We start from the raw sequence: 57,671 nt of genomic DNA on the forward strand, positions 1-57,671 counted from the left end.
TAAACATCATATCCTCTAACTGTTTCTTCAACTGAAAGATTAATTTCACCATCGCTAAATTTACCGATATGTATTTCCCCTAATGGCATATCAAGACATTTACAAATATCTTCTGCAAACTTTTTATTTGCAGTTCCTGAAAAAATTTTCATAGGTCCAGTATAAGCTAACATAATTCCTCCTAAAATATTACTTTTTTATTTTTAAATTTTTTTTATAAACCCAATCTTCTTTTTCGAAAACTTCACTTCGTCCTATTATTAACGAACCTTCATTTTCTACATTTGATACCACAGTTGTTCCAGCAGCGATAAATGTATCATTTGCAATTTTTACTGGAGAAACTATATTTGAATTACTACCTACAAAACAACCATCTCCAATTTCAGAAACATGTTTGTTTTTACCATCATAATTAACTAAAATAGTCCCACAACCCATATTAACTTCTTTTCCTACAATAGCATCACCAATGTAGGATAAATGTCCCGCTTTTGTATGTTCACCAATTGTTGTATTTTTAACTTCAACAAAATTTCCTATATGAACGTCATTTTTTAGAATACTCTTTGGTCTAAGGTGAGCAAAAGGTCCCATAGTAACATCATCTCCAATGGTACTATACTCTATATATGAGCTTTTAATTATAACACCATTTCCTATTGTAGAATTTTCTATAAAAGTATCTCCTGTTATATAAACATTTTCTCCAATAGAAGTATTACCAATTATTCTAGCTCCACTTCCTATAAAAGTATCTATTCCTATACTTACTCCCTTTTCAATAACAGTATTTTCTGGATTTTCCATAATAACACCATTTTTCATATATTCTGCATTTATTCTATAACGCATAATTTTTTCAGCTTCAAATAATTGAAGTTTAGAATTTATACCATAAATTTCTTCAATATCATCTAATTTATATGTAGAAACAAGTTCTCCATCTTGAACTAAAACTTTAATGGCATCAGTAAGATATAATTCATTTTGAACATTATTTCTATCAATTTTTGTTATAGAATTCTTTAAAGCCTTACCATTAAATACATAAATTCCAGAATTTATTTCTTTAACTCTTTTTTCTTCTATACTTGCGTCTTTATCTTCAACTATTTTTAAAAACTTTCCATTATTATCTTTTATTATATGACCATATCCTGTTGTATCATCAATAAAAGCAGTAAGAACAGTTGCTTTAGAATTCATCGCAATATGTTCTTCTAATAATTTTTGTAGTGTTTCTCCTTTGATTAATGGTGTATCTCCACTAAGTATTAAAACATTATCATAATCACTAATTTCATCTACAGTAAGCTGAACAGCATAACCAGTTCCATATGGATACTCTTTACCAATTTTTTGTTCTTTATATAATACTTTATCTCCAAACTTATCTTGAACTTCTAATTTATTTTTACCTACAATAATAATAGTTTTATCACTACCTGCATTACAACTAGCATCATAAACATAATCAATAAGTGTTCTATTAACAATTTTATGTAAAACTTTTGATTTTTTACTTTTCATTCTAGTTCCTTCACCAGCTGCTAATATGATTGTAATATTCATACACTAACTCCTAACTGTAAAATGTTATTAATTTAAAAATCTACTATAAATACCTATTTTAAGGTAATTAAGATGATTATAATTTAGTTCTATCTAAAGGCATAAAACTATATTAATTATATCATATATACTAAAAAAAAACAAAAAGAGATATAAATAAATATATCTCTAAAAAACTTAATTTTTATTATTCTTAAATTTTTTTAAAGTGTTTTTTCAAAATTATATTTCCAATTACAACACCTAATCCACCTAATATAAAAACAATCAAAAGGCTAATTAATCCATATGTTCCCGTTGAAAACTTAATCATTTCATTTAATGCGCTTTCAGTTACTCCACCTTTACCTAACCATGTGTTTTTAAATGATTCTAAGAAAAAGTTAACTGGAATAATTTGACCACACGCACTTCCTACTTGAATCAATCCAAAAGCAATAAATTGTGCAGTTTTATTTTTATATCCCATAAAAACAAGAAGTATTTCTCCGATTATAAAAGCAACACTATATGAAATTATCCAAGGAAGATAGAACCCACTAGCTGCCATTGCTATTAAATATACTGATGAAAATAGTAAAAAGCTTCCTTTTTTCCCAACTTTATTACACAAAAAAACAAATATAACACCAGTGAACAAACCTGCAACTCCAGGACTAATACAATGCGCATATGCTCCCAATGGAAATAATGCAAATGTTACAATCATTGATACAACTAAATTTAAAGCTCCTAAAATAGCAACTAAAACTAAATCTTTAACTTTCATTTTATTTTCCTCCTTTAATTTTTTGAAAGATACTTATTAGTTGATTTTTTTCTTTTAAAATAAAATCTTCTTTTATACTACCATCTTCTAAAAATATAATTCTATCTACAACTCTTGATAATAACTCATAATCGTGAGAAATTAATATTATTGCTTTTTCTTTTGCTAAATTTTTAATAATTTCTGAAATAATAATCATATTATTAAAATCTAAACCACTTGTTGGCTCATCCAAAATAAGAATATCAGAATTACTTTTTGCACAAATTCCCATTAATAACCTTTGTTTTTCCCCTCCAGAAAGAGAAAATGGATGACTATTCTTTTTGTCGTAAAGGTTAATAACTTTTAACATTTCTAAAATTTCATCTTCATTTAAATCTTTATTTGATAATAAAAACTCTGAAAATACACTTTCTGAAAATAGTTGATAATCTACATCTTGCATTAAGACAAAAGGCTTGCCTTCAATCGATATTTTTCCTGATGTTTTTTTATAGATTCCTGAAATCAGTTTTGATATTGTTGATTTACCAACACCATTTTTTCCTACAAGTCCAACTATTTCACCTCTGTACAAATTAAAAGAAACATCTTTAATTATATTTTTAAAGAAAAGATTATTAATTTCTAATAATTTTTCTTTTCTAGTAAATGAATCTAAAACTTTTAGTTCCCTATCAAAAGGATTTAGACTTCTTAAATCTTCGGCTGTGTAATTTAAAGCTTCTTTTCTTTCCAAATTTACAATTAGCCTTCCATTTTTTATATGAATCATCCTATCAAAAATTTCTTTCAAATAAAATATTCTATGTTCAACAACTATAATTGTATATCCGCTTTCTTTTAGTTTTGAAAAAATTTCTTTTAAAAGTTCTATTCCATAATAATCTAAATTAGCAGAAGGCTCATCAAATACTAAAGTCTTTGCATCTAAAATTGAAACACATGCTATTGATATTTTCTGTTTTTCTCCTCCAGAAATCTCTAAGATATTTTTATTTAAAATATTTGAAATCCCAAAAAAGCTAGATATATTTTCTATTTTTTCTAAAATTTCTTCAACTTTATATCCTAAATTTTCTAAAGTAAATGCAAGTTCTGAGGTAGTATTATCTGTGAAAAATTGTCCCCTAGGATTTTGCGAAACTGAACCTATCATTTTACATAATTCATAATTCTTACAATCTTTTGTATTTATATCATCAATAAAAATATCTCCTAAAAGATCACCTTCATAAATATGTGGAATTAGACCATTTATACATTTATATATCGTTGATTTACCAGATCCAGAAGCTCCTGTTATTAAAACTAATTCTCCATCATTTATTTCAAAATTTATATTATCAAGAGCCTTTTTATCAGAATTTTCATAAGTAAAACTAACATTTTTAAATTTTATCAATAAAACCGCCTCCCCATAAAATAACAAAAACAAATAAAACTATAATAAGTATGAAATCTTCTAAATTGAATTTTTTATAGTATATTGAATTCATACTATCAGTGCACATTGCACATCTTGTATAAGCTGATTCTGTCATTTCAACTGCGATATTAGAAGCTCTAAATAGAGTTGGAACTATATAATATTCAAATCTTTTAATAGGATTAAAAAATGAAATTTCTATCCCTCGAAGTTTTAATGAATTTTTTATAATTCTTTTTTCTGCAAAATATATTGGAATAAACTTTAAAGTAATTGTACAAGCAAATCTTACTTTTTTACTAAATCCTAATTTACCAAGAACATATATTAATTCACTTGTTCTTATATCTAATACAATAAAACTCGCAATCATATATATTGGACACATTTTAATATTTGAATAACTTATGAATCCTATAAATGAAAAAAATGAATTGTCTGGTAACTTTATAAAAAAAACTATATACAAACATACAATATAAAATATAAAAAATTTGATTAATCTTTTTATTTTCCCACTATAAATTAATACTATCGAACAAATACAAAAATAAATTATATCTAAAATAAAATTATCCCACAGTAAAGTAAATGTTCCAAATATTAAATTCATAAATATTAAAACAAATAAATTAATTCTACGATTATCTACCAAATCAATCCCCCCTATATATTAAAAATCTATAGATCACTTAATATTTAAGATACTGTTAATAACTATAATTTTCGGCTAAATTAGATTTTGATACCATAGTTTTATATACTTTAGATTTTTCTAAAAGCTCTATATGGCTTCCTTGAGATTCTATTTTTCCATTTTCCATTACTATTATTTTATTTACATTTTCTATAGACTTCATTCTATGGGAAACTACTAGTACAGTTTTATTTTTAATAAGTTTATTTAAACTTTCTTGTATTTTCATTTCATTTTCTACATCAAGACTTGCACTAATTTCATCAAGTAAAATTATTGGTGCATTCTTTAAAAATGCACGTGCAATTGAAATTCTCTGTCTTTCTCCTCCTGATAACTTACTTCCATTTTCTCCTATTAAAGTATCATATTTCTCAGGTAATTTTTCAATAAATTCTTCACAATTAGCAAGTCTTGCTGCTTCTTTAACTTGTTCATCAGTTGCATTTTTATCTCCAAATCTAATATTTTCTAAAATTGATGTATTAAATAATGTAACTTCTTGAAAAACAATTGAAATATTTTCAAATAAACTTTCGGTATCTATTTCTTTAATATCATTATCGTCAATAATAATTTTTCCTTTGTCATAATCATACAATCTTGACATTAATCTCAAAACTGTAGTTTTTCCACAACCAGAAGGACCAACTATAGCTGTTACTTCTCCTTGTTTAGCAATAAATGAAATATTATCTATTACCTTATTTTCTCCATATCCAAATTCAACATTTTTAAATTCTATGTCAAATTTTTTTAATTTTTTTTCTTCACCAGATTGAATTTCAGTACTTCTTAACTCTTTAATTCTTTGTAAATTTCCATCTAAATACATTAATTCTGCAAAATTTGAAAGCAAAGAATTCACTGCGTCTATAATCTTTGAAGCACACATTATATAACCTATTAGATAAAGTAATGATGCCTCTCCTTTTAGATATATAGATGTTCCAAATAAAATCGTCGCCCCTAGAGTTAAATTTTGTATATTTGTAGATATACTTAGAGGTAATACCATGCCTAATTCACTTTTAATATGAACTTTTTCTGAGTAGTTAATATCATCTATTATTTTTTTTGAAAATTTTTCTATTTGATTATAACTTTTTATTTCTTGCTGTAATTCAATTGACTCTTGAAAATCTTCAGATATTTCTCTCATAACATTATAGTATTTTTTATTTCCATTTACTTGTGACTTCTTTGATATAAAAATACAAACTATAGATAAAATTATAGGAATTAGAATACATAAAGCAAGTTTAAAATTAAAAATCAATAGCATTATTACAATTAAAAATAAATACACTATTAAACCTAAAGCTTTTGGAATAGCATGACTTATAGCATGTTCGATAGTGGAAACATCTTTCATAATTGTTTGGGATAAATCAGAAACATCATGTTTTGAAAAGAATGAAAGAGGTAATTTTTTTAGTATTTCTGCTATTTCAATTCTAATATTTGCACTCTCTTTATATGTTTCATTATATAAACAATTATATTCTATTGACATGATGATATACATTATAAAAACCATAATAATATTACCTACTATAAAAAAGCTAATATTATTTTCCTTTAACTCTAAGATGTTTTGAATAAAAACCATGAGTAATGTCATTGGAATCATTAAACTACAGTATACAAAAAATGATGCGATTGAAGCTTTAACTATTCCTAAAGTTCCCATGTCTGTTAACTGAAACATTCTTTTAAGCATTTTCATAATTATATCCTCCATTCATTTGCTTGGGAGAATAAATCTTGTAAGAATTTATATCTTCCGTTATTTTTTAATAATTCTGTATCAGTTCCTCTTTCAACTATTTGGCCTTTATCAACTACTAAAATCTCATCCACATTTTTAATTGAACTCAATCTATGAGCAATAATTATAACTGTCTTTTCTTTTATTAAATTTGAAAATGCCAATTGTATTTCATGTTCATTTTCAGGATCCGATGCAGCTGATGCCTCGTCAAGAATAATTATTTTTGCATCTTTTAATATTGCTCTTGCAATAGCAATTCTCTGAATTTCACCCCCAGAAAGATAAACACCTTTTGAGCCTATTATAGTATTTTCTCTAGTTTTAAATTTATCTAAAATATCATCACATCTAGCCATTTTTAAAGCTTTCATAACTTCTTCGTAACTAGCATTTTCATTTCCAATCTTTACATTTTCAAAAATTGTTGTCTTAAATAATTTTGAATTTTGAAAAACAAATGATATATTATTCATTAAAGACTCTCTTGAATAATTTGTTATATTTTTATCTCCTATTAAAATTTCACCCTCATCAATTTTATAAAAACCTGAAATTAACTTTGCTATTGTTGATTTTCCGCCCCCTGAAGATCCAACTAAAGCATAAGTTTTATTTTCATTAAGTTTAAAACTTAAATTTTCTAAGATAAATTTATCATCATACTTAAAACTAACATTTTTAAATTCTATATTATAATCTTTAAAATATGTATCTGTCCCATATTTAATTCCATTTTCTTCCATTTCACCAAAAAGAGTCTCTAACTTATCTACTGCCTGTGATGCCATATATTGGTGCATTCCAAGGTACATTATTCTCATATAACAACTAAATAATGTGCCTATAAAACAAGTAAAGAAAATTAGCTTAATCATAACTTCAAGATTATTTTGAGTTCCTTTTGAAATCATAATTGCAAATGGAATAATATAAGCACCCGCACCTAATAATATAATTTGAAAAATAACAAAAGGATTTTTACAACTCTTACTATATTCATATGCTGATTTAGAATAATCAATGATGGAATCATAAAATGACTTAAAAGAGAAAATTGAAGCTTTAAAGATTTTTAAAACTTGCATACCTCTAACATATTCAACTGACTCGCTATTAACTCTTTCAAGAGATTTGTTATATTTATCCATAAACTTAATATCACCATACATGAGTACAGTAAATATAGCAGATAGTATAGTTAAGATTACAGTAGCAATTCCTAAATAAATATCAACTGAAAACATTATAACAAATAAAAGTATTGGAGTTATCAATGCAAGAGTAATATCAGGAATTAAATGTGCAACTATCATATGTGTATCTGTTGCATTATCATCTATAATTTTTCTAATTCTACCTGACTGATTAACATCAAAAAAATAAAACGATGCATTCATTAGATGCTCTATTCCTTTTTTTCTAAGATTACTTTCTAAGCGAAAAGCAAATAAATGAGTTAACCATGCTGCAAAAAAATAAATAAGTGACTGTAATACCATTATAATAAAAATTATAAATGCATAGTATTGAGCTTTTTCAAAATTTTTCATCAATATAAATTCATTTAGAAATTTATACAAAAACCAATATGGTAAAATTGAAAGTGCAGATGAAATCATGCTCATAAATATTCCACTATAAATAAGATACTTTTTATCAGGCACATACTTAAATAATTTCTTATAAATATCCATTTAATCCTCCTAAGTTTATACTATTTTTATTTTTCAACCAAATAAAAATTTTTATTAACATTCTTATTTTCAAATTTATTATAGCACTGTTGATAATATTTTTCAATAATTTTGATAATAATTTTTAATATAAATTAAAAAATAATCTAATAGTATTAGATTATTTTTACACAAAAAAAGACACCTTTAGGTGTCTTAAATTTATAATTATTCTCCTAATTTTGTAGAAGCTAATTTAATTCCAGGTCCCATTGTTGTAGCAATAGAAACTGATCTTAAATATTTACCTTTAGCTGCAGCTGGTTTAGCTTTAATAATAGCAGAAATTAATGTTCTTAAGTTTTCTTCTATTTTTTCAGCACCAAATGAAACTTTTCCTACTGGACAGTGAACGATATTAGCTTTATCTACTCTGTATTCAACTTTACCAGCTTTGATTTCTTTAATAGCATTAGCTATATCAAATGTAACAGTTCCTGATTTAGGGTTTGGCATTAAACCTTTAGGTCCTAAAACTTTACCGATTCTACCAACAACACCCATCATATCTGGAGTTGCAACTATTACATCAAATTCAAACCAGTTTTCATTTTGAATTTTTTGAATAAGATCATCTGCTCCAACATAATCAGCACCAGCTTCTTGAGCTTCTTGAACTTTATTTTCTTTACATAAAACTAAAACTCTTAAAGTCTTACCAGTTCCATGAGGTAATACTACTGTACCTCTAACTTGTTGGTCAGCATGTCTTGAGTCAACACCTAACTTAGCGTGTAATTCAACAGTTTCATCAAATTTTGCAGTTGAAGTCTTAACAGCTAATTCACATGCTTCTTTTAAATCATATAAATTTGTTTTATCTATTAATTTTAAACTTTCTAAATATTTTTTACCTTTTTTCATTTATATCCTCCTTGTGGTGTTCGCATTATTGCTCCCACTTTATATTACTCTTCTACAGTTACTCCCATACTTCTAGCAGTACCTTTAACCATGCTTATAGCAGCTTCAATACTTGCAGCATTTAAGTCTGGCATTTTTAATTCAGCAATTTCTCTAACTTGATCTTTTGTTAAATTACCTACTTTTGTCTTATTTGGTACTTTTGATCCTGATTCGATACCTAATTTTTTCTTAATTAATACTGGTACCGGTGGAGTCTTAGTAATGAATGTAAATGATCTATCTTGGTATACAGTCAATACAACCGGAATGATTAAACCAGCTTGATCAGCTGTTTTTGCGTTAAATTCTTTTGTAAATTGCATTATATTTACACCATGAGGTCCTAATGCAGTACCTACTGGTGGAGCAGGAGTTGCCTTTCCTGCTGGAATTTGTAATTTTACTAATGCTTGTACTTTTTTAGCCATTTTATAGTTCCTCCTTAAAAACTAATGTGGTTTTCGGGTGCTAAACCCCTCCCACTCTCGTATATCTCTGTTTTGAATATTTTTTCAAATTATTTTCAAATTTAATTTTTTATTACGTCACTAAAATCTAATTCAGCAAGCGTATCTCTTCCAAATAAAGAAACGAAAGCTTTTAATTTACCATTTTCTTGAGATACTTCTATTACTTTTGCGGTTAAATCTTTAAATGCACCATCTATTATTGTAATAGAATCTCCTTCGTTAATTTCCACATCATTATATGGTTTTGTTGAAACTCCTAATGCTTCAACTTCTTTTTCTGATAGTGGTACAGGTTTATTACCTGACCCTACAAATCCAGTTACTCCTCTAGTATTTCTTACTAAATACCATGAAATATCTGTGATTATCATTTTAACTAAAACATATCCAGGAAATAATTGTTTTTCTTTAATTTTTCCAGTTTCAGTTTCTTCTTTAACCGTTGGAACAACGACTTCAAATATATCTATGTCATTCCCACGATTCACAACTAACTTTTCAATATTAGCCTTAACTTTGTTTTCATGCCCTGAATATGTATGTACTACATACCATTTGGCTTCTTTTTCTTTAATATCCTTTAATTCTTCTGTTGTCATATAAACGGACTAAAGTCCTTCCCTCCTTAGTAATTAATGGATTATGAAACCTAATAATTTTTTTAATACAGTATCCAATCCCCAAATCATTGCTGAACTAATTATAGAAATTGTAACTACTGCAAGGCTATAATAAAAAACACTTTTTTTTGAAGGCCAGATTATCTTCTTGAATTCAGAACGTACTCCACGCATAAAGCTAGTTTTCTTTTGTTTTTGATCAGTAGTTTTTGTTGCCATACTACTCTCCTCCAATCTCTAACTATTTTGTTTCTCTGTGAAGAGTGTGTTTTTTACAAAACTTACAATACTTGTTTAATTCAATTCTGTTAGTTGTAACTTTTTTGTTCTTCTTTGTATTGTAATTTCTGTTTTTACATTCTGTACATGCCAACACAACTTTATCTCTCATAGAAACACCTCCTTGATAGCTAAATTTGAACATAACTATACATTATATTACTCATAAAATAATATCATAAAGAAATACAATTGTCAAGCTATTTTAAACATATATTTAAACTTTATTTTTTAATTAATATGAATTTTATTAGTCTTAAAATTTTATAATTCTTATCTATTTTCTCTATCTTTTTTTATAATATTTTTAAGAGCAACAATAGCTGTTTTTATAGCTCTATCTGTATCTTCTACAATATTATTTGATAAGTTTTGTTTTACTCTTTCTTGATTATTTACAACTAAAAATATTGATCCAGCTCTAGTATTTAAATAACTCGAAACGACAAATATAGCTGCAGATTCCATTTCACTTGCCTTTGTATGAAGCCTTTTCCACGCTTCCCATTTATTCATCAAGTCATAACTAACAGGCTTATTTTCAGGTTGATGTTGGCCATAAAAAGCGTCTTTACATTGAACAACCCCAACATGATATTTTTGATTTGTTTCAACACATGCGTTTACAAGTTCATTCGTTATATTAAAATCAGCAACTGCAGGAAACTCAATTGGTGCATATTCTTTCGTAGTCCCTTCCATTCTTATTGCACCTGTAGCAACAACTAAATCTCCAGCCTCTACTTCTATATCTATTCCACCACAAGTTCCAACTCTTATAAAAGTATCTGCACCTATTTTATGTAGTTCTTCTACAGCAATGGATGCACTTGCACCACCGATACCTGTACTTGTAACAGAAACTTTTTCTCCTTCTAAATAACCAGTATATGTTACATATTCTCTATTATCAGCAACTAAAACTGCATCATCAAAATATTTTGCAATTAATTTACATCTTTTAGGATCTCCTGGTAAAATTACATATCTACCTACGTCTCCTTCTTTCATATCAATATGATATTGTTTTTCCTTTAATAATTGTTCTGACATTTAATTTGCCTCCTTATTTTCAAAATTCAACACTAATTCATATGCTTCATTTTTAGAAATATTAAAATTATCTTTTAATATTTTTACTATATCCTTATTACTGTACCCTTCTTTTTTAAATTTTAAAATTTCATTTGCTACATCAAAAGCTTCTTTTTTATCTACTATTTTTTCTATTACAAGAACAATTTCACCTTTTACACCTTTTTCTTCATAATAAGAGATAATTTCATCAATACAACCTCTCTTATACTCTTCAAATAATTTTGTAAGTTCTCTACAAACACAAACATTTATATTTCCAAATTGAGCGTACAATGATTTCAAAGTTTTTAAAAGTCTGTGTGGACTTTCGTAAAAAATTCCTGTTACACTCATATCTTTAAAATTTTTAAAAAATTTTTCTCGTTCAGATTCTGTCTTTGGTACAAATCCCATATAAACAAAATTTGTAGCATCAAAACCACTTCCGCAAATTCCATTAATTAATGCGCATGCACCTGGTAAAATTTCATAAGATATGCCTTTTTTAATAACTTCTTGTAAAATAACAAATCCTGGATCATTTATTATTGGCATTCCTGCATCTGATATTACAGAAACAGTTTTTCCACTTTCAATATTACTAATAATTTCTTCAACTCTTTCACTTTCATTAAATTTATGATATGAAATTAATTTAGTATTAATATTATGAAATTTTAGTAAATTTTGACTATTTCTAGTGTCTTCACAATAAATAATATCGCTATTTTCTAAAACCTCTAAAGCTCTAAGTGTAATATCTTTCATATTACCAATAGGAGTTGGAACAAAATAGATGTTAGATACTCTTTCCATAATATATCTCCTTAATTTTATTTGTATATTCTCCATTTTTATCATAGATATATATATTTTCTTCAACAAACAAATTACTATTTCCATTTTTTACTAATTCAGCCATAAATAAATGAGGTTTTGAATCAACATTAGTAGAAATAAATTGTATTCTTTTTGGTTCTAATTTGTATTTTCTTGATTCACTTAAAACATCTATCAAACGTTCTATACTGTAAATCAAGAAAACTTTTCCACCTGACTTCAACTTTTTATAAGAAAATTTTAAAATATCTTCAAGTTTAAGGGAATATTCATATCTTGAAATCAGAAAATTTTCATCTTCATTTAGTATTCCTGTATTCATTTTTTTGTATGGAGGATTTGACACAATATAATCAACTGAGGAATTTGCAAAATCATCAAAACATAAATTTAAATCTTTATTTAAAAGTATAACATTGCTTAACTTATTCTCTTCAATACTTTTTTTTATAAGTTCAGAATTTTCATTTTGTATTTCTATAAGATAAACATATTTTAAATTATTTAAAAAATTGATTCTAAAACCTATAATTCCAGTTCCAGCACCTATATCAATTAAAATTTTATCTTTTTTTACTTTAGAAAAATGTGAAAGCAAAATAGAATCAATACCAAAAGAAAATTTTTTCTTATTTGCAAATATAACACCTTCAGTGTTAGGAATAAAATGTTTTTCCATGTAATAACCTCCGACTTATATTTTACCATAAATGCGCTTTAAAAGGAATTATTTTTATGTTAGAATATATTTAGGTGGTTATATGAAATTTACAAATCAACAAATTGATGCTATTAACCATTTTAAAGGTCCAGCATTAATTTTAGCGGTTCCAGGTTCTGGTAAAACAACTGTTTTATTGCATAGAATATTAAATTTAATAAAAAATCATAGTATTGATCCTAGTGAAATTATTTCAATTACTTTTAGTAAATCACAAGGCATTGATATGGAAAGAAGATTTTTAATTCAAAATCCTGAATTTAAAGGAAAAATTACTTTTAAAACAATTCACGCTTTCTGTTATGAAATTGTTAGAAATTATATGAAATTAAAAAACATAAAAAAAACTTTAATTGAAGGTAATAATGAATTTAATAGAATACTTATTTTAAAAAGAGCCTATTATCAAAAATATTATAAAAAATTATCTGATGATGAAATAAATGATTTTTTCTCTATATATGACTTTACAAAAAATAAAATGTTTGATTTTGAAGAATATCTTAAAAAAAATCATTTCATTTCAAATAGAACTTTAATGTTAAAGTTATATGTTTTATACGACGAGATAAAGTTTAATAACAATTTTATGGATTTTAATGATTTATTAATTTTAGCTAATGAATACATTTCAACAGATAAGAAACTTTTAAGAGCTTTAAAAAACAGATATAAGTTCTTTCAAATAGATGAAGGGCAAGATACTTCTACTTTACAATTTGAAATTATTAGAAAAATTGTATTTCCAGAAAATAATGTATTTATCGTTGCAGATGATGATCAATCAATTTATAGTTTTAGGGGTGCAAGTCCTGAAAATTTGTTAAATTTCAAAAGTATCTATCCTGACTCCAAAATATTTTTTATGGATAAAAATTTTAGATCCACAAAAAACATTATAAGTGTAAGCAATAAGATAATTCAAGGAAACAAAATAAGATATGAAAAATTCTCAAAATATACTACTGAAGAAAGTTCACAAATAATGCTTTTTAAAGTTAAAAATTCAATGATACAATCAAGAGAAATAATAAAAAAAATTTGTGAGATTAATCCAAACGAAACAATCGGAATTTTATATAGAAATAACATTTCTTCTTTGTATCTTGCAGAAGTTTTCAAAAATAATAATATAGACTTTTTTATAAAAGAAAATAAATTTGATTTTTATTCTAATCGAATACTTAATGATATTAAAAATATTATATTATTTTCTGAAGACACATCTGATTTAGATGTATTTAAAAGAATTTATTTTAAACTTAATGCATATATAAAAAAAGATTTTATTTCAAAATTAGAATACAAATCTTACAATCAATGTGTTTTCGAGAGTCTATTGGATTTAGATGAATTAAATGATTTTTATATAAATAAGTTTACATCTTTAAGAAATGATTTTAAAAGATTAAAGAGAATGAAAATGGAAGATAAAATTGACTGCATTCTTTATGAAATTGGTTATGGAGATTATCTAGATAATTTTAATGATTTTTCAAATCTTAACTATAATCTAATTTTTGATTTAATAAAATACTTATCAAAAAATATAAAAACTTTTGATGAATTTATAGAAAAATTAGAAATTTTAAAAGAAATACTGAAAAAAGCTTCTAATTCTAAATCTAATATATCAATTTCAACTATTCATTCATCAAAAGGACTAGAATACGATAATGTATTTATAATTGATTTAGTTGATGGTGAATTTCCACAAAAAAGTGTCTTAACCTCTTTTGATGAAAAACTATTAGAAGAAGAAAGAAGATTATTCTATGTCGCCATGACAAGGGCTAAAAAGAGACTATTCTTATTTACCATTAAAGAAAGAAATAATCTTCCAGTTGATACTTCAATTTTCTATAATGAATTAAAAAAGAAGAACACCACCCTTCCTTGATGCTTCTCATCAGGTGAGTACCAAGTAACATTAATGTTTCACAATAAAAATAAAAAGGAGCTAAGCTCCTTTTATTTGTTTTTTGCAGCATTAATACCAGCAATAATACCAAAAACAGTTATATCTGTAATTGAAACTGACCCTAATCTATTATTTCCATGTATTCCACCTGTAGTTTCACCAGCTGCATATAGTCCTTTAATTATGTTTCCATTTTTGTCTAAAACATTAGCATCTTTATTTATTCTAAGCCCACCCATAGTATGATGTACTGCAGGAACAGCTTTTAAACAATAAAAAGGTGCTTTTTCAATCTTAAATCCTAATCTTCTAAGATTAAATAATGTATCTTTTCCATTCTCTGAATCCTCATTAAACTTTTTAATTGTCTCTTTCAGATTGTTTTTATCTATTCCAAAAAATTCAGCCATTTCATCTATAGAATTAACCTTACAAAGCTTTTTACCCTCTATTAAATTATTATATTCTATTTCATGAGTTGGTAAAATTTTTGATTTTTGCATAGAATCTTCATCCCAAATTTGATATGCAATGCTATCAGTTTGAGACTTTATTCCTAAAGAAATTTCTCGTCTAGTTCCTAACTCTTCAACAAACCTATTACCCTCTTTATTAACAAGTATAGCTCCACCTACAAGTCTAGTATCTCCAGTATACAAAAGTTTACCAGTCTCAACATCACAAACAGGATACAATTGTATTTTATCTAAATCAACTACATCTGCTCCAATTTTTTGGGCCATTTTTATTCCATCTCCTGTAGATCCAGGAGAGTTTGTAGAAAGAATTTTATCATCAATTTCTTTATCATTATCATTGAGCATTTTTTTATTAGCACCAAAACCTCCAGTAGTTAAAATTACGGATTTAGCATTAACAATCAATTCTCCATTCTTAGTTTTGGCTTTTACACCTGTAACTACATTATCCTTTACAATAAGCTCATATGCATTTGTCTCAGTTAAAATTTCTATGCCTAATTCTTCAGTTTTTGCATGTAATTTATTAATTAATTCTTTACCTGATTGTCCTTTTGGAATTAAAGATCTTTTAACAGAATGACCTCCGAAAAACATAAGTTCATCCGTCCACTCAACCTTAATATCATCTTTTAACCATTTTGCACCATCAAGAGCATTTTTAGCTAAAACATCTATAAGCTCTTTATCTCCACCAGCTTTTTCAACATCTTTTTTAAATAATTCAATACTGTCACTTATATTTTCTTTTTCTTGCAACCAATTCATTGGAGCAGCATATTCAGCTCCTGAAATTAAAGTATTACCCCCAATTAAAGGTAATTTTTCTAGCACAACAACATTAGCTCCTGCCTCTTTAGCTTTTATTGCTGAAATTAAACCAGCACCACCAGATCCAACAACAACGACATCAACATTTATTTCTTTAACTTCATACTTTTCATTTAATTTAAGATTATTATTTAAAATTTTTTTATAATCTAAACCTGCTTTTTGGATGGCATCTGCAAGTGCATTTATGAAAGCCTTAGAAGAGTAAGTGGCTCCAGTGATTTCATCTAAATTATAATTACAAGAGTTAACTTTTTCAAGCAATTTTTCAATAGCGATCTTACCTACATCATCAGTTTCAACACTCTCCTTTAATGTAACTTTTTTAATTTTACTATTCTCAAAACTTACATCTAATACTACTTCTCCATTATGTCCCCTTGCTTTACCTTCAAAAGTACCATTTACAGCTGACTTACAAGAAGCTAATAATAGTACAAAAACAAGCAAAAATGACAGAACTCTAAATTTTTTTTTCATAATTTCCTCCCAATTACAAAAAGTAAAAGACTAAGTACTAATTTTAATATTTTCTATTTTAATTAAATTAGTTATAAGTATTTTTATATTCATTTAATACTTCAAATATTTCATTAATGTTAGTTAAAGTATTTATATTATTTTTTACCTTATTTGAATCTTTAAAGCCTTTTAAATACCATAAAATATTTTTTCTCATCTCTCTTATAGCAATTCTTTCAGGCTTAAATTCTAATTCTAATTCATAATGTCTTTTTATTGTTTCTATAACTTCTTCTAAAGTTGGATTAGAATATTTTTTTGTTAAATTGAAATCTTTTATTTGTTTAAAAATAAATGGATTCCCAAGAGCATGTCTTCCGATTGCAACTGCATCAACTCCAGTTTCTTCTTTCATTCTAACATAATCTTCAACACTACACACATCACCATTGCCTACGACTTTTATAGGAACATGATTCTTTAAAGCCCTAATAGCCGTCCAATCGGCTTTCCCAGAATAAAACATCTCTCTTGTTCTAGCATGTAATGTAATCATATACGCTCCAGCTTCTACAATTGCATCTGCAACTTCTAAAAAGTTCTTATTACTATCATCAAAACCTAATCTTATTTTAACACTAACTGGAACTTTTGAAGTTTTAACCATTGACTCAACAATGCTTTTTACCTTTTTAGGATCCTTCATTAAATAGCTACCTTCATGATTTTTTACAATTTTAGGTGCAGGACATCCTAAATTTAAATCTAGTTGATATATATCATCTCTATTATTGAATCTATTTTGTATAACATCAGCCATGATATTCTCATCACTACCGAAAACTTGTAATCCAACAGGACCTTCTCTTTTATCTATATATGTGATAATAGATGTATTATCATTTTCATAATACATTCCTTTTATAGAAACCATTTCTGTAAAAGTCATACTAGCTCCCATTTCACTTGCTAATATTCTAAAAGCAACATCGCTTACACCTGCAAGTGGTGCTAGAAAAACATCACCATTAAGCATATTATAACCCCTTTTTCATTTTATAGATTTCTAACATTCCGTCTAGGGTAAGCTTTTTATCTATAATATCTATTTTATTTATATCCTTTGAAATTAGACTTGAATAACCTCCAGTAGCAACAACCTTCAATTTGGAACCATCAAATTTCATTTCTTTTACAATTTCATCAATTAATTTTTCTATTAGTCCAATATATCCTATAACCATACCAACTCTAATATTATCCATTGTGTTTTTAGCAACAATTTTTTCAGGTTTATAAAGTTCAACCCTTGGTAATTTTGCAGTTTTTAAAAACAATGCTTCTGATGAAATTCCTATTCCAGGAATTATAGCTCCGCCTTGATATACTGAATTTTCATCAATTACATCAAAAGTAATAGCTGTTCCTATATCAATAATTATCAATGGAACACCATATTTTTTTATTCCTGCAACAGAGTTAACTATCCTATCTGCCCCAATTGTCTTAGGGTTATCATGATTAATTTTTATTCCTAAATCACAATTATCATCAATAATAATCGGCTTTAAGTTAAAATATTTTTTTATAGCATTTTCAATTGAATGCATAACATCTGGAACTACTGAAGCCACAATAACATCTTCAATTTCTGTTTTTTTTATATCGTTAGCATTTAGTATTTCTGTTATTGACATTGCATACTCATCACTTGTTTTATTTTTTATCGTATTAAGTCTAAAATCACATATTAATGAATATCCTTTATAAACACCCAATACAATATTTGTATTTCCAACATCTATTACTAATAACATATATTACTCCCAAAATTAATAAATTTTCTCAATTACTATATTTATAATTAATTTTACCATTTTTTATATTTTATTACAATTATTCTTACCATACATTTCAATCAGTAATTGCAAAAAAAACGATTAAGAATAAATCTTAATCGTCAAAATCTTATATAAAAAATATTAGATTACAATCCACGTTTGAAAAATTTACGGAATTCTGATACCTCTGCTCCGGTTTGTGTAATTGCAACTGAGTACTTCGCACCTTTTACAATTCCCGGTTCATATGTTATAGGTACAAATTGATAATGTACATTTTCTTTATCAGCAACACAGTATCCTATAGCTGTTTTTATAGTTGCACCATTTTCTTTATTAAAGAATTCCGGTTCTCCATATTCAGTTAATGTAGCATTAACATTAATTATAACAACTTCACCCTCTTTATATCCAACAATAAAATTGCTATGTTTTGTAATCTCTACGATAACTGCATTAGTATAATTTTCCATGTGACAATATATTAATTTATATTCATCACCATTTGGAACACAAGAGTTGAAAATTTCACGCATTCTTGCCTTGTTTTTTCTGTTATCTTCATCACTTGCTCCAGTTAGAGCTTTTTTTACAACATCAAATAATCCCATTATTTTCTCCATCCTTTATTAATATTATTATTAAAAATTTTTCACTAAAATTATATCATTTTATAAAACACATGTCTATATTAGCATATAAAAAAGTAAGGAACAAATTATATGTTCCTTACCTACTTCAAACTAAAATTATTTATTTTTATTTTTTATAGATGCCTTTATAAATCCATCAAATAATGGATGTACTTTATTTGGTCTAGATTTAAATTCAGGATGGAATTGACAAGCTACAAAATAATCACTTCCATTAAATTCAATAATTTCAACTAAATCGAGTTCAGGATTTATACCAGAAAATACAACTCCTGCTTTTTCAAGTTCTTTTCTATACTTATTATTAAATTCATATCTATGTCTATGTCTTTCTTGAATTACTTCAGAATTATATAATTCTCTAGCTTTTGAATTTTCTAGAAGTTTACAGTCATAATTTCCAAGTCTTAATGTACCACCAATATTTTCAACATCAAATTGATTTTCCATCAAATCAATTACAGGATGTTTAGCATTTTCATCTTTTTCAGTAGAATCAGCACCATTTAGATTTGCAATATTTCTTGCAATGTCGATAATAGCAATTTGCATACCAAGACAAATACCGAAATAAGGAATATTATTATCTCTTGCATATTTACTTGTAGCAATCATTCCTTCTATACCTCTGCCACCAAATCCACCTGGAACAATTATTCCATCAAGTCCATTAAATAATTCTTTTGTATTTTCCTCAGTAACATATTCTGAATTGATCCAACGAATATTAATCTTATGAGCATTTTTATATCCTGCATCTATTAAGGCTTGTGACACTGAAAGATAAGCGTCATGAAGTTGAACATATTTACCTACAAGTCCAATTTCTAATTCATCTTTTACATTTCTATAAGAATCAATCATTTCCTTCCAAGCATTCTTAACAATTGGTTTTCCTTCAAGAGAAAGTTTATGTAAGACATACTCATCTAATCCTTGTTCTTGTAATTTAACTGGTACTTCATATATAAAGTCAACATTTTCAGACTGAACTATAGCACTCTTTGGAACATCACAGAAAAGACTAATTTTATTTTTAATTTCATCAGAAATTTGTTCTGGACTTCTAACAACAATAATATTTGCCTTTATTCCTTGACTCATAAGTTCTTTAAAAGAATGTTGAGTTGGTTTTGTTTTTAATTCATTAGAACCAGGTATTGTTGGAACTAATGTAATATGAATAAATAAAACATCTTCTTTTTTATTTTCAGCATGAATTTGTCTAATAGCTTCAATAAAAGGTAATGATTCAATATCACCTACAGTTCCGCCTATTTCAGTAATAATAATATCAGCTTTACTTTCTTCAGCAGCTTTATATACATAACCCTTTATTCTATCAGTAATATGAGGAATAACTTGAACAGTAGAACCATTATAATCTCCTCTACGTTCTTTTTGGATTACTTCACTATAAATTCTTCCTGTTGTAACATTACTTCTTTGAGTTAGTTCTTCATCAATAAATCTTTCATAATGTCCTAAGTCTAAGTCAGTTTCAGCACCATCTTTAGTTACAAAAACTTCTCCATGTTGATATGGACTCATTGTACCAGGGTCTACATTTATATATGGATCAAATTTTTGCATAAAAACACTAAATCCTCTATCCTTTAAAAGTCTACCTAAACTTGCTCCACATATTCCTTTACCTATTCCAGAAACTACTCCTCCTGTAATAAAAATAAATTTGCTCATAATATCCTCCTAAAAAAAATTGGTCTTTTTTTATCTCTAAATAGAGAAAAAAAAAACCAATTTACAAATTTTTTATTTATTCACTTATGTTTTTGTTTCACTTATATTAATATGATAAAATATTTTTTTCATTATGTCAAGTAGTAAAACACTAATAATTCAAAAATTAAATTCTAGATCTTAATTTTAATATTTTATATAGTCTTAATACTGAATAAATATAAGAAGCAAGTCTCATTGTTACATCATACTCTTGTTGAATTTTTAATATTTCATTATATGCAAATAACATTTTATACTCAACTTTATTTAAAACATCATCTTCTGTCATATCAATAGCTGAAATGTTTTGTACCCATTCAAAGTAAGATGCAATAACTCCTCCTGAATTAGCTAAAATATCTGGTATAACAATAATATTTCTATCTTTTAAAATAGAATCTGCATAATAATTAACAGGACCATTAGCTCCTTCAACTATTAATTTTGCTCTAATTTTATTTGCTTCTTCTTCTCCGATAGAATTTTCTAATGCACATGGTATAATAACATCAACATCTAATGAATAGAATTGATCAATTGAAATATGTTTTACATCTTTATAATCATATAAAGTATTATTTTTTTCAAAATGTTCAATTAAATCAGCAATATCAAAACCATCTTCATTATAAATTGTATAAACACCTTTTTCTTTATCATATTCAGAAATTGATACTATATTTCCGCCCATTCTTTCTAAGTGTTTTGCTGTATTTGAACCTACATTACCAAAACCTTGAATAGCAATTTTTGATTCTCTAATATTAATACCTAGTTTTTTTAATGATTCTCTAGTAATTACTGCAACACCAACTCCTGTTGCTTCTTTTCTACCATAAGATCCACCAAATCCTAATGCTTTTCCCGTAAAAGTGGCTAATGTATTATTTCCTGTCAATTTTATATATTCATCTAACATCCATGCCATTATCTTTTCATTTGTATTTACATCTGGTGCTGGAATATCATATCTATCTCCGATATATTTATAAAGTTCTTTAACATATCCTCTTGAAAGTCTTTCAAGCTCATTATCAGATAACTCATTTACATCTACTATAATTCCACCTTTTCCGCCACCAAAAGGAAGATGAGTAGCTGAACATTTTAAACTCATCCAAGCAGATAATGCTTTTACTTCATCACCATTGACAGTTGGATGAAATCTAATGCCGCCTTTATAAGGACCCATTACATCACAATGTTGTGAACGAAAGCCTTTAAAAATTCTAAATTTTCCATTATCCATTTTAACTGGAATATTTATTTCTATTGTTCTTTCAGGCTCTTTTAATAAATCATAAACACTCTCATCTAAATTTAAAATTTCACAAGATTTTTTTAAAATCTTTTGTACATTTTCTAACGGATTAAAACTATTCATACACTTCTCCTACAAGTAATTTTCCCACTCTAAATATAAACTTTCCTTTTCTTTTATTAAGTTTGATAAATCTTCACTAATCTTTAAAAATCTATCTTTATCATTAAAAACTTCTGGATCTTGAATATCTAAATTACATTTCTCAATTTTATCTTCAATTTCAAAAATCTGATTTTCAATCTCTTTCAATTTTTGTTTCTTAGCTCTTTCTTGTTTTTCTAATTCTCTTTTTTTCTTTTTCTCTTTCTCAATTTCTGTTTTTGAAATAACTTTTTCTTCAACCTTATCTTTTTCATTTAATTTTTCTAAGAAGTAATCGTAATTTCCATAATATTCTGTTATTTTACCGTCTTCTAAATACCAAATCTTATTAACAACTTTATTTAAAAAATATCTATCATGAGAAATAGTTAGCACAATTCCAGAATAATCTACAACTGCATTTTCTAAAACCTCTTTACTTTCAATATCCAAATGGTTAGTCGGCTCATCAAGTAATAAGAAATTTGATTTTGATAACATAAGTTTTAAAAGTTCAAGTCTGGCTCTTTCTCCACCACTTAATTCTCCAACACTCTTAAATAAATCTTCATCAAAGAAATTAAACTTAGCTAAATGACTTCTAACTTCAAAATTATTCATTTTTGGATAAGCATCCCAAAACTCTTCCATTACAGAATTTTGATTATTTAAAGTTTTTTGCTCTTGATCATAATATCCCAATGAAACTCTAGCACCTAAATCACAGCTTCCACTTAAAGGCGATAATTTATTACAAATTATCTTGAATAATGTTGTTTTACCAACACCATTTTTTCCAACTAAACCAATCTTATCTCCCTTATAGACATTTAGATTTATAGAATTTAATAAGATTTTATCACTAAAGCCCATTGTTAAATCAGAAATAGACAAAACATCTTTGCCTGATTCAACCTCAGGCACAAGTTTTAACTTCATTGAATTTTTATAAATTTCAGGATTTTCAACTAAGTCAATTTTCTCAAGCATTTTTCTTCTCGAACTAGCTTGTTTTATAAACCTATTATTTCCATAATTTTCAAATCTCTGAATTATTTCTTTCTGTCTGGAAATCTCTTTTTGTTGTTTTTCATAAAGATGTCTATTAATTTCAAATTCTTTTTCACGTCTAGTTACAAAATCATCATATCCACAATTATAAGTTTTTAATTTTTTATTTTCAATTGAAAATATTCTATTACAAACAGAATTTAAAAAATATCTATCGTGTGAAATTATAATACAACTTCCTTTATAATCTCTTAAAAAAGCTTCTAAAAACTGAATTGAATCTATGTCTAGGTGATTTGTTGGTTCATCTAGTAAAATTAAATTTGACGGCTCAAGTAAGATTTTTGCTAAATGTAATCTACTCTTTTGTCCACCACTTAAATTATTAACCGATTTTGAAAAATCATCTTCTGAAAAACCAAGTCCAAATAAAACTCCTCTAACTTTTGAATTATATGAATATCCACTATTTTCTTCAAAATAATGCCTCTTATTCTCATAAATATCAAAAAGTTTATGAATTTCTTCTTCACTTAAATTTTTATTCCCCATTTCAATTTCTAATTCTCTAAGTTCTTTTTCTAGTAAAATAATTTCTTCAAAAACATCTAGACATTCATCATAAACTGTTTTTTCACTAGTATAAGATATATTTTGTCTTAAAATTGATAATTTTACATTTTTTGCAAAATTTATTTCTCCACTATCAGAAGATAATTCATTTGTTAGGAGATTAAATAGAGTAGTCTTTCCACTTCCGTTATCTCCAACAACTCCTACCTTATCTCTATCAGAAATTGAAAAAGTTAAATTTTCTAATATATTTTCATTCAAAAACGACTTTGTTAAGCCATTTACACTCAAAATTATCATAATACACCCTTTTAGAAAATAAACTTGGATTCGAAAGTACTAACTTTTCCAACAGCAAGTAATACACTAAAATATATATATGCTGTTTGATGCCAAAGTATTGTAACATCTAACATACCATGTAAAATAACAACAACAGTTAAGGCAATAATAAGTCTAAATAAATTTCTTTTCCTAATATCGTAAACTTGCTTACATAATCCAATAAAAAGTGGTGCTATTACAAGATTTCCAATAATACCAAAATTTATTAATACATCAAGTAAAATGTTATGTGCATGATTTGCAGGATGTGTTACCCATGAAGCATTTTGATATGCCATTGGTCCACTTCCAAATAAGTAAGTTTGTTTAAATAATTCAATTGCATTTTTCCAAATCTCTTTTCTAGTTCCTAAAGAATTTCCAATAAATTCATATCTAGGAAAAATTTTATTTGAAAAGAACATCAAAACTACAATTACTATTGTAAATGCACCCAGAAATGCAAATACTTTTTTGCTATTTTTCGTCAAAGAAAGTACCAATGTAGCGATTAAAATGGTTGGTAGTGCTGTTCTGTTTTCTGTTAAAAACAGTACAATAAACGCAAGTGTACTTACACACAAAAAGTACAATCTACTCTTTTTATTTTTATTAGATAAAAAGTAATACATTGCAATTATTATTATAAATTCACAGATTGTTGCATAATAATTTGTATTAAAAAACGATGAAATAGGTCTATGCAATGACATATACTCAATAAATTCATAAAATTTTAAATTCATACTGAATTTTTTATATAACACTGTAAGTATAGTTAAAATAAAACAAAAAATTGAAACAATCATATATAAATTTATTATCTTTGAAAATAACTTCCTATTTATGATTGTTCTATAGTACATAAAAAATACAAAAAATTCAAAAATAATAATTGAAACTCCTATACCATATAAATTTTGCTTTATTACTGATACACTAAATATAAGAGCCGTAAATGCTAAAATATTTTTAACAAAAGGAGTTTCTTTAAATACTGGAATAATTTTTCCACTAACTAATAAATAAAAAAATAGAGCATTAAAAGAAAATACTAAAAAATAAAAAGGTAAAAACACCGTAAATGATACTACTAAAATTAATAGTTCATCAATATTAAGCTCATATTTTTTCAATATACCATTAATATATTTCATATATCTAAAGCCTTTCATAAGCCATTCTATTCTAATTAGAAAATTGTAAAATCATTTAAAATATTTTTATAAAAAACAATCTAAAAAAATATACAATTTTTAAATAAAACTTATCCCAATTATAGCATAAAACATAAAAAAATAAAACTCTTAAAAAAGAGTTTTATCAAATAATTCCATAATATAAAGCTTCATAAATATTAATATAATTTGTCCCTATTATATTTTTATCTTACACCAGGATAATCTTTTAAACTATTCATATAGTACGTAAGTGTTAATAAACTTCCATCCAAATGTACATTTTCAAGAACAACACTTCTAGGTAATTTTAAATCAATTGGTGCAAAGTTCCAAATTCCCTTTATTCCACAAGCAACTAATTTGTCAGTGATTTCTTGAGCAGGTCTAGCAGGAATAGCTAAAATTGCGATATCAACTTTTTCTCTTGTAACAACTTCTTCTAATTCAGAAATATCTTTTACAACTACTTCATTTTGTTTACTTCCAACAATATCAGGTGAATTATCAAAAATTCCAACTACTTTGAAACCTTTTTTTCTAAATCCACTATAATTTAATAATGCACTTCCTATATTGCCAAACCCAATAATAACTACATTATAAGGTTTATCAACACCCATGATCTTTTCAAGTTCAATTTTAAGTTCTTCAACATTGTAACCATAACCTTGTTGGCCAAAAGCTCCAAAATGATTTAAATCTTGTCTAATTTGTGAAGCAGTCAAACCTGTAATTTTACTAAGTTCTTGAGAAGATACTCTTATTATTCCCTTATCTCCAATTAGTTCAAGGTATCTATAGTATTTAGGTAAACGTTTTATAACCGCAACAGAAATTTTCTCGTCTAACATAATAACCTCCTACCACATTTGCTTTTCAATCAAATTTTAATTAACTAAAATTTTAAAACAGAATATCGTTTTAAGTATTATAACACCTATTCAAAATTATTGCAATATTTTTTTACAATGTTTTTTACAATGTATAACTAATTTCTTCAAACTTTGTCACTTTTTTAATACTATAATAAATATTTTTAAATTTTTTTTATACAAAATACCTTGAAAAATGTAAGAAAAAGTTCTAAAATATAATTAATAAATTTTAGGAGGCCGACTTGAATAATTTTGAAATAATTAAAGCGTGTCCGATATTTAAGGACTTCACAATAGATGAAATTATTGAAGTTTTTTCAGTAATATCCTATTATGAAAAAGAATATAAAAAAAATGATATTATTATAGCTGAAAATACAAAAATAGAATATTTTGGAATTATAACTGATGGTAGAATTACAGTATCAAACTTTGATTACTTTGGAAATAGAAATATATTAAATGTTTTTGAAAAAGGAGATTCATTTGCAGAAGCATTAGTTTCTTTGGAAATTCAAATACCACATGAAATTGTCTCACTTTCAAATTCATCAATAATTTGGATTGAATATAAAAGTCTTTCAAAATCTCAATATTACCAAAAAATTCTAAATAGTTTTTTGACTATAATTTCTACAAAAAATTTGATTTTAAATAAAAAATTGCATATTTTATCAAAGAGAACAACAAGAGAAAAAATACTAGAATATCTTTCTAATCAAAAAAAGCTACTATCATTAGACAGTAACTTTGAAATAAATCTAAATAGAAATGAAATGGCTGATTACCTTGCACTTGATAGAAGTAATCTCTCAAGAGAGCTTGGAAAATTAAAAAAAGAAGGCATAATAGACTTTGAAAAAAATAAATTTAAACTACTATAAAAGACCTGTGTATACAGGTCTTTTAATTCTTTAATTAAAACAATATTTTTTTATTTGTTTAATAGGAACACTAAATATCAAACCTTGAGATAAAATAACACTAATTAAAACACCTATTAAAAGAAATAATATTTTTCCATATACTCCTATATAAAATAATCTTGAAACAACAAATATTTCTTCTAATAACATATAAAATTTCCAATGCCAAAAATAAACATATATTGAATTTTCCCCCATCTTACTTATAAATTTAATTTTTTTACTAGGAATTAATATTATAAAAGCAAAAAGTAATAGCAAAGAAATTATGTATGAACATAATCTAGCTAATGCTCCATATTTTAATATAGGCTCATAAAAAGCATTTCTACCTGTAAATAAATATCTTAATATATAGAACTTATCAATTTTATAAAAACATAAAAATCCCCAGATTAAAAATATTAGTAAAGAAAATATATATATAATTTTATTTTTACTTTTTATTTTAACTATATCTTCACTTTTCATCATTGTGCCTAATAAATAAAAAGGGAAAAATACAATAGATCTAGATAGATATAAGAAATCTCCTATTGATTTATCATAACCAACAAAACAAGACAAAATTATTGAAGCTACTAATATATATTGCTTATTTTCATTTCTTAGCAAATATGTTATAACTGTATAAATTGCTAATACAAACATAAACCAAGATACCCCACCATCTGATAAAAGAGAAAAAGTGACATTAATATTTCCACTTAATCTATCTATAACCAAACTAATTATTTTATATAAGAAACCAATGCTACTATAAAAAATACATTTTTTCAAAATATTTTTTTCATTATGGAATAGTCCAGATATAAATATAAATGCAGGCATATGAAATGAATATATAAATAAAAATATACTTTTGTAAGCATTTGAATTAATTGTGAATTCATCAGCAAGATGACCGATTACTACCAGTGTAATTAATATAAATTTTATATTATCCCATAGTACTATACGCTCTTTCATAATTCCTCCCAAAAAACAAACAATTTAATTGTTCCAATCTCCATTAATAATTTTTCTATAATTTTCCGGATCAGTATCTCCTTCTGTATTAATCAAAAGAATAACAGAATTTTCATCTATTTTCATTTTTTTCTTCATCTCTTCTTCTGTCAAAACTCCTAGTAATGCACCCATTGTTGAAGCTCCTGATTCTCCTGAAACAATTTTTAAATCTTTTCCTCCACTAAAAGCATAGGCTCTAATTCCATCAACAGCCATATCATCAGAACCTGAAATATAAAAGTCAGTATAATTCCAAATAATTGGCCAGATAAGACTACAAGTTGTACCACAATTTAATCCTGCCATAATAGTCGTTGGGGCTCCGCCTACAGAATAAGATTTTCCATCACCTATCTCAGCTGAACGATAAATACAATCGGCAACATTTGACTCCACAATAGTAAATATAGGTTTATTATTCTTATAATGTTCTACAAAATATGCAATCATTCCTCCAGCCATTGAGCCAACTCCTGCCTGTAAAAAAATATGTGTAGGAATTACATTTAAATTTTCTAATTCTTCGGTAATTTCATAAGCCATTGTAAGATACCCTTGAATAATCCATGTTGGAATTTTCTCATATCCATCCCAAGAAGTATCTTGAATTAATATCCAACCATATTTTTTACTCATTTCTAAAGCATATTTAACAGTATCATCATAACTTAAATCTGTAATCTCTACTTTTGCAGGACCAACTTTACGAATTGCTTCTGCTCGAACTTCTGCTGTTCCATAAGGCATATAGACATGAGCTTTACATCCAAATAATCCTGATGCCCAAGATACCCCTCTACCATGATTGCCGTCAGTACATGTTACAAACTCAATATCTTCCAGTCTTTTTCTATATTTATCAGATAACAAATCATTTAAACTTGTAGTATCCGGATTAAGATTTAATTCATCACATAAAATTCTAAACATCGCATAGCTTCCACCAAGTCCTTTAAATGAATTTAGTAAAAAACGCTTTGACTCATCTTTTACATAAATGGCACCAACATTCAACTTTGAAGCCAAATTAGGAAGACAAATAAGTGGAGTTTTCTTGTATTCCTCAATCTGTTTATGAAATTTCAATACAGCATTCGCCTGTTCATCATCATATAATTTTATATTCAATTCTTTTTTTGTATTTGAACTCTCAAGAACTTTTATCTTTTTAAATTTACTATTCATTTTAAAATCTCCTTTCAAATTGACCATAAAATTATAAAACATAAAATTTAATATTCATCATATATTTCATCTAATTCATCCTCAGTACATTTTCTTAAAATATGTTTTACTTTATTAAGTGGATAAGGAACATATTTTTCCTTATAATATTCTACACTTTTAACTTCCACTATTTCCACTCTATTTTTATCTCCTGCAGGAACTAAAACATAATCTCCCTCACTGATGGAATCATCTGTAGTTATATAATAATAGTATTTATATGAATTTCTAAATTCAACTTTGCAATAAATAAATTCTCCATACTCACGTCTTGGCTTATCATAAAAATCTTTACTTAAAACTTCAATTTTATAAAAATATATCATAAAACTCTTAATTTCTTCAATTATATCTTTCCATTCATAAGGAAGTCCTACTTTATCATAAGATCCCTTAAGAACTTTTCTAGGAGATTTTTTAAAATCTACAATCATCTCATAATCTCTTTTTTCGTTAGGAATTTCAACAAAATTATCATTTTTTTCTCTAGTCTCAAGCATATTTGGATCATATAAAGACTCTAACAAATCTTTAAAATGTTTATTTACATTTAATTTCATATAATAATATACATCATCACTTATCTGAGTATGTTCAATAGAATTGCTATCCCTATCTAAAATAAGTTTTTCAGTATATACAAAATCCTTATTATTTACATTTTTAACATTATTATAATCTAACTGAATTCGATTAATTTTATCATACTCACAATTATCAAATAAAATTAAATTATCATAATTCAATATTTCTCTAATTCTTTCAGAAAGACTTTCACCATCAACTCTTATATTATATCTTAAATTACCTTCATATCTATAACTTTCATAATCTGAATCTGTAAGTTCCATTTCCCAATATCTAATTTCTATTGAATGTTCTAAACTGTAATAAACATAATTATCTTCTAAAAATTTAGAAATCAGCTTAAAAATTTTCTTAACTTTTTTAGCATCAATTTTAAAATTCTTTATACTTGTACTTTCATTTTGCTTTTTCCAATAATAATAATTTGAAACACAGACATCTCCATTAATATTTATAAAAATATTCTGTTCAATCTCCTTAAGTTCATCATTAGGAAATCTATAACCTACATTATTTGAAGTTATTTTTATTTCATTTATTTTCTTCCCAATTGAAAAAGGATTCATCTTTAAAACATTAAGAATATGAGTAAAAATACAATCAATACATAAGCGATATTCTTTTATATCTCTACAATATTTAAAACCTTTAAATTTAATTAGTAAAATTGATGTAAGAGCAGCTAAATTTAAATAATGCTCTATAACATATTTTAATTTAATATGAGATTTAATTTTTCTAAAGAAATTCTTTGAAAAACGCAAACCAGAATTTTCAAAAATATCTAATTTTCGATATTCCTCAAACATCTTATTAAAATTTTTCTTAAATTCATTATCACTTACATTACTAACATAATCATTCCACTTATTTAAAAACTTATAAAGACCTAAATTATCCATAATTACTCCATTAAAATATTAATTTTTTTAGTTTTTAATTATACATATTAATATTTAGTTATCTATTTTTTATATTATAGTATTTTCAATCTCCACAACAACTTCACAATGTGCTGTTTTACTAAACATATCGCATAGTTTAACTTTCTTTAATTCAAATCCACCTTCCATAAAAAGTTTTAAATCTCTTGTTAATGTTGCTCCGTTACAACTTATATAGACAACTTTTTTGATATTACTTTTAATAATTGTATCTACAACCTTTTTATCAAGTCCTTTTCGTGGAGGATCTACGGAAATTATATCAATATTATTGTTTTTTAATATTTCTTCGATTTTTTCTTCACTTTTGCCATATTGAAACTCGACATTTTTTACATCATTTAGTTTTAAATTTTCTTTAGCGTCTTTTACTGCATCTTTTACAACTTCTACACCGATTACCTCTTTAAAATTTTCTGAAAAATATATACTTGTTGTTCCTATTCCAGAATATAAATCCAATAAATTTTTATCTTTGTTTTCTCCTAAAAAATCTTTAGCTATCTTATATAAATTTTCAGTTTGAAATCTATTTACCTGAAAAAAGCTCTTTGGAGAAATATTAAATTCATATTTTCCGATTTTATCTGTAAAATTCTTCTTTGAAAATATTAATTTACTTTCTTGTCCCATAATTATACTTGATTTTTTAGGATTTATATTTATATATCCACTTACTAAATTTTCATATTCACTTAAACTTTTTATAAAATTTTGAGCTTCTTTTATATCTTTTTTAACAACAACTGTAATCATAATTTCAGATTTGAAATTTGACCTTATGCTGATATTTTTTAAAATTCCATCATCTGTATTTACATCATAGGATTTAATTTTAAATTCTTTTAATTTTGCTTGTAAAAACGGAAGAAATTTATTTATACTCTCATCACTTAACGGACAATGTTCAAGCTTTATTTTGCTTTCTCCATTATCTACACAGTAGCAAAGTTCAAAATTTTCATTTGTCTTTAATTCAATTTTATTTCTATAATTTAAGTTGTTTTTATTTACTAAAATGTCAATATCTTCTAATTCTATACCTGTATTTTTTCTAAGGCTATCTAAAAACATCTTTTTCTTTAATTCAAGCTCTTTTTCATATTTCAAATTTATAAAATGATAGATATCTGTTAGTTTTTCATCGTATAGATTTTCTCTGTATTCACTATATTTCAAATATTTTTTTACATATCCGTTAGAAAAATTTTTCTTTTTTTGAGTTATTTCAACATTGACAATATCTCCTACAAGTCCACCTTTTACAAAAACTATTCCCTCTTCACTTTTTGCAACTCCTAGTCCCTCATTGGTATTATCAATTATTTCTAAATTTTTTAATTCCATTATTTTCCTCTTTGTCTTGTAATTTCATAGAGTCCAAGTTTAGTAAACCCATGAAAATTCCAAATTTTATTATCAGTAATTTCTAATTTTTTTATATTTTCTTCCAAAATTTCTTTTTCTTTTGTTTTCATATTTATAAAATCTACAATTATTATTCCCGAAATATCCCTAAAAGAAATCTGTCTAATAATTTCCTCAATTGCAATTAGATTTACAGATAATGCATTTTTACTTTTATTTGTTTCATTTGTTTTTTTCTTTGAATTTACATCTATGACTGTAAGAGCTTCTGTTCCTTCTATAACTATATTTATATCTTCAATTTCAACTGTTTTTTTATTTAGTCCCTCAAGATATACTCCGATATTATAATCATATTTTGGAGAATAGTCTTCATCATATTTTAATTCATTTTCCAAAAATTTATTATTTTTAAAACTCTTATATATCTCTTTATCATTTAATATACAGCAATATTTTTCATTTTCAAATAAAAAGTCCTCTAAAAAATTCTCCTTTTTGTAGATTAATTTCGGAACAGGTAAATTATTCAAATAATCAACTATTTCTTGCATTTTTTCTACATTTTTTCTTATATCTTGCAATAAAGTATCTTCATCACAATCGACACTTTTTGTTCTCAACTTTACTGAAAAATTTGATTTTATATTTTTTATCTTCTCCAAATTAAAATTATGTTCTTTTAATTTTTTTGAAATCAAAATATCTTCTCTATTTTTGTAAGATATAACTGAAAACATTGAAGAAATAGAAAAATTCATTGAAACATTAGGTGCTTTATCTCCTGCATTTATTTTATATATTTCAACAAAAATCACATCTCCAACTTTTACTTCTCCAATAGTATCTTTAAAATCTAAAAATCCATTTTTTCCATTTTTAAGTTCTACAAAAAAGCATTGTAATGCATCAACTTTTTTTACAACTCTAGTTCTATAAATATCTCCAATTTCAAAATCGGAAAATTTTTTAACGAAATAGGAGCTTAATTTTGAATTTAAGACTTTCCCATATTCAATTTTATCTTCATCTTTATAAATAAACAAATAATTATTCAAAACAAACTCCTATTCAATATATTCAAATTTATTCTTTTTTAACAGAATTTTTTTTACAATACCAGAAAAATATATACAAAGAATATAATTAAGACGTGAAAGATTATAATTATATTCTAAAATTAAATTTCTATCCTCTTTAATTTTTTCATCTGCAAGTAAAAATGTAATTCTACTTAAAATTTTATTATATTTGTATAAATAAAAACTTTGATGTGTTACTAAAATTACCATACAAATCACAAGAATAATATTAAAAAACAATCTCATAGTAAAAACTCCATAAAAAAAGAACTTGGATTATCTCCAAGTTCTATTTTACCATAAATTTAATTATAAGTTAACTATTTTCTACATATATCCCATTCCAGGATTCATTCCACCAGGCATTTGTCCCATTGGTTCATCTTTTGTTACATCAGCCACTGCAGCTTCTGTTGTTAGAACCATTGAAGCAACACTTGATGCGTTTTGAAGTGCTGATCTTGTAACTTTTGTAGGATCAACAATACCACTTTCAAGCATATTTACATATTTTTCATTTAAAGCATCAAATCCTACACCCACTTCTGCGTTCTTAACATTTTCAACTATTACTGAACCTTCTAAACCAGCATTAATTGCAATTTGTCTTACAGGTTCTTCAAGAGCTTTAACAATTATATTAACACCTGTTTTTTCATCTCCATTTATTTCTTCAAGAAGAGCTTTAACTTTAGGAATAACATTTAATAATACTGTTCCACCACCAGGAACAATTCCTTCTTCAACTGCTGCCCTTGTTGCTGCAAGTGCATCTTCTATTCTTAATTTTCTTTCTTTAAGTTCTGTTTCAGTTGCAGCTCCAACTTGAATTACAGCTACTCCACCAGCAAGTTTTGCAAGTCTTTCTTGTAATTTATCTCTATCATATTCAGAATCACTAATTTCAATTTGACTTTTAATCAAGGCTACTCTTTCTTCAATTGCAGATTGTTCACCTGCACCATTTACTATAACAGTAAGCTCTTTTCCAACTGTAACTCTTCTTGCTTTACCTAACATTTCAATAGAAGTTTCTTTTAATTCATATCCTAAGTCTTCTGAAATAACTGTACCACCTGTTAAAATTGCAATATCTTGTAATAAGTCTTTTCTTCTATCTCCAAATGCAGGTGCTTTTACTGCTACACAATTAAATGTTCCTCTTAATTTATTTACAACAAGAGTTGCCATTGCTTCACCTTCAACATCATCAGCAATAATTAATAATGGTTTTCCTTGTTGAACAATTTGTTCTAAAACAGGTAAAACTTCCTGAATATTAGTAATTTTTTTATCAGTAATTAAAATATATGGATCTTCCAGTTCTGCTTCCATTTTTTCAGTATTTGTTACCATATATGGAGAAACATATCCTCTATCAAATTGCATACCTTCAACAACTTCTAAAGTAGTTCCCATACTTCTAGATTCTTCAACTGTTATAACTCCATCTTTACCTACTTTTTCCATTGCATCTGAAATTAATTTTCCAACTTCTTCATCTGCTGCAGAAATTGATGCAACTTGTGCAATACTTTCTTTTGTTTCAACTGGTTTAGAAAATTCTTTAATACCCTCAACTGCTTTTTCAACTGCTTTTTTAATTCCCTTTTGAATAATCATTGGGTTTGCTCCAGCTGCAACATTTTTTAATCCTTCTCTAATAATAGCTTGAGCTAATAGAGTTGCAGTGGTTGTACCATCTCCAGCAACATCATTTGTCTTTGTAGCAACTTCTTTAACAAGTTGAGCTCCCATATTTTCATATGGATCTTCTAATTCAATTTCTCTAGCAATAGTAACACCATCATTTGTTATAAGTGGTGCACCAAATTTTTTATCTAATACAACATTTCTTCCTTTTGGTCCAAGTGTAACTTTTACAGTATTTGAAAGTTTATTGATACCAGCTTCCATACCTTTTCTAGCATCTTCATAAAATTTAATTTCTTTAGCCATTTAAAAACCTCCTAATCTTCAACAACTGCTAAAACATCAGCAATTTTTACTACAATGTATTCTTTTTTATCAAGTTTAACTTCTGTTCCTGCATATTTTGAGAAAATTATTCTATCTCCAACTTTAATTAAATCTTTCTTATCATCATCTTTTAAAATTTCATCACCAATCGCTAAAACTTTTGCAACACTTGGTGATTCTTTTGCGGAAGTAGGAAGAACTATCCCAGAACTAGTCTTTTCTTCTACCTCAACCATTTCTATAACTAATTTATCTCCTATTGGTTTTAATTTCATAATATCCCTCCTAATTAAAAGTTATTAGCAGTCTAGTAACTTGACTGCTAATCAGTTACAATTATATTATACCACATAAAATATATTTTAAAAACATTTTTAAGAAAAAAGTTTATAAAAATTTTAATTAGTTATGTAAAAATAAAAATCACTCAACTATTTCATTATTTAGTGAGTGATTTTTATGAATTATTTTAGGAAAATTAAATTATTGTTCTACTTTATCTTCATTCTTATTATCTACTTTATCTTTATCTTTTTCTTTATCTTCATTCTTATTATCTATTTTATCTTTATCTTTAATTTCCTCAACTTTTTTATCTTCAGTCTTTAAAGAATTCTCCTTATTATTTTCTTCAATTTTTTCTTCTTTATTTGAAGTCTCTTTTATATTATCTTTTTCTTCTTTATAATCTGAATAATCATTTCTATTTTCTTCTTCAACTTCTTCATCAGTTGGTTCAGGTTTAGCTGGTGCTTCAGGTAATTGTTTTTTATATCTAATTTTTCCATCAACTTTTTCAAAGTCAGTTAGACTAAATGTGAATGTCTCTTCATTAATATAAACATAAACCATATTTCCTATATTATAAGCATCCGCGTCATCTTCTAAATTATAATATGATCTTAGATATTTTAAAACTTCATCAGTATCTACTGTTATCTTAGATTCAATATCTGCATTCGGATTTTGAATAATATATTTTATTGCTGCTACAATATCTTTAGCTGTACAATCTCCGTATTGTCCAGATTTTGCATTTTGAATAATTTGTTTAATAGTTATTGCATGATAGTGATTTCCATGTAACCAATAGAAAATTCCTTTTGTTTCTCCATTTGAACCATAAACTGATAAAGTAGTATTTAAATCTCCATAAGCTCTCATTGCCTTAAGATTATTATCAAGATAAGGAATTACATAATCTTTTAGTTCAGCTTTTACACTTTCATAAGTAAATAATTCATTTTCATCAACAGTGACATCTGCATGGTCATTTGTTTCTTTAATATATTCTGCATCAGGATAATGATCTTTTGGATTTTCATGAACAACTCCAATTTCTTTATCATCAATATATAAATGCCAATGATCTCCATGGTCTACTATTTTTGTTACACCTTTTGGCCATTCAAATGGTTTTTCATTATCGTCGCCATGATTACCTACATACTCTCCAAATTCAGCGTTAGGATAAAGTTCTGATGGATTTGTGTAAGTAATACCTTCATTTCCTTTTGAGTCATATATATGATAGTGATCTTCATGTTTTAAAATCTTTACAATATCATATCTATCTACAGGATTTTTACCAAGAACAGTTACTATATTTAGATTCTTAATTGCTTCTTGTAATTTATCAGTAGCGCTAGGTACATCAGGTTTTACACTATTTGAATTATCTTGTGAAGCGTCATTTGAACTTCCATGATTTCCAACATATTCTCCTACTTCTGCATCAGGATATTTTGAGCTTGGATCAGAATAACTTATATACTCTTGTCCACTTGAAGTATAAATATGCCAATGATCCCCATGTCTTAAAATCTTTATAACTCTATCTTTTTTATCTTCGATAATGTTAGCATGAGAATAATTATTTGAGTTTCTTTTATTATTAGACCCATGAGAACCAACATATGTTCCTATAGCTATTCCCGGAAACATTCCTGATGGATCTTCATATGTTAAAAATTCATTTCCATCAGCGGTATAAACATGCCAGTGATCTCCGTGTTTTAAAATAGATTTAACATTTAATCCACTTAATTTACTTTTTGATACGACACTTACAAAAGATAATGAATTACCATCTGTTATCTTTGAAGGATCTGAATAAGTTATATGTTCTTTCCCGTCCTTAGTAAAAACATGCCAATGATCTCCATGTTTATAAACTCTTACAATATCATCTTTTTTTATTTCAGCATCAATCAAAACTTCAGTAGTTTCGTCTTTTTGATATTTTGTTTCTTTTTCAACAAATTCAACTTTTTTTGTATTATTTTGTTCTTTTTCTTCTACTTTTTTTGCACAGCTTGTAAGTACAATTGCACTACAAACAATGATCAAATTCATTCTTGTAATTTTATTTTTTAATTTATTACTCATAATTTCTCCTTAATCATTAAAAGATTTAACTAAAGCTTCTAGATTTAATTCCATCAATTTTAAATATCCCATATTAATTTCTTCATCAGTTAAGTTTTCCATAGTAAACATTGTTGATGTCTTTGTATTGGTATTTTTTGCAAGAGTTTCTGCAACTTTAGGAGTAGCTTTACCTTCAAAGAAAATTGTATTAATATTATGTTTTTTTACGAACTCAGCTATCTTTTGTAGTTGTTTTGCAGATGGTTCATCTTCTGGTGAAATTCCAGTTACAGCTACTTGCTTTAACCCGTAATCATGTGCTAAATAATTAAAAGCAGCGTGGCTTACAACAAAATATTTTTCCTTGCTTTTTACTTTTGAAAGTTCTGTTTCAAATTTCTTATCTAAAGCTTTAAACTCTTCTTGAGCTTTTTGTAAATTTTCTTTATAGTATGGTTCATTATTTGGATCTATAGATGAAATTTTCTTATAAATTGTATCTAATTGAATAATAGCATTTTTCACACTTAACCAAGTATGTGGATTGATTTTATCATGTCCATGCTCATCTTTATTTTTTTCGTCCTCATGCTCATGTTCTTCTTCTAAACCATCTCCACTTTCTAAAAGAGTTAAGCCTTGAGAAAGATTTAAGAATTTATTTTTATCTTTAACAGATTCTTCAATAGCTGGTATAAATGATTCCATATTAGCACCATTATAAATAACCAAATCTGCTTCTATTATTTCTTGCATATCTCCAGCTTTAAGCTCAAAAGAATGAGGTTCTTGATTTCCTTTAATGATAGTTTTTACTTCCATTTTATCTCCAACAATTCTTTTAGTAAGATCTGTTACTGGAAAAAATGTTGTATATATTACTTTCTTTTTATCCTTTTGTTCAGTAGATTTTTGGTTATTATTTTTTTCATTATTGCTAGAATTACAACCAACTAAAAAAACACAGCAAATTATAATTGCTGAAATAATTCTTTTAAATTTTATATTCATAAAATCCTCCTATAATATCTTTAATGCAAATAATTCTTATTTGTATTTATATTATACTATTTATAATTTTATTTTTCAATAGATAAATTAAAAAATTTACAAAAAAAACTACTAATTTGAATAATCAAATAGTAGTTTAATTTTTATTCTATAAATCATCTAAATCGTCATCTATTACACTTGATTTTGAATAAGCTGAAGGTTTTGCTTCGAAGAAATCTGTTTTAATGGCATTTGGATCTGAGTATTCACTTACCCATTTCATACTTTCAGGTTCTTCATCATAACCATCATAAAGTTTTCCAAAATTTAAAGCTGTACTTCTAAGATTTCCAAGATATTTAATATAATCTTCTATCATTTCCATTGTAAGTCCTGGAATATTTTCACCTAAAACATATTTTCCCCATGCAATTTCTTGTTCAACACCTGTTTTAATCATGTCTTTATAAACAGCAACTTTTTCTTCAGTAAATAAATCTGGTTCTTCATTTTGTAATTCAAGAAGCATTTTTTTGAATAACCATAGATGAGTATTTTCATCTCTATTTATATATCTAATTTCTTGAACTGAACCAGGCATTTTTCCATTTCTTCCTAAATTATAGAAGAACATAAATCCTGAATAGAAGTAAACACCTTCAAGAATATAATTTGCAACCATTGTTTTTACTAAACTATATGGATCTTTATTTTCTTGGAATTCATTATATAAATCACCAATAAATTTATTTCTTGCTAATAAATGTTCGTCGTCTCTCCATTGATATAGTATATTTGTTCTTTCTTCTGGTGAACATATACTATCTAACATATATCCATAGCTTTGTGAGTGAATAGCTTCTTGATATGCTTGAATTGTTAAACATAGATTAATTTCATTTGCTGTAATATATTCCCCAATATATGGTAAATTTGCAGTTTGGATACTATCTAAAAATATTAAAAAACTTAAAACTTTATCAAAAGCAGTTTTTTCATATTGATCTAAAATTTTATAATCTTTTAAATCTTGAAATAGATTAATTTCTTCAGGAATCCAAAAATTATTCATGGCATTACGATACCACTCAGTAGTCCATGTATATTTAACATTATTAAAATCATTTAAATTTGTTGTATTACCATTTATCATCTTTCTTTTTGATAATTCAATGTCTCCATTTTCATTAAATAGAGCTTTCTTATTTAATTCCATAAAATCTCCTTTCTATGCTGAACAACTATCGCATTCATCAATATCTAAACTTTTACTTCTTATATAGTAAATACTCTTTAGTCCTACTTCACAAGATAAAATTAAAAGATTCAAAATTTGACTCATCTTATAATCTGTTGTGATATAAAGGTTTAAACTTTGCCCTTGATCAATATGTCTTTGTCTTATTCCTCCAGCTTTTATAGACCATGTTTGATCAACTTCATGAGCATTTTCATATAACCAGAAAGTCTCTGGCGTTAAATCTGGAGCAACTCTTGGAATAATTGAACCTTTCTTTTCTTCAAGGAAATATCTCATCATTACCGGATCAACACCTGCTGTTGTTCCAGCAATTATTGAAGTAGAACCTGTTGGAGCAACAGCTAAAAGATATGCATTTCTTATACCATTTTTAGCAACTTGTTCCTTAAGTTCAATCCATTCTTTAGAATTATATTCTCTTTTTTCAAAGTACTTACCAGTTTGCCATTCAGAACCTTCAAAGTATTTATAGCTTCCTTTTTCTTCAGCAATTTTTGAACTTTCTTTTATTGCATAATAGTTTATCTTTTCATAAACTTTATCCATAAATTCTAAATGTTCTTCAGTTTGCCACATTATTTTATTCTTAACAAGAGCATGGTGATATCCACTTGTACCAAGTCCAATTGCTCTATATTTTGCATTTGTTATTTTAGCAAAAGGTGTTGGATAGTAGTTCAAATCAATTACATTATCTAAAGCTCTAATCATTGTCGAAACTACAAATTCCATTTCTTCATCATTTTGTAAATCTATATTTCCAAGTACTAAACTTGCAAGATTACAAACAACAAAATCTCCAGCCTTTACATCAGTAACAACATGGTCTTCTCCGTCTATTTGTAAAATCTTTTCATCAGTATCTAAGATTTCTTTCATATTTTGCATAATCTCTGTACAAAGATTTGATGAATAAATCATTCCTTTATGAGAGTTTGGATTTGTATTATTTGCATTATCTCTATTAAATATAAATGGTGTTCCAGTTTCAACTTGACTCTTTAGAATTAATTTAACTAAGTCTTTAATAGTTAATACTCTCTTATCAAGTCTAGGTTCTTTAACACAAAGTTTATATTTTTCTTCCCACTCTTCACCATAATAGTCTTCTAAGCAGAATCCCATTACTTCTTTAACTTCATGAGGACAGAATAAATACCAATTAGAATTAATATTTTCTTTTGCTAATCTCCAAAATAGATTTGGGAAACAAATTGCTGGGAAAACATCATGGGCCTTCATTCTATCATCCCCATTATTTGTTCTAAGATTTAAAAACTCTGGAATATCTCTATGCCATACATCTAAATAAACTGCACAAGATCCTTGTCTTACTCCAAGTTGATCAACTGCAACTGCAGTATCATTAGCAAGCTTAATCCATCTTATAACTCCACCTGCAACACCTTTAAATCCACGAATATCTGACCCACTTGCACGAACTTTCCCAAAATATAATCCCATTCCACCACCATGTTTTGAAACTTGTGCGAAATTATCTATACTTCTATAAATTCCTTTTAATGTATCAGGTACAGTATCAATAAAGCAAGAAGAAAGTTGATGGAATGGCTTTCTTGCATTTGACATTGTTGGAGTTGCGACAGTTGCTTTTAAGTTACTTAAAACATCATATACTTTTTTAGCAAAAGAAACTCTATCCTTTTCTGGAATGGCTAAATGCATAGCAATACCCATAAACATTTCTTGCATTGTTTCAATTACTTTTTTGTGAGAATCACAAATTAAATATCTCTTATATACTAAGTCTAAAGATGAATATGTAAACAATTCATCTCTTGAATCATCTATATATTTTTCAAGTTCATCAATATCATCACTTGAATAATTTTCTAAAATATATTCTCCATATAAATTAGCTTTTGTTAAAACTTCTATCTTTGATTTAAAATCAACAATATGCCATTCTTTTTCATAATGAGAAATTTCTCTATGAATTTTATAAGCGTAAATTCTTGCAGAAATATATTCCCAATTTGGATTTTCCTTAGAAGTTAATTCTGATGAAGCCTTTATTAAAAGTTCTATTTTTTCGTTTAATGCTGAACTTGGCTTAACAAAAGATAAAAACTTTCTATATAATCTATCAAGTTCATAACCTTCTGTTGTAAAATCTTTTTGAATTTTAGCAAGTACTTCAATCAAGCCTTCATCTTCAATGTACTCTCTAAAATAATTCAATTCTTTTCTAAGTGCATTTCTCTTTTCTCTATATAAAATATAACTTTTTAAAGTTTCATAATGATTATTTTTAGTTAAAGTCTTTTCAACATAATCTTGAATCTCTTCTACAGTTATATTAGAACTTTCATCTTTATCTTTCAAAATAATTTCTAAAACTTCTTCAGCTAATTTTTTTGAAAGTACTCTCTTATCTTCATCTCCTACACTTATAAATGCTTTGTAAATTGCATTTTCAATTTTCGAAATATCAAATGATACTTCTGATAAATCTCTCTTTATAATCCTCAAATAAATCACCTCTGCTCTAATATACCCATTATAAAACAAAATATATATAGAATGCAAATTTTATTTTTAACTATATATAGTATGTTTTAATGTTTTTTTAAAAATTGTTTGCTGGATAAAAAAATATTACTATTAGTAGTGTAAAAATATTTTTATTTTTTTATCAAAAAAATTATTTTTTATAAATTAAATATATTACAAAAATATGATATAATATTTAGGATATAAAATATTTTTATGAAAGGAAAATTCATGAGACTTAGAAAAAAATGGTGGGCAGTACCTGAAATGAAAGAAAATGCTCAAGTAATATTTAACGCAGAAAATCTAAAAGGAAAATGGAATGAAGAATTTAAAAATATTAACCCTATAAATCTTGAACTAGGTTGTGGAAAAGGAAAATTCATTAGTGAAATAGCTGAAAAAAATAAAGATATTAATTACTGCATCTTAGACTTAGATACAAATGCAATAGTATATGCAACTAGAAAAATTAGAGATTTAGAATTGTCCAATGTTAGAGCTATTCCAACAAATATAGAAAAAATTGATGAGTTCTTTAATGAAAATTCAATAAGCAGAATATACATTAATTTCTGCAATCCTTGGCCTAAAAAAAGACATCATAAAAGAAGATTAACACATCCAAATTTCTTAAAAAAATATAGTAAGCTACTTGTAGATGAAGGAGAGATTCATTTTAAAACAGATGATGACGATCTTTTTGAAGCAAGTTTAGAATATTTTAACGAAAATGGCTTTGAAGTAATACTAATTACATATGATTTAGCAAATTTTGATTATCCAAAAAATATAGAAACTGAATACGAAAATAAATTCAAATCATTAGGAATAAAAATAAAATTCTTAATAGCAAAAAAGAAATAGTTAATAAAAAAAGACAACAATAATAATTGTTGTCTTTTTAATTATATTTATCCTATAAAGATTTTAATTTTTCTATTAAATCTTTAAAACTTCCTCTTTCACAATTAATTTCATATTCTGGAGCTGGATTTAAATTATCTGTAACTAAATAACAGTTCATTCCAACACTACTTGCTGCATGAATATCTTCTCTTTCATCATTACCTATCATTAAACAGTCCTTAGGTTCAACCCCAAATTTTTCACATAAATGTAGATAATATTTTGGATTAGGTTTTGAAAAAGAACTATTACTATAATGAGTAATATAGTCGAAGTCATCTACATCTAAACCTGTCCATTTTAATCTAACTAAAGCATTTTCAGGAAAAACAGGATTAGTTGCTAGAACAACCTTTCTTCCATCCTTCTTTGCAATCTCAACTGCTAGCTTTGCAAGATTATTTTCAGTTGAAGCTTCTTTTACTAAAGTAAAAAATTCATTAGCATAAAACTTTTCAAGAACATCTTTAACATCAGATAAATCTGTATCCACTTCACTCTTAAACTTTTCCCAAAAAATTTCCTCATTTGTTCTCCTACCATCATTTTTAATCATCTCATGAGTAGCAGCCCAAATAGTTTCAACAAGTTTTTTTGGATCAATATTATATTCTAAAAATACCTTAGACAATTCTCTAAAATAAATATCAACAAACAATTTTTCATCTAATGGAAACAAAGTTCCATCTAAATCAAATAATATTACTTTCATTTTTCCTCCTTATTTACATTAGTTTTTACTAATTTAATAATAACTATATTATAACCTATTTTAAAAAATTTTAACATTATTTTGAATAACTTATTCTTTTGGTTCATAAATTTTGTAATATTTTCCTTTGTATTTTATAAAGTTTTTTTACTTTTTTAATTAGTTTTCTATACAAAATTTACATTACAGTATGTTTCTATTTAAACTTGAATAGACATAATAGTATTAGATTGATTAACATCTTGATTTACATTACAGTATGTTTCTATTTAAACGAAGAAAATTACAAATACTTTAGATGATGCTAAAACATTTACATTACAGTATGTTTCTATTTAAACTTGTGTCTTGTTTTGTTAGTTCATAATTAGATACAATATTTACATTACAGTATGTTTCTATTTAAACAAAGCTAGGTTTTACAGCTACACCAATTAGACTAAAATTTACATTACAGTATGTTTCTATTTAAACCTTCATCTGTCATATATGCTCCGTGTTTTCTAATGCTATTTACATTACAGTATGTTTCTATTTAAACGAAGAAAAGAAAACGGATGATTTTAGTTTGCTTTTATTTACATTACAGTATGTTTCTATTTAAACTTAGTCTTCAAGCTTTTCACTTCCTGAAATTATTGTATTTACATTACAGTATGTTTCTATTTAAACTTATTGAAGATGTCAGCACCTGCTTTATTATTTACATTTACATTACAGTATGTTTCTATTTAAACTTGCCAATTTTCGCAACGTCTTTTATCTCTAAATTAATTTACATTACAGTATGTTTCTATTTAAACGACATTGTAAAATCAATATCCATTTTTACATTACGTATTTACATTACAGTATGTTTCTATTTAAACTTACATAGTTACACTCAACCATTAATACATCTACATTATTTACATTACAGTATGTTTCTATTTAAACACTAATGCAAGAAATGAGATACGAACTTAATAAAGAGGATTTACATTACAGTATGTTTCTATTTAAACTGCGATAATTGGAGTTATCACAGACCCTACTACAAAATTTAAATTACAGTATGTTTCTATTTGAACAGGTTAGACTATACATATTAAAAATAACAAAATTAATAAGTCAATTCTGTCTATCTGTAAAATTTTTTTAAATTTTTTCACTAAATTATTTTATTGAAGTATAATTATTTGAAATTTAAACATTTTTTTATCTATCAACCCATCAGAGTATTCTATATATCTATGATTGACATATTTATCTAAAATAATTATTTTAAATAAAATTATCAGTATCTTCGTTGTCTATGCCTAGGATTTCTTTTTCGAGACATTTTTCGTCTCTACTATTAAATATTATTAGTGAATCTCTATCCATAAAATCACCTATATAAAACTGTCGTATTCATATTCATAGTCTATTTTATCGACATCAATTATTTTTTCAAATCCTGTACTGTCTAACAACTTTCCTTCTTCAGAAGTCAATCTGATAAATCCTTTTTCGTCATATTTACAATATACTTTGTATAAGTTTATATTTTTTGATATTTCAATTTTTTCTTTTAAATATCTAGTATCATATAAACCAACAGATACAGTATATTTCATAAGTTCATCTAACTTTTTGGTAAATTTTAACTTTAAATCTATTTTTTCATCTTCAGATTCACTGCAAAATAATTTGCTCTTTATATCTTTAAGTTCATTTAATACTGAATTTATCTCATTTTCATTTAAAAGTCCTCTTTCAACATCTACAGGAAAAACATTAAATGATATAATATCTCTAAATGTCTGTTTAGTTTCAGCCTCTATTCCCAAATCTCTTAATGATATATTAATATAATTATATCTGTCCCTATATTCTTCCAAAAATGCAGACTTCTTTATTTTTTCTAATGTGAAAAATTCTTTTATTAAATTCTGTTTGTCCTTTTCAGTTAAAATTCCATCACCTTTTTGTTTAATTGCCTCTTTACTTAAATCATAAATTTCTTTATAAATAAATCCTTTTTTTGAATCTTTATTATCTTTTAATAAATTTTTATTTATTTCTGTAAAAACATAGCAGTTGTAATCATTAACTTCTTTTTCACCTTTCCTATTAACTCTACCAAGCCTTTGAAATAAACCATTTAAATCTGAAAGTTCGGTAAATAAGAAATCAAAATCTATATCTAAACTTGCCTCTACTATTTGCGTTGATATCCAAATTTCATTTTCTATATTTTCAGTTTTTCCAACTTCTATTATCTTATTTTCTTTTTCATTTCTCTCTTTTTTTATAAATTTACTGTGTAAAATATTTACATTTTCTAATCCCTTTTGTTTTAAATCTGCAAAAACTTCTTGAGATTTTTTTATTGTATTACAAACAACTAAATATTTTTTGTTTTTTGAATCGTTTTTTACATAATGATTATAGATATATTCTGAATTAAGTTCTTCATCCAATATTTTTACATTATGTCTTTTTATATCATTTGTAAATTCTTTAGTAATAAATTTATATTTTTGCTTCTGTTCGTTCAAATAATCTAAATTTTCCGTAAGTAACAAGTCTTTTATGAAAGGTGGAAAAGTTGCTGTAAATATGGAAACTTTCCCACCTATTTCAATTATATCCTGTATTCCACGAATTAGAGTTGCAAGAAGCTCAGGACTATATGCCTGTATTTCATCTATAACAACTTTTGAATAACTCATCATGGCATTTTTAAATTCAAATCCTTTACTTCTAAAAACAAAATCAAAAATCTGATCAGGTGTTGTTATATTTAAAGGAATAGAAAACTTTTTACTATTTTCGTAATAGGATAAAATTTTATCATTATCTTCACCATCAAAATTCTCAAGATATATACTCAAAGTATCACTATGCAATAATGCAATCTTTTCTTCGATTTCTTCACCATTACAAATATTATTTCTAATCCTTTTATAAATAGAATTTATAGCTGTTTTTAAAGGCAACACAAAAAATCCTTTGGTATCACCAATCCAATGTAATCCTGCTTCAGTCTTTCCCATTCCAGTCTGTGCAATTACTATTAAATTTTCTTTTTTATTTTCCTTACAAAAATTTTGTAATTCATTCCAATTAGCTTTGTCATTTTTTCTTTTCCAACAGTTCAGCAAATTATCCAATCCATTTTCCAAAAAATTAGGATAAAATTCAATAGGAATATGAGCACTTGCAGAATAATCACATTTATTGAGCAATCCTAAAATTTTTATAAAGTCAATTTGATTTTCTTTATAAGAATCTTTAATTTTTTTTAAATTTCTATCTAATTTTTCTTTTCGATTCTTGTCTAAATCAGGATAAATATTTAAAAGTCTCTCTAATATCAACTTTCTATTGTCTTCACAAGTTATATATTTAAAATTATCGATATAATGATGATGATTAAAAATTGCATAAGAAGCCAAATTATTCTCATCAAAAAAACTTTTAGAAAATTTATTTAATTCAATATACATCATATAATATGACAATATATTATGAGGAACCTCTTTAAACTTATCAAATTTAGTATTATTTTTAAGCCTTTCAGTAAATAAAGAATTTGCCTTACCTACGTCATGGTATATAATTGCTCTTTCTAAAATTTTACTATCTTCAGTATCTACATAATCCAAACTTATAAGTAATTCTAAACATTTTAATAAGTTTTCTGTGTGCTCCTCAATAGTTTCATCTGGTTTTGCAAGCGACTTTGCTATAGTTCTATTTTTGAAAATTTCCATTTAATCCCCTAAACTAAACTAACAATATAACCATCATCATCCAAATAAATATTTTTATCTGTAGATATATTATATTCTTTTAATTCATCAAAATCTATTTCATATTCAGATAAATAACCAACTCTGTACTTTTTAAATTTTCTTTTTCCATCTTGTATTTCGTAATTTTTATTAATATAATAATTAGTCCCTCTTGCTTCTAGTCTTTCAGTTATCTCTTTAAAAATATCTTTTAAAAAAACTACTTCTTTTTCAATTGCATCTGTTGGAACAAATCCACTATTATATATAAATTCAATATCATTAGGATTATCTTCATAAATATTTACAAATTTAACTTCTTTTATCTCAACAAAATCTTCACTTCTTCCTAGTGATGTAAAATTTATTATATTTTTTTCAACGGTATCCAAAACTTCTTTAGAACCCCTAACATGAACTACCAAATCTACATCATAAAGAACTTCATAATATTTAATAGAAGTAGTTAATGAAGCATAATAAGAATACGGAATTGCAAATTTGCTATTTTTCTCTTCATCAAATTGTAATTTTTCAAGCTTTATTTTTGAATTTAAATCATTAATTTCAGACAAAAGATTTTTATATTCCTCTGATTTCTTATCAAATTGTTTTTGTCTCATTTTAAGTTTAGAAATTTCATCTTTTATACTTTTTTCAAAAATTTTAAAATCATCTGACTTATTTTGATAAAATTCTCTTAGATTACATATTCTGATGTATTCTTTCAATTCTTCTTCATCATATATATCTATAGTTGTCCGATTCTTAAAACTATTTCCCTTAGGTTTTAAGGCTTTAGCAATAATTTTATATCCTTCATTAAAAGTATCAGGATTTTTTAATTTAACTAAAATTCCTCTATCATCCATAACATTATTTAAAAATGCTTGATCCTTATACATTTCTTTCCCTAAGGATTGAAATCTACCTTGAATACTTATATCCATATCTTTGTATTCTTTATAGTTACAAGCATTATGAATTGCACCGATTATGGTTGAATAAGGTGGAAGTGGATAAGTCATTTTATTTTCTGAAGTTTCCTCTTTTTTATAATTTGCTTTATTTTGATGTAACTTTATCCTTAAAAGTTTATCCTTCATAATATTTTTTTACATCCCCTTTTAACTTTTTAAAAAATTCAATAACACTTATAGGATTTAACTTTTCTTTTATTTCCTTTTCATTTACAAAGTTTCCACCTTCAATAAATGCTATTTTATAATCTTCTTTCTTTAGCCTTTCAATCAATTCATCAGTTATTTTTAGTGTGCTTTTTGTAACATTCACGACATTATCAAAATAGTGAGTTTTACAACTTCCAATTCCTCCAAATATTAGTAAAGGCTCAGAATTATCAAGATTTCCTTTAACAACTAATGATAAATTTTCTATTGTTTCCAATATTAAATTTACTCTTTCAATTTTTTCTGAAACTTCTGCCTCTGCATCAAAATTTTCATCAACACCCACTTTGTCTAAATCAAATGTTATACTGTATTTTTTTAATGATTTATCAAACTCATATTGATATGGCATAAGTCCAGATTCTCCGGCTTTTTCTTGTAAATTTATTCCATTATCTCTGGCATAAGTTGATGCTAAACATAAATTATTGTGAAATCTTGTTTCATTAACAAATTCATCACATGCAACCGCATCTGTTAAATAAAATGAACTTTTTCTTATAACTGTTAAATTATTAGTATTCATATATCCGCCTTCAAGCGCTCTGCAATTTGATGCATTCAATTTTTCAGTAACTTCTTTTTGAGTTACTTTTTTATCAACTACAACCTTTAAATCATCATACATTCCACTTTGAGTCATAATTGCATTTTTCATACTTTCTCTACTTCTTGTAGCATAAATTTTACCATTTTTAAAAACTTTTTGTACAGATGATGCATTCCCCAAAGTTTCTCCATAATTTGATGTAATATTACATACTACAGTAAGTGTTAATCCTAAATTTTTCTTTTCTTTATTTTCCATTTTTTAAATCCTCCTACTTATTTTCATTATTTACATTTCTATTATTATCTTCTTTAACACGTAGTGCATTTACAAATGTATATGCTACATTTTTATTTTTTTCAAAATCTTTAAACAAATAATATGCAAAATCAAATGTTACAGAGCTATAAGATGAAAGTTGAAGTAATGTTACTGAAAACTTTTCATAATCTTTAAAAGTCAAACAGGAAATTAATTTATTCCTATATGCATCGATTTTTCTAGGTGTATCTTTTAATTTAAAAACGACTTTTTCTGCACTTTCTCTGGCATTAAACAAATTAAAATTCATTTGTTTCTCTTCCTTTTCCAATTGCTCTTTTTCTTTTTTGTTATTTACCATAATATCAACTCCTTCATATATTTTTTGGTTTATTCTAATTAATTGACTTATTAAAAAACTATGGTTATCTATTTTGTTTTCTTTGTTATCTTTATTTTTTGGCTTACTGCCATCTCTAAGGAGCTTATCAATTAGATAATCCAAATACTTAGTATATAGGATACAATCAATAACTTCATCTAAAATTGGTTCATATTCATCAGTTCTCAATTTACAAGGATAGTTTATTGCTTTAAAAATATTATCATCTTTTATATCTGAAATTTTTTCAAAAATTTTAATAGCTGAATTTCTTAAAAACATAGTTTCAAAATATTCCTTATTTTCCTTTTTACCATTTTTAATCTGCATATTTTTAGATATTATTTCAACTTCATAATCTAAAAATCTTGAGACATTTTTTGTGGTAAAAAATAAATTCAACTTAAAGTTTTCGAATATTCCAACTGAATTTTTCTTATCTAAATCCAAATTTTTATCTGTTAAATAATCATTTGATTTTAATAACATATCGGTTGAAAAATTATTATTAATAAAAAACGAACTATCTCCTTTTGAGAAAGCAAATGGAATATAATCAAATTCGCAATAATCTTCAAATACATAGGTATTATAGTCCCAATTAAATGATAAAGATTTTGTCTTTCTACCTTGATCAACATAGTATCCCAATAATCTACATATTTTTTGTTTCTCTTTTCCCATACAACTCGGATTACAAAATTTTGAATACATTGATTTTGCCCCTTCAAATGTCTTTTTTATTAATTCAAGCTTATTATCAGATATTTTCAATAAAATATTATCCTTGTTTTTTATAGAAATTTCATCATTTTTAAATATACTCTTCATTATTGTATTACAAAAACTTTTTAAATTTTTAACTTTTTCCTCATCAAAATCTTCAGAATTTAAAAGATTTTCCAATCTTTTATGATGCATTTTATCTTCATAATATTCTTCTGCAAATTCATAATATTTTTCTTCATTTTTTGATATATCTATATCATCAAAATTATATAAAAGCACATCTTTTCTTCCATTATATTCTGTTGAATAATTGAGATTATGATACCTTAGATACCTTATAATTCCAACTGCAGCAGCTGAAAATCTCCAATCGGAAAAATCTAATTTTCTATCATATCCGTTAAAAATTCCTTTTTCTTCTATCATTAAATCATCTCCCAAGATTCTATATGCTGTAATAGTCCAAAACCGGATGCATTTTTACTTCCAACAGACGAAATCAGCATTTCATTTAATAAGCTATTATCTGCTTTAATTACAATTACTCCTAAACTAACATCTATATATAATCCATAAAAAAGTACAACTGCCTTCTTCATTTCAGAAATATCAATCTTCATATTATCTATAGAGTTTGAATAACTTGGAAAATGGATTTTTAAATTTTCTTTAAATTTATCAAAGAAATCCTCATCTTCAACAGTTATATGTCTGTCTGTATTATCTTCTCTATTATGTTCACGAATGACAAGAGGAGAACAAAATTTAAATCTTGCACAATTTCTCACAATATTTTTTTCATTGACAATTTTAGCATCTGTTAAAACTATAAAATTATTTTCAGAAATTTTAAATTCCTTGTCTTTATATTCTAAAAACGAATTGAAAAAGATAATTCCAACATCTGTTTTTGGAGATTTAAAAGTAATCTCAAAATTATTTTCTCCAACTTCAATTCTGTTAGAAAAAAATTTGGGTTTAAAAAATTTAACTGCCCATGAATATTTTTTTTCATCACTTTTGATATAATCATCCCCAAAAAACTTTTCAAAAAATTCACCATTAGAATAATTTGATACTGCTGTTTTAAAAAATTTAATACAGAAACGATGATAATCTTTAGGTATGAAATTATTATCTGTTTTAAATTTTAAAACGATTTTCATAACGAACACCTCTCTTTATATTAATTTATTATTATCTTATTTTAATTTTAAATTTTAATATTTTAATCAAATTTCTTAGGTTCATAAATTTTATAATATTTTCCTTTGTATTTTATTATATTATCCTGCTTTTTATATTCATTTGTGGCTGAAATTTTAACCTCTGCTTCGTATAAGTCGGATTTTATTAATAGTTTTCCTTTTTGGTCGTATAATTCAATTTTTTTATCTTTCATTTTAGTTATATTTTTTATTTCACTCTTAAAAATTTCTTCAAGAATAGATTTTTCTTTTAGTTCTTTAAAATCACTTACTCCGTTTTCAATAACTATTGTGTATGAAATGCTATAGATATTTTTTGTAGTTTCATATTCATCAAGACTTTTTATTTCAAAAAGTAATATTATAATAATAAAAACTACACTTATTATATGTTTTATTTTTTCAGATTTCTTTGATATTATGATGAAAAAGATGTCTTCTAACAAACCCAAAACCCATACAAATAATCCTATAACTACCAAATCTACAATAAAAAAGAGTATAATTACTAAAGCAGCAATAACAAAATGAAATAATCCATAAAACTTTAAAATCTTTTCAGGATTTTTCATTTTAGGATTTCTCATTAAAATATTATATACTTCAGAAACATACTCTTTATTTCTAATCTTATAGAACATAAGTCCTATATATACATATCTAGTCAAAATTAAAACCATTAAACCATAAAAAAATAAGTATCTCATTGTTATCCTCCTAGTAATCTTAACAAGTTACAACTTAAGATGATTATAACAAATTAAACTAATATATTCAGCAATTTAATGAAAATATTTTCATAAAAATTAATAACAAAAAATAGCGAAGTTTCCTTCGCTATTCTTTACAAATTTTTATTAATTAGAATAGTTCTTTTTTGATTTTGTCATAAACTGCATCAACTGTAAATCCAAATTTTTCAAATAATAGATTTGCAGGAGCTGATGCTCCAAATGTATCCAGACCTATTGAAATTCCATCTAAGCCAACATATTTGCCCCAACCAAATGTTGATAGTGCTTCAATGCTAACTCTCTTTCTGATGTTATTTGGTAATACTTTTTCTTTATATTCTTTACTTTGTTTTTCAAATTCTTCCATACATGGCATTGATACAAGTCTTGTTGAAATGTTTTCTTCTAAAAGTTTTTCACAAACTTTGTAAGCCAATCCAACTTCTGAACCTGATGCCATTATAATCATTTCAAAATCTTTTCCAAAGTCTTTTAGTACATATCCACCTTTTAAAGCTTCAGATGAAGTTTCTTCTAAATTAGTTAATTTTTGTCTTGTTAGCGCTAGACAGCTTGGTGTTTTTCTATTCTTTAATGCAGAAATCCAAGCATAAGCTGTTTCTTTTGCATCACAAGGTCTATACATTGAAACATTTGGTGTTGATCTAAACATTGCTAAATGTTCAATAGGTTCATGTGTAGGTCCGTCTTCCCCAACTCCAATGCTATCGTGAGTTAAAACATATATAACTCCTTGATTCATAAGTGCAGAAAGTCTTACAGCAGGTTTTAAATAGTCACTAAATACAAAGAATGTCGCACAATATGGTAAAAGACCTCCATGTAATGAAATACCATTACAAATAGCAGCCATTGCATGTTCTCTTACTCCAAAATGAATGTTCTTTCCACTTCTATTTTCTGGTGAATAAAATTCATATTCACTCATTGTAGATTTGTTTGAAGGTCCTAAATCAGCTGAACCACCAAAAAGATTTGGAAGTAATTTAGAAAATCTATTAAGAACAATACCACTAGATTCTCTTGAAGCCATATCTTTTTCAAATTCAACAATTGATGGATTATTTAAAATTTCTACATCAATCTCATCTTTAATAAATTTTTGGAATAAATCATATTTTTCAGGATATTTTACCTTATATTCTTCTAATAATTTTTCCCATTCATCAACTGAAGTATTCTTTCTATCAACAACTTCTTTCATGTATTTTTTAACTTCTTCAGGAACATAAAAACTTTCTTCATATTCCCAACCAATATTCTTTTTAAATGTTGGAATATTGTCTTCTCCTAATGGTTCACCATGTGCAGATGCGCTTCCTTCTTTTGTAGAACCATATCCAATTTTTGTCTTTATTTCAATTAATGAAGGTTTATCAGTTAACTTCGCTCTTTCAATTGCTTCTTTAATTTCATTTATATTATTTCCATCAGCAACAAAATAAGTTTCCCAACCAAGAGCTTCATATCTTGCTCTTACATTTTCGCCAAAAGCAGTTGAAGTATCTCCTTCAATAGTTATATTATTGCTATCGTATAAAACTATAAGTTTTCCTAATTTTAATGTACCTGCTAATGAAGATGCTTCATTGCTGATACCTTCCATTAGACATCCATCACCAACTATTGAGTATGTATAATGATCTACAAGCTTACAATCATCAGTATTAAAAATAGAAGCTAAATGACTTTCAGCTAATGCCATACCAACAGCCATAGAAATACCTTGTCCAAGTGGACCAGTAGTTGCATCTATTCCTGCAGTATGTCCATATTCAGGATGTCCTGGTGTTAAACTGTCAATTTGTCTAAAATTCTTTATATCATCAATGCTAACACCGTAGTCAAATAAATGAAGTAATGAATATAAGAGCATAGAACCATGTCCTGCTGATAAAATAAATCTATCTCTATCAAACCAATTTGGATTTTTGGGAGAAATCTTCATACAATCATTAAATAAAGTAAATGCCATAGGTGATGCTCCTAGCGGAAGTCCAGGATGTCCTGACTTTGCTTTTTGAATAGCATCAGCACTTAATGTTCTCATAGTATTAATACATAAATTCTTAATTTCCATATCATTCCCTCACTTAAATATATTAGTTATAAAATAAACTTAACAAATTTATTATAACAATAATTAGAAATTTTTTCAATTATAATATAAAAAAAGGTAGCAATTTAATTACTACCTTTTAGAATTTTTTCTATTTATTTTCGTCTTCGTCAACTACTTCATAATCAGCGTCAACTACATCATCTTTCTTTTGTTCTGCTCCTTGTCCTTGTGGATTAGCATTTTGATATAATTTTTCTGAAAGTTTATAGAATTCTTGAGTTAAAGCATCATTTTTTGCTTTAATATCTTCTGTATTATCAGTTGTTAAAGCTGTTTTTAATTCTTCTAATTTAGTATTAACTGCAGATTTTTCATCTTCAGATAATTTACCTTCTAAATCTTTTAAAGTTTTTTCTGTTTGGTAAACTAATGATTCAGCATTGTTCTTAATTTCTACAGCTTCTTTTTTCTTTTTATCTTCTTGAGCAAATTGTTCTGCTTCTCTTACTTTCTTATTAATTTCTTCTTCAGATAATTTTGTTGAAGCAGTAATTGTAATTTTTTGTTCATTTCCTGATCCTAAATCTTTAGCATGAACATTTACAATTCCGTTAGCATCTATATCAAAAGTAACTTCGATTTGAGGAACTCCTCTTGGAGCAGCAGGAATACCTGTTAATTGGAATCTTCCTAATGTTGTATTATCGTGAGCGAATTCTCTTTCACCTTGTAAAACATGGATATCTACTGCTGTTTGACCATCTGCTGCTGTTGAGAAAATTTGGCTCTTCTTAGCAGGAATAGTTGTATTTCTTTCGATTAATCTTGTCATAACTCCACCCATAGTTTCAATACCTAATGATAATGGAGTAACATCTAATAATAATAAATCTTTAACTTCTCCAGTTAAAACACCACCTTGAATTGCAGCTCCGATAGCAACACATTCATCAGGGTTAATATCCTTTTGAGGTTCCTTACCGATTAATTTCTTAACTGCTTCTTGTACAGCTGGAATTCTTGTTGAACCACCAACTAAAAGAACTTTATCAATTTCTGATGCAGTAAGACCAGCATCATTTAAAGCTTCTCTAACTGGAACTAATGTTTTATCAACTAAGTCTGAAGCTAATTCTTCAAATTTTGCTCTCTTAATATCCATATTTAAGTGAACTGGTGCTCCATCAACTGCAGTGATAAATGGTAAGTTTACATTTGTAGTCATTGTAGTTGAAAGTTCTTTCTTAGCTTTTTCAGCAGCATCTTTCAATCTTTGCATTGCTGTTACGTCTTTACTTAAATCAATTCCATTTTCTTTCTTAAATTCAGAAATCATGTAATTCATTAAAACTTCGTCGAAATCATCTCCACCAAGTCTATTATTTCCTCTTGTAGATAATACTTCGAAAACTCCATCTCCAATTTCTAATATAGAAACGTCAAATGTACCACCACCAAGGTCGAATACCATTATTTTATGTTGTTCAGTGTCTTTGTCCATTCCATAAGCAAGAGCTGCTGCAGTTGGTTCGTTAATAATTCTCTTAACATCTAAACCAGCAATCTTTCCAGCGTCTTTTGTAGCTTGTCTTTGGCTATCTGTAAAGTAAGCAGGAACTGTTATTACAGCTTCTGAGACAGTTTCTCCTAAATAACTTTCAACATCTGATTTAATTTTTTGTAAAATCATTGCTGAAATTTCTTCTGGGCTATATTCTTTATCATCTATTTTTACTTTGTAATCTGTTCCCATTTCTCTTTTAATTGATGTTATTGTTCTTGCTGCATTTGTTATTGCTTGTCTTTTAGCTGTTTCTCCAACTAATCTTTCTCCATTTTTTGTAAAAGCAACTACTGAAGGAGTTGTTCTATTTCCTTCTACGTTTGCTATAATTGTTGGTTCTCCACCTTCCATAACAGCTACTGCTGAGTTTGTTGTACCTAAATCAATACCTATAATTTTTGACATAATTTTTTCCCTCCTAATTATTCACTAACTTTAACCATACTTGGTCTAATTACTTTATCTTTAATTTTATATCCTTTTTCAAAAGTTTCTATTACTATACCACTTTCTACTCCTTCTTTACTTTCAGTCATAACTGCATTATGTAAATTCGGATCAAAAGTAGCTCCATCACTTTCAATTTCCTCAACCATTTCGGATTTTAAAATTGATTCAAATTGATCTTTAATCATTACAAAGCCTTTAACAGCATCATCTTCTAAATTCACATGAGCAAAAGCTCTATTAAAATTATCTAATACTGGTAATAGCTTTAAAATCAATCCTTCATTTGCAAGTATAATAGAATTTGATTTTTCTCTTTCTGTTCTGTTTTTATAATTTACAAAATCAGCTTGAAGTCTTAAAAGTTGATTTTTTAATTCTTCAATTTCAGAATTAACTTTATTTTCAACTTCTTCAGAAGAGTTTTGATCGGATTCTTTTTTTTCTACTTCTTCAGTAGTCTCTTCTTTAATTTCTTTTTCTAATTCTTTATTTTCTTCTTTCAACTATTTTGCCTCCCGTCATTTTAAAATATCTCTAAATCTATCATTTAAACTTATTAAAGTAGATATTATCTTTTCATAATCCATTCTAGTAGGACCTATTACCGCAATCTTACCTTTGCTACCATCTCCAAGATCATATGACGTTGCAACAATTGTATTTTCATTTAAAAAGTCTTTAT

Annotated in this window: 50 protein-coding genes and 1 CRISPR repeat array (2 of these 51 only partly in view); of the genes, 3 read left to right on the top strand and 47 right to left on the bottom strand. The window is 26.1% G+C overall.

Annotated features, from left to right (window positions below):
* The 15 genes from LW893_RS02805 to LW893_RS02875 all read right to left on the bottom strand — a co-directional run.
* On the bottom strand, positions 1-173 hold the start of the coding sequence (locus LW893_RS02805; RefSeq protein WP_233055701.1) for a ribose-phosphate diphosphokinase. The gene continues 790 nt to the left of window position 1, outside the view; 173 of the gene's 963 nt are visible here — the first part of the coding sequence; it begins with the start codon at positions 171-173; its stop codon lies beyond the left edge, outside the window.
* A 16-nt stretch (positions 174-189) separates the two neighbouring features.
* Entirely contained in the window at positions 190-1,575 is a 1,386-nt protein-coding gene (gene glmU, locus LW893_RS02810) for a bifunctional UDP-N-acetylglucosamine diphosphorylase/glucosamine-1-phosphate N-acetyltransferase GlmU (protein ID WP_233055702.1), read from the bottom strand.
* Positions 1,576-1,768: 193 nt separating this feature from the next.
* On the bottom strand, positions 1,769-2,344 hold the full coding sequence (locus tag LW893_RS02815; RefSeq protein ID WP_233055703.1) for an MptD family putative ECF transporter S component: 576 nt from the start codon (positions 2,342-2,344) through the stop codon (positions 1,769-1,771).
* 1 nt (position 2,345) lies between these two features.
* On the bottom strand, positions 2,346-3,752 hold the full coding sequence (locus LW893_RS02820; RefSeq protein WP_233055704.1) for an ABC transporter ATP-binding protein: 1,407 nt from the start codon (positions 3,750-3,752) through the stop codon (positions 2,346-2,348).
* A complete protein-coding gene (locus LW893_RS02825; RefSeq protein WP_269836889.1) occupies positions 3,739-4,431 on the bottom strand; it encodes an energy-coupling factor transporter transmembrane component T in 693 nt (230 codons plus the stop codon). The genes LW893_RS02820 and LW893_RS02825 overlap by 14 nt, the downstream gene beginning before the upstream one ends.
* Positions 4,432-4,486: 55 nt before the next feature.
* Positions 4,487-6,205: an ABC transporter ATP-binding protein gene (locus tag LW893_RS02830; protein ID WP_233055811.1), complete on the bottom strand. Its 1,719-nt coding sequence runs from the start codon at positions 6,203-6,205 to the stop codon at positions 4,487-4,489.
* Positions 6,205-7,941, bottom strand: a complete 1,737-nt coding sequence (locus tag LW893_RS02835) for an ABC transporter ATP-binding protein (RefSeq protein ID WP_233055705.1) — start codon at positions 7,939-7,941, stop codon at positions 6,205-6,207. Before LW893_RS02835 ends, LW893_RS02830 begins: the two co-directional genes overlap by 1 nt.
* A 207-nt stretch (positions 7,942-8,148) precedes the next feature.
* Entirely contained in the window at positions 8,149-8,844 is a 696-nt protein-coding gene (gene rplA, locus LW893_RS02840; RefSeq protein WP_233055706.1) for a 50S ribosomal protein L1, read from the bottom strand.
* Between the two features lie 44 nt (positions 8,845-8,888).
* The gene (rplK, locus tag LW893_RS02845) at positions 8,889-9,314 is read right to left on the bottom strand and encodes a 50S ribosomal protein L11 (RefSeq protein ID WP_233055707.1); all 426 of its coding nucleotides are present in this window, start codon (positions 9,312-9,314) and stop codon (positions 8,889-8,891) included.
* A gap of 101 nt (positions 9,315-9,415) precedes the next feature.
* Positions 9,416-9,955, bottom strand: a complete 540-nt coding sequence (gene nusG, locus LW893_RS02850) for a transcription termination/antitermination protein NusG (protein ID WP_233055708.1) — start codon at positions 9,953-9,955, stop codon at positions 9,416-9,418.
* 33 nt (positions 9,956-9,988) lie between these two features.
* Positions 9,989-10,195, bottom strand: a complete 207-nt coding sequence (gene secE / locus LW893_RS02855; protein ID WP_233055709.1) for a preprotein translocase subunit SecE — start codon at positions 10,193-10,195, stop codon at positions 9,989-9,991.
* A gap of 22 nt (positions 10,196-10,217) precedes the next feature.
* Entirely contained in the window at positions 10,218-10,367 is a 150-nt protein-coding gene (gene rpmG, locus LW893_RS02860; protein ID WP_009372623.1) for a 50S ribosomal protein L33, read from the bottom strand.
* A gap of 161 nt (positions 10,368-10,528) precedes the next feature.
* Positions 10,529-11,308, bottom strand: a complete 780-nt coding sequence (gene udp, locus LW893_RS02865; RefSeq protein ID WP_233055710.1) for a uridine phosphorylase — start codon at positions 11,306-11,308, stop codon at positions 10,529-10,531.
* On the bottom strand, positions 11,309-12,148 hold the full coding sequence (rsmI, locus tag LW893_RS02870; protein ID WP_233055711.1) for a 16S rRNA (cytidine(1402)-2'-O)-methyltransferase: 840 nt from the start codon (positions 12,146-12,148) through the stop codon (positions 11,309-11,311).
* On the bottom strand, positions 12,132-12,851 hold the full coding sequence (locus LW893_RS02875) for a tRNA1(Val) (adenine(37)-N6)-methyltransferase (RefSeq protein WP_233055712.1): 720 nt from the start codon (positions 12,849-12,851) through the stop codon (positions 12,132-12,134). Before LW893_RS02875 ends, rsmI begins: the two co-directional genes overlap by 17 nt.
* Positions 12,852-12,933: 82 nt before the next feature.
* Here LW893_RS02875 and LW893_RS02880 point away from each other — a divergent pair, with 82 nt between their 5' ends.
* Positions 12,934-14,793 (top strand): ATP-dependent helicase, encoded by a 1,860-nt coding sequence (locus LW893_RS02880; protein WP_233055713.1) that lies wholly within the window; start codon positions 12,934-12,936, stop codon positions 14,791-14,793.
* Between the two features lie 71 nt (positions 14,794-14,864).
* Here LW893_RS02880 and LW893_RS02885 read toward each other — a convergent pair whose 3' ends face one another.
* From LW893_RS02885 to LW893_RS02925, 9 genes are all read right to left on the bottom strand, one after another.
* The gene (locus tag LW893_RS02885) at positions 14,865-16,604 is read right to left on the bottom strand and encodes a flavocytochrome c (RefSeq protein ID WP_233055714.1); all 1,740 of its coding nucleotides are present in this window, start codon (positions 16,602-16,604) and stop codon (positions 14,865-14,867) included.
* Between the two features lie 67 nt (positions 16,605-16,671).
* Positions 16,672-17,622 (bottom strand): tRNA dihydrouridine synthase DusB, encoded by a 951-nt coding sequence (dusB, locus tag LW893_RS02890; protein ID WP_233055715.1) that lies wholly within the window; start codon positions 17,620-17,622, stop codon positions 16,672-16,674.
* Position 17,623: 1 nt separating this feature from the next.
* The gene (locus LW893_RS02895; RefSeq protein ID WP_233055716.1) at positions 17,624-18,403 is read right to left on the bottom strand and encodes a type III pantothenate kinase; all 780 of its coding nucleotides are present in this window, start codon (positions 18,401-18,403) and stop codon (positions 17,624-17,626) included.
* A 170-nt stretch (positions 18,404-18,573) separates the two neighbouring features.
* Positions 18,574-19,038, bottom strand: a complete 465-nt coding sequence (locus tag LW893_RS02900; RefSeq protein ID WP_233055717.1) for a hypothetical protein — start codon at positions 19,036-19,038, stop codon at positions 18,574-18,576.
* Between the two features lie 138 nt (positions 19,039-19,176).
* Positions 19,177-20,781, bottom strand: a complete 1,605-nt coding sequence (locus tag LW893_RS02905; RefSeq protein WP_233055718.1) for a CTP synthase — start codon at positions 20,779-20,781, stop codon at positions 19,177-19,179.
* A gap of 166 nt (positions 20,782-20,947) precedes the next feature.
* The gene (locus tag LW893_RS02910) at positions 20,948-22,207 is read right to left on the bottom strand and encodes a Glu/Leu/Phe/Val family dehydrogenase (protein WP_233055719.1); all 1,260 of its coding nucleotides are present in this window, start codon (positions 22,205-22,207) and stop codon (positions 20,948-20,950) included.
* Positions 22,208-22,216: 9 nt separating this feature from the next.
* Positions 22,217-24,112 (bottom strand): ABC-F family ATP-binding cassette domain-containing protein, encoded by a 1,896-nt coding sequence (locus tag LW893_RS02915; protein WP_233055720.1) that lies wholly within the window; start codon positions 24,110-24,112, stop codon positions 22,217-22,219.
* An 11-nt stretch (positions 24,113-24,123) separates the two neighbouring features.
* On the bottom strand, positions 24,124-25,311 hold the full coding sequence (locus tag LW893_RS02920) for an O-antigen ligase family protein (protein ID WP_233055721.1): 1,188 nt from the start codon (positions 25,309-25,311) through the stop codon (positions 24,124-24,126).
* Between the two features lie 209 nt (positions 25,312-25,520).
* Complete coding sequence (locus LW893_RS02925) at positions 25,521-26,168, bottom strand: redox-sensing transcriptional repressor Rex (RefSeq protein ID WP_233055722.1); 648 nt, start codon at positions 26,166-26,168, stop codon at positions 25,521-25,523.
* A gap of 266 nt (positions 26,169-26,434) precedes the next feature.
* Here LW893_RS02925 and LW893_RS02930 point away from each other — a divergent pair, with 266 nt between their 5' ends.
* The gene (locus LW893_RS02930) at positions 26,435-27,076 is read left to right on the top strand and encodes a Crp/Fnr family transcriptional regulator (protein ID WP_233055723.1); all 642 of its coding nucleotides are present in this window, start codon (positions 26,435-26,437) and stop codon (positions 27,074-27,076) included.
* A 30-nt stretch (positions 27,077-27,106) separates the two neighbouring features.
* On the opposite strand, the gene LW893_RS02935 is transcribed toward LW893_RS02930, so the two are convergent.
* The 12 genes from LW893_RS02935 to LW893_RS02990 all read right to left on the bottom strand — a co-directional run bounded on the left by LW893_RS02935 (position 27,107) and on the right by LW893_RS02990 (position 42,435).
* Positions 27,107-28,087 (bottom strand): acyltransferase family protein, encoded by a 981-nt coding sequence (locus LW893_RS02935; protein ID WP_233055724.1) that lies wholly within the window; start codon positions 28,085-28,087, stop codon positions 27,107-27,109.
* A 24-nt stretch (positions 28,088-28,111) separates the two neighbouring features.
* A complete protein-coding gene (locus tag LW893_RS02940; protein ID WP_233055725.1) occupies positions 28,112-29,314 on the bottom strand; it encodes a diaminopropionate ammonia-lyase in 1,203 nt (400 codons plus the stop codon).
* Between the two features lie 47 nt (positions 29,315-29,361).
* On the bottom strand, positions 29,362-30,846 hold the full coding sequence (locus LW893_RS02945; protein ID WP_233055726.1) for a hypothetical protein: 1,485 nt from the start codon (positions 30,844-30,846) through the stop codon (positions 29,362-29,364).
* A 69-nt stretch (positions 30,847-30,915) separates the two neighbouring features.
* The gene (gene rlmD, locus LW893_RS02950; RefSeq protein WP_233055727.1) at positions 30,916-32,235 is read right to left on the bottom strand and encodes a 23S rRNA (uracil(1939)-C(5))-methyltransferase RlmD; all 1,320 of its coding nucleotides are present in this window, start codon (positions 32,233-32,235) and stop codon (positions 30,916-30,918) included.
* Entirely contained in the window at positions 32,235-33,314 is a 1,080-nt protein-coding gene (locus LW893_RS02955) for a ribonuclease E/G (protein WP_233055728.1), read from the bottom strand. Before LW893_RS02955 ends, rlmD begins: the two co-directional genes overlap by 1 nt.
* Positions 33,315-33,323: 9 nt before the next feature.
* Positions 33,324-33,584, bottom strand: coding sequence for a hypothetical protein (locus LW893_RS02960; protein WP_233055729.1), 261 nt, complete (start codon positions 33,582-33,584; stop codon positions 33,324-33,326).
* 81 nt (positions 33,585-33,665) lie between these two features.
* On the bottom strand, positions 33,666-35,297 hold the full coding sequence (gene groL / locus LW893_RS02965) for a chaperonin GroEL (RefSeq protein WP_233055730.1): 1,632 nt from the start codon (positions 35,295-35,297) through the stop codon (positions 33,666-33,668).
* 11 nt (positions 35,298-35,308) lie between these two features.
* Complete coding sequence (locus LW893_RS02970; RefSeq protein WP_233055731.1) at positions 35,309-35,593, bottom strand: co-chaperone GroES; 285 nt, start codon at positions 35,591-35,593, stop codon at positions 35,309-35,311.
* 208 nt (positions 35,594-35,801) lie between these two features.
* Complete coding sequence (locus LW893_RS02975) at positions 35,802-37,706, bottom strand: hypothetical protein (RefSeq protein WP_233055732.1); 1,905 nt, start codon at positions 37,704-37,706, stop codon at positions 35,802-35,804.
* A gap of 9 nt (positions 37,707-37,715) precedes the next feature.
* A complete protein-coding gene (locus LW893_RS02980) occupies positions 37,716-38,699 on the bottom strand; it encodes a metal ABC transporter substrate-binding protein (RefSeq protein WP_233055733.1) in 984 nt (327 codons plus the stop codon).
* A gap of 148 nt (positions 38,700-38,847) precedes the next feature.
* Positions 38,848-39,897: a ribonucleotide-diphosphate reductase subunit beta gene (locus LW893_RS02985; RefSeq protein WP_233055734.1), complete on the bottom strand. Its 1,050-nt coding sequence runs from the start codon at positions 39,895-39,897 to the stop codon at positions 38,848-38,850.
* A 12-nt stretch (positions 39,898-39,909) separates the two neighbouring features.
* Positions 39,910-42,435 carry a ribonucleoside-diphosphate reductase subunit alpha gene (locus LW893_RS02990; protein WP_233055735.1) on the bottom strand — a complete coding sequence of 842 codons (2,526 nt, stop codon included), beginning with the start codon at positions 42,433-42,435 and terminating at the stop codon, positions 39,910-39,912.
* A 252-nt stretch (positions 42,436-42,687) separates the two neighbouring features.
* Here LW893_RS02990 and trmB point away from each other — a divergent pair, with 252 nt between their 5' ends.
* Complete coding sequence (trmB, locus tag LW893_RS02995; protein ID WP_233055736.1) at positions 42,688-43,323, top strand: tRNA (guanosine(46)-N7)-methyltransferase TrmB; 636 nt, start codon at positions 42,688-42,690, stop codon at positions 43,321-43,323.
* A gap of 52 nt (positions 43,324-43,375) precedes the next feature.
* On the opposite strand, the gene LW893_RS03000 is transcribed toward trmB, so the two are convergent.
* From LW893_RS03000 to hrcA, 11 genes are all read right to left on the bottom strand, one after another.
* Positions 43,376-44,077, bottom strand: a complete 702-nt coding sequence (locus LW893_RS03000; protein ID WP_233055737.1) for an HAD family hydrolase — start codon at positions 44,075-44,077, stop codon at positions 43,376-43,378.
* A gap of 176 nt (positions 44,078-44,253) precedes the next feature.
* Positions 44,254-45,147: a CRISPR direct-repeat array (repeat unit 30 nt; unit sequence ATTTACATTACAGTATGTTTCTATTTAAAC).
* Between the two features lie 303 nt (positions 45,148-45,450).
* Positions 45,451-47,817: a CRISPR-associated helicase Cas3' gene (gene cas3 / locus LW893_RS03005; RefSeq protein ID WP_233055738.1), complete on the bottom strand. Its 2,367-nt coding sequence runs from the start codon at positions 47,815-47,817 to the stop codon at positions 45,451-45,453.
* A gap of 8 nt (positions 47,818-47,825) precedes the next feature.
* A complete protein-coding gene (gene cas5 / locus LW893_RS03010) occupies positions 47,826-48,944 on the bottom strand; it encodes a CRISPR-associated protein Cas5 (protein WP_233055739.1) in 1,119 nt (372 codons plus the stop codon).
* Entirely contained in the window at positions 48,934-49,836 is a 903-nt protein-coding gene (gene cas7i / locus LW893_RS03015) for a type I-B CRISPR-associated protein Cas7/Cst2/DevR (protein WP_233055740.1), read from the bottom strand. Before cas7i ends, cas5 begins: the two co-directional genes overlap by 11 nt.
* A gap of 13 nt (positions 49,837-49,849) precedes the next feature.
* Positions 49,850-51,376, bottom strand: a complete 1,527-nt coding sequence (gene cas8a1 / locus LW893_RS03020) for a type I CRISPR-associated protein Cas8a1/Csx8 (protein ID WP_233055741.1) — start codon at positions 51,374-51,376, stop codon at positions 49,850-49,852.
* Positions 51,376-52,116, bottom strand: a complete 741-nt coding sequence (gene cas6 / locus LW893_RS03025) for a CRISPR-associated endoribonuclease Cas6 (RefSeq protein WP_233055742.1) — start codon at positions 52,114-52,116, stop codon at positions 51,376-51,378. Before cas6 ends, cas8a1 begins: the two co-directional genes overlap by 1 nt.
* A gap of 62 nt (positions 52,117-52,178) precedes the next feature.
* Positions 52,179-52,865 carry a hypothetical protein gene (locus LW893_RS03030; protein ID WP_233055743.1) on the bottom strand — a complete coding sequence of 229 codons (687 nt, stop codon included), beginning with the start codon at positions 52,863-52,865 and terminating at the stop codon, positions 52,179-52,181.
* A 154-nt stretch (positions 52,866-53,019) separates the two neighbouring features.
* Positions 53,020-54,993, bottom strand: a complete 1,974-nt coding sequence (tkt, locus tag LW893_RS03035) for a transketolase (RefSeq protein ID WP_233055744.1) — start codon at positions 54,991-54,993, stop codon at positions 53,020-53,022.
* Between the two features lie 130 nt (positions 54,994-55,123).
* Entirely contained in the window at positions 55,124-56,944 is a 1,821-nt protein-coding gene (dnaK, locus tag LW893_RS03040) for a molecular chaperone DnaK (protein ID WP_233055745.1), read from the bottom strand.
* Between the two features lie 17 nt (positions 56,945-56,961).
* Positions 56,962-57,492: a nucleotide exchange factor GrpE gene (gene grpE, locus LW893_RS03045; RefSeq protein ID WP_233055746.1), complete on the bottom strand. Its 531-nt coding sequence runs from the start codon at positions 57,490-57,492 to the stop codon at positions 56,962-56,964.
* A 15-nt stretch (positions 57,493-57,507) separates the two neighbouring features.
* Positions 57,508-57,671, bottom strand: partial view of a heat-inducible transcriptional repressor HrcA gene (gene hrcA / locus LW893_RS03050; RefSeq protein ID WP_233055747.1) — the final stretch only. Its footprint extends 850 nt past the window's final position; only the last 164 of its 1,014 coding nucleotides appear in the window; its start codon lies beyond the right edge, outside the window; the stop codon is at positions 57,508-57,510.

Origin of the sequence: Parvimonas micra (assembly GCF_021300775.1) — a bacterium.
In the GTDB taxonomy this organism is placed as follows: Bacteria; Bacillota; Clostridia; order Tissierellales; family Peptoniphilaceae; genus Parvimonas.

Bases quoted from the DNA above. Each gene is read 5' to 3' on its own strand.
- LW893_RS02985 (WP_233055734.1), bottom strand. From the start codon at position 39,897: ATGGAATTAAATAAGAAAGCTCTATTTAATGAAAATGGAGACATTGAA.
- LW893_RS02880 (WP_233055713.1), top strand. From the start codon at position 12,934: ATGAAATTTACAAATCAACAAATTGATGCTATTAACCATTTTAAAGGT.
- nusG (WP_233055708.1), bottom strand. From the start codon at position 9,955: ATGACAACAGAAGAATTAAAGGATATTAAAGAAAAAGAAGCCAAATGG.
- LW893_RS02920 (WP_233055721.1), bottom strand. From the start codon at position 25,311: ATGAAAGGCTTTAGATATATGAAATATATTAATGGTATATTGAAAAAA.
- LW893_RS02875 (WP_233055712.1), bottom strand. From the start codon at position 12,851: ATGGAAAAACATTTTATTCCTAACACTGAAGGTGTTATATTTGCAAAT.
- udp (WP_233055710.1), bottom strand. From the start codon at position 11,308: ATGTCAGAACAATTATTAAAGGAAAAACAATATCATATTGATATGAAA.
- rpmG (WP_009372623.1), bottom strand. From the start codon at position 10,367: ATGAGAGATAAAGTTGTGTTGGCATGTACAGAATGTAAAAACAGAAAT.
- LW893_RS02935 (WP_233055724.1), bottom strand. From the start codon at position 28,087: ATGAAAGAGCGTATAGTACTATGGGATAATATAAAATTTATATTAATT.
- rplK (WP_233055707.1), bottom strand. From the start codon at position 9,314: ATGGCTAAAAAAGTACAAGCATTAGTAAAATTACAAATTCCAGCAGGA.
- LW893_RS02905 (WP_233055718.1), bottom strand. From the start codon at position 20,781: ATGAGCAAATTTATTTTTATTACAGGAGGAGTAGTTTCTGGAATAGGT.
- rlmD (WP_233055727.1), bottom strand. From the start codon at position 32,235: ATGGAATTAAAAAATTTAGAAATAATTGATAATACCAATGAGGGACTA.
- secE (WP_233055709.1), bottom strand. From the start codon at position 10,195: ATGGCAACAAAAACTACTGATCAAAAACAAAAGAAAACTAGCTTTATG.
- LW893_RS02980 (WP_233055733.1), bottom strand. From the start codon at position 38,699: ATGAATATAAAATTTAAAAGAATTATTTCAGCAATTATAATTTGCTGT.
- LW893_RS02835 (WP_233055705.1), bottom strand. From the start codon at position 7,941: ATGGATATTTATAAGAAATTATTTAAGTATGTGCCTGATAAAAAGTAT.
- tkt (WP_233055744.1), bottom strand. From the start codon at position 54,993: ATGGAAATTAAGAATTTATGTATTAATACTATGAGAACATTAAGTGCT.
- trmB (WP_233055736.1), top strand. From the start codon at position 42,688: ATGAGACTTAGAAAAAAATGGTGGGCAGTACCTGAAATGAAAGAAAAT.
- LW893_RS02960 (WP_233055729.1), bottom strand. From the start codon at position 33,584: ATGAGATTGTTTTTTAATATTATTCTTGTGATTTGTATGGTAATTTTA.
- LW893_RS03030 (WP_233055743.1), bottom strand. From the start codon at position 52,865: ATGAGATACTTATTTTTTTATGGTTTAATGGTTTTAATTTTGACTAGA.
- dusB (WP_233055715.1), bottom strand. From the start codon at position 17,622: ATGCTTAATGGTGATGTTTTTCTAGCACCACTTGCAGGTGTAAGCGAT.
- dnaK (WP_233055745.1), bottom strand. From the start codon at position 56,944: ATGTCAAAAATTATAGGTATTGATTTAGGTACAACAAACTCAGCAGTA.
- LW893_RS02900 (WP_233055717.1), bottom strand. From the start codon at position 19,038: ATGGGATTATTTGATGTTGTAAAAAAAGCTCTAACTGGAGCAAGTGAT.
- rsmI (WP_233055711.1), bottom strand. From the start codon at position 12,148: ATGGAAAGAGTATCTAACATCTATTTTGTTCCAACTCCTATTGGTAAT.
- LW893_RS02815 (WP_233055703.1), bottom strand. From the start codon at position 2,344: ATGAAAGTTAAAGATTTAGTTTTAGTTGCTATTTTAGGAGCTTTAAAT.
- LW893_RS02885 (WP_233055714.1), bottom strand. From the start codon at position 16,604: ATGAAAAAAAAATTTAGAGTTCTGTCATTTTTGCTTGTTTTTGTACTA.
- glmU (WP_233055702.1), bottom strand. From the start codon at position 1,575: ATGAATATTACAATCATATTAGCAGCTGGTGAAGGAACTAGAATGAAA.
- LW893_RS02925 (WP_233055722.1), bottom strand. From the start codon at position 26,168: ATGTTAGACGAGAAAATTTCTGTTGCGGTTATAAAACGTTTACCTAAA.
- LW893_RS02945 (WP_233055726.1), bottom strand. From the start codon at position 30,846: ATGGATAATTTAGGTCTTTATAAGTTTTTAAATAAGTGGAATGATTAT.
- LW893_RS02915 (WP_233055720.1), bottom strand. From the start codon at position 24,112: ATGATAATTTTGAGTGTAAATGGCTTAACAAAGTCGTTTTTGAATGAA.
- cas3 (WP_233055738.1), bottom strand. From the start codon at position 47,817: ATGGAAATTTTCAAAAATAGAACTATAGCAAAGTCGCTTGCAAAACCA.
- LW893_RS02895 (WP_233055716.1), bottom strand. From the start codon at position 18,403: ATGTTATTAGTAATAGATGTTGGAAATACAAATATTGTATTGGGTGTT.
- groL (WP_233055730.1), bottom strand. From the start codon at position 35,297: ATGGCTAAAGAAATTAAATTTTATGAAGATGCTAGAAAAGGTATGGAA.
- rplA (WP_233055706.1), bottom strand. From the start codon at position 8,844: ATGAAAAAAGGTAAAAAATATTTAGAAAGTTTAAAATTAATAGATAAA.
- cas8a1 (WP_233055741.1), bottom strand. From the start codon at position 51,376: ATGATAGAAGAAAAAGGAATTTTTAACGGATATGATAGAAAATTAGAT.
- LW893_RS03000 (WP_233055737.1), bottom strand. From the start codon at position 44,077: ATGAAAGTAATATTATTTGATTTAGATGGAACTTTGTTTCCATTAGAT.
- cas6 (WP_233055742.1), bottom strand. From the start codon at position 52,116: ATGAAAATCGTTTTAAAATTTAAAACAGATAATAATTTCATACCTAAA.
- cas7i (WP_233055740.1), bottom strand. From the start codon at position 49,836: ATGGAAAATAAAGAAAAGAAAAATTTAGGATTAACACTTACTGTAGTA.
- LW893_RS02940 (WP_233055725.1), bottom strand. From the start codon at position 29,314: ATGAATAGTAAATTTAAAAAGATAAAAGTTCTTGAGAGTTCAAATACA.
- LW893_RS02970 (WP_233055731.1), bottom strand. From the start codon at position 35,593: ATGAAATTAAAACCAATAGGAGATAAATTAGTTATAGAAATGGTTGAG.
- cas5 (WP_233055739.1), bottom strand. From the start codon at position 48,944: ATGAAGGATAAACTTTTAAGGATAAAGTTACATCAAAATAAAGCAAAT.
- LW893_RS02975 (WP_233055732.1), bottom strand. From the start codon at position 37,706: ATGAGTAATAAATTAAAAAATAAAATTACAAGAATGAATTTGATCATT.
- LW893_RS02910 (WP_233055719.1), bottom strand. From the start codon at position 22,207: ATGAATAGTTTTAATCCGTTAGAAAATGTACAAAAGATTTTAAAAAAA.